We start from the raw sequence: 57671 nt of genomic DNA on the forward strand, positions 1-57671 counted from the left end.
CAACGGTTTACCCGCCCGATGCATGGCCAGAGCCAGTTCTTTCAGATCGCTATCCACCGTACATTCACTGCCCTGGGAAGCAAAGCTACTGAGGTTTTTCGCCGCGCCAAATCCGCCAGGCACAATCAGCGCATCCAGCTCATCCGCTCGGGCATCTGCCAGGGGGCGAATTTCCCCGCGCGCAATACGTGCGGCCTCAACGAGCACATTACGGCTTTCAGCCTGCGCTTCCCCGGTCAAATGATTGATTACATCAGTTTGTACTTTATCAGGTGCAAAACAGATGGCCTGGGCGCCGCTGCGAGCAATCGCCAGCAAGGTAATAACCGCTTCATGAATTTCGCTGCCGTCATAAACGCCGCAACCGCTTAGCACCACACCAATTTTCTTCATCACATCAGCCCCTTAGTACAAGTTTATGGAACCAGTCAAAAATTTTGATTTACTCGCTATGCTTCACATATTTTACCGATTCACGTAACAAATTATTTAAGCTTTGCTATCTTAATCAGCGAGCAAGCCAAATCCTCAGGTTGCGCCGTGTAAAAAAATCACTCAAATGATTCTGGCACAACAACCAGTTCCCTGGTGTTGGCGCAGTATTCGCGCACCCCGGTTTATCCGGGGTCATTTTTTATCAGCCGCCGCTACCCACGCTTTCAGTACCGCAACGTCGCTTTGCCACTCGGATTTCATCTCTTCAACCCATTCTGCAACGTTATCTGACCATGCCGGCAAATCTGGTGACTGAATCTGTTGTCCAAGCTGCTGAATGTGACGCAAACCAATTGAGCCAGCCGCCCCCTTAATTTTATGCCCTTCGTCGACAATGCCTTTCTGGTCACGCGCGGTTAGATTCGATTCCAGAACCGCCAGATAGCCCGGCATCATTCTCTCGAAAACCGCCAGACCGTCATTGATAAGCTTCGGTCCCACCAGTTCGATATACTGCTCAAGCATCGGAATATCCAGTACAGAAGCCGATTTATTGACATCTACAGATGGCATATCGTTCTCTTCCTCTTCCGGTGAATCCCAGAATTTTTTGATAATTGCGGTTAGCGCTGGGACCGATAACGGTTTACTCAGGACATCATCCATCCCGGCGTCCAGATACTCGTTTTTGTTCTTCAGTACATTAGCGGTGAGCGCCACCAGCGGCGGGAGTTCATCAGCAGAAAAGCGTTGTTTCAGCTGGCGAGAGATATCCAGCCCCGTCATATCCGGCAGCTGAATATCGAGCAGAACCAGGTCGTATTCGCCGGGCACAAACATCTCCAGCGCGGCCTTACCGGTCATTGCCACATCCACGCTATTGCCTAGTTTCTCCAGCACCGAGCGCGCGACGATCACATTCAGTTCAATATCTTCCACCAACAACACGTTCAGCGCCGGTAATGGCATTTCATCTTCTGCCAAAGTGTCTTCGACTTCTTCAGCAATAGCAGGTGCATGTACGGTGAGCGTAAAGGTCGCCCCTTTGCCCGGCAGGCTGGAAACGCAGATATCACCGCCCATGTTGCGCGCCAGACGACGCGATACCGCAAGGCCAATACCGGTGCCGGTCGCGGGTTTGCCTCCCTGGCTATCTTTAACCTGATAATACATGGCGAAGATTTTGTCCTGTTCCGCTTCAGGAATACCAATACCGGAGTCTTCTACTTCAAAATGCAGAATATCGCCTTCGTCATAACGCACGCGGACGTTCACATTCCCGCCCTGCGGAGTGAATTTCACCGCGTTACTAATGAGGTTCCACAGAATCTGGCGCAGCCGCGTACCATCGGTTATCACTTGATGCGGTAGCGGAAGGGCGGGATCCAGCACAAAGTGCAGACCTTTCTGCTGTGCCTGCAGGCCAGAGAGGTTTTCCAGGTCAGCGAGGAAGCCAGTGAAATCAACCGGCTGATTATCCAGCTGAATTTTACGCCGCTCCATTTTGTCCATCTCAATAATATCGTTGAAGATATTACCCAGCGTCACGGCTGAGACATGGATAGTTTTCAGATATTTTTCCTGCTCTCCGGTTAGATCGGTATCCAGCAGGATCCTGCTAAGCCCCACGATGCCATTAAGCGGCGTACGCAGCTCGTGGCTAATGGTAGAGATAAAGGTGGTCTTATCACGGCTGGCCCTCTCCAGCGCGTCCTGATAGCGCTTACGCTCGGTAATATCGCGACCGAAGCCCATCAAGCCACGTCGCTTACCTACGCGGTCATAATAAGGTACCTTGCGGATTTCAAAACAGGCCTTGCGCCCATCCGGATAATCCAGCCACTGCTCATAGGTCAGCGATACGTTATGACGGAAAACTTTCTCATCCGTTTCCAGCACTTTCTCCGCCACTTCTGCGCCATAAACATCCTGTGGCTTCAGATGAATTAGCTGCTTTTCACTTTTACCGGTCAGCAGTTCCATCGCCCGGTTGCAGCCAGAAAACTCTTTATCTTCATTACGATAGAAAACTAAATCCGGAGACGCATCAAGGAAGGAGCGCAGAAAGGAGGATTGCTGCTCAAGCTGAATTTGCGCCTCTTCACGTTCCTTCATCTCAATTTTCAGTTGCTCAAGCGTCGTTTCACGTTCTGCTTCAGCTTTTTCACGTTCGCCGATTTCCTGATTAAGCTGGGCGATGTTGTCCTTAAGCTGCACATTCAACTTGAGATCGCGCTCGCGCATCTCCTCCAGCTTCTCCACTAGCCGCGAGAGGCGCTGCCGGGACTCTTCCAGTTGCTCAACAACGACCGAGAGGAAATAGACCGCCCACGGGGTAATCAGCAGGCCAAAGAAGATGGAGCGGATAACATCAATACTTTCTACCTGGCCGTGCAGCACCATGGTCACGGCCATTTGCACCACAATCGCCAGTACCACCAGCGCAAGGGCCAGCAGCATGGAAAAGCGCACCAGACCCAACTTCATCATCAGGTCAACATAATACTGCGCCAGCATACGGATTTGCTTCATAGGAGATTCCTTCGCGACAACTTCGCACAATAATACTCAATTCTGAGCAAGACGCTGTAAGTTGTGCAAAAAATGCGGGAAGGATTGTGTTACGCGGCTGACCCTGGATTACAGTCAGCCGGAATATAGATAGGAAACTGGACTGGTCGTTAGCGCTTACTAAGTGCTTCCCATAGCCCTTTGAGGTAGGTTACTCCCAGCGCGCGATCGTACAACCCATAGCCTGGACGCCCTGTTTCTCCCCAAATAAAGCGCCCATGATCCGGACGGATATAGCCGCTAAAACCATTGTCATAGAGCGCCTGCATCACTTTGTACATATCTAAAGAGCCAAATTCTGATGGGTGAGCGCACTCATAAAAGTCTTTGTCTTTGATGAGGTTTATATTACGCACATGGGCAAAATGGATTCGCTTACGGCGAGTAAACTCGGCCAGAATCGAGTAGACATCATTAGCCGGGTCTTCCGCGATAGAGCCGGTACAAAGCGTGATGCCATTCGCCTCTGAATCCACCGCCCGACAAATCCAGTCCAGATCGTCACGATTTTTCACCACTCGCGGTAGACCAAAAATTGAGTACGGCGGATCGTCCGGATGAATAGCCATTTTCACCCCCACCTCTTCACAAACGGGGATCACTGCATTCAGGAAATAGACCAGGTTTTCGCGCAGTACTGTGTCATCAACATCTTTATATTGAGCAAACAGGTCCTGAACTTTTGCCAGCCGCTCTGGTTCCCAGCCCAGCAGCGCAAAACCATTCGAATTTTCCAGAACCTCTTTCACCACCTCTTCAAGACTCTTATCAATGTCTTTCTTCTCAAAAGCCATCGTCAGGGAGCCATCCGGCAGAACATAGTTCATGTCCGTCTTCATCCAGTCAAAAACCGGCATGAAGTTGTAGCAAATGACCTTAACGCCAAACTGAGCAAGATTGCGGATAGTTTGCTGATAATTGGCGATATAACGATCGCGGGAAGGTAAACCGATCTTAATATCGTCATGAATGTTGACGCTTTCAATGACTTCCATTGTAAGCCCAGCGGCATGGGCTTGCTTCACCAGATCCTCAATTTTATCAACTGGCCAGACCTCACCAACAGCGACATCATAAAGTGCGCCTACAACACCTTCTACACCCGGAACCTGGCGAATATATTCCAGAGAGACCTTATCTTCATCTGGACCAAACCAACGCATTGTCATCTGCATACGAAACCACCTGAGTCAATGTTATCAATAAGCAATAGCCTACTACCATACCAGTTTTCATAACCAGAGATATATTGACGATAGTGACAAAGATCACATTACTTTTTGCAGGCTGTCGTGAAAGAGACTCGTGACGTTTTTCATTATTTCGTGGTTACCGGAGATACCCAGCCAGGACCGATGGCTGAGCCCTGGACACCGTGCTGATTAAGGTACTTATCCAGCTCAACCATCCCGGTCCAGCGGTTCTCACACCACAGCGGTGCCAGCAGCGTCGGACGACGGGCACTGGCAGAAATACGGTGATAAATAATCTCAGGTGGGGTATGGCGAATCATCTCTCCTGCAGTGACCGTATAGTCGTCCAGTTCAATACCGTTCAACCTTCCGGCTTCCCACGCTTTTGCCATGATGCTGCCCTTCACAATATGAAGTGGATGCAACTTAATGCCATCAACGCCGGTTTCAACCACCCGATCCAGGGTTTGCAGGCAATGATGCCGCCCCTCTCCCGGTAGCCCGACAATCAGATGTGAACATACTTTCAGGCCACGTTCACGCGCCAGTCGGGTCGTGTACTGATAGCAGGCAAAATCGTGACCGCGATTTATCCGATGCAGCGTTTTATCATGTGCGGTTTGCAGCCCAAGCTCCAGCCATACTTCATAACCCAACTCCCGATATTCGCTAAGTAAATCCAATACTGCTTCAGGCACACAGTCCGGGCGAGTGCCGACGCACAGCCCAACCATATTGGCCTGGCTCACCGCTTGCTGATACATGGAACGCAGTACCTGAACTTCAGCAAAAGTGCTGGTGTAGGCCTGAAAATAAGCCAGATAGCGCTGAGCGCGATTAACCCGCTGCGCCTGATATGCCAGCTGTTCGGCAATCGAAATATACTGCTGTTGTTCATCAGCGAAAGAAGCCACATTACAAAATGTGCAGCCGCCACGACCAATAGTGCCATCGCGATTTGGACAGCTAAATCCACCATGCAGCGTCAGTTTATGAACCTTTTCGCCATAACGACGCGCAAGATCCCCACCAAACATATTGACTAATTTTTGTAACTGCATAATCTGATAGACCGGCCTTAAGAAAAGGGCCAAGCCTGCCATTTTTAGCTACCGACGGCGATGACCTGGATCAATCGTCAACGCGGCCGCTTACCTCATTGCATAAACACTCAAGATAACCGCAATTTAATTCACATTCATAGTGATGAGTTTTCCTTATACATAGACTCTGGTTTTGCCATTATCTTTGTCAGGACATAAAACAGTATTACTTTCCGCAATTCACATAAAAAGCAGTCAAATAGTCTGAGATAAAAAAACTATTCAGCACAGACCGATAATCTTGTGCCATCGATATAGTGAGACAGATCACACTCAATTATGCCGTCGGTTACGTTTCAGCAGCATTCGAAATGTCATTATTCTCTTAAAAATCATAAAATTAAGTGTTGCATAGCACATTTTTGTATAAATAAGATTGCCATTTGACGTATGTGCGGATTCCCGATAAGTTGGGAATCCGCTGGAAGCTTTCTGGATGAGCGCTCTGCTCATCATATTTATGCAGTAATTGAGATTCCCTCTTAACAGCAAGTCCTCAAACTTGTGTACCGATGCGAAAAGGATTTAAAGAGGGCGAATGCGAGGTGCAAACCCCGTCGCCATGCTCTTTCTGTGCCCGTGCGCAACGGTTCGGAGGGTGTCCCGTAGAGCCTGGGGAGGTTCACTGATATGTTGTACGATAAATCCCTTGAGAGGGATAACTGTGGTTTCGGCCTGATCGCCCACATAGAAGGCGAACCTAGCCACAAGGTAGTGCGAACCGCTATACACGCACTGGCCCGAATGCAGCACCGCGGCGCGATCCTCGCCGATGGAAAAACCGGCGACGGTTGTGGCTTGCTGCTACAAAAACCCGATCGTTTCTTCCGAATCGTTGCGGAAGAGCGCGGCTGGCGTTTAGCCAAAAATTACGCCGTTGGGATGTTATTCCTTAATAAAGATCCTGAACTGGCCAAAGCGGCACGCCGCATCGTCGAAGAAGAACTTCAACGCGAAACCTTGTCTATTGTCGGCTGGCGCGAAGTGCCAACCAACGAAGGCGTTCTCGGTGAAATCGCACTCTCCTCGCTGCCCCGTATTGAACAAATCTTTGTTAACGCCCCGGCTGGCTGGCGTCCGCGTGATATGGAGCGCCGTTTATTCATCGCCCGTCGCCGTATCGAAAAGCGCTTGCAAGAAGATAAAGATTTCTACGTTTGCAGCCTGTCTAATCTGGTGAACATTTATAAAGGTCTGTGTATGCCGGCGGATTTGCCGCGCTTCTACCTGGACCTCGCGGACCTGCGTCTGGAATCAGCCATCTGCCTGTTCCACCAGCGCTTTTCCACCAACACCGTGCCGCGCTGGCCGCTGGCGCAGCCGTTCCGCTATCTGGCGCACAACGGCGAAATTAACACCATCACCGGTAACCGCCAGTGGGCCCGCGCCCGTACCTATAAGTTCCAGACGCCGTTGATCCCGGATCTCCACGATGCTGCGCCATTCGTCAATGAAACCGGCTCTGACTCCAGTTCGATGGATAATATGCTGGAACTGCTGCTGGCGGGCGGGATGGACATTATCCGTGCCATGCGCCTGCTGGTGCCGCCAGCCTGGCAGAACAACCCGGATATGGATCCCGACCTGCGTTCATTCTTCGACTTTAACTCCATGCACATGGAGCCGTGGGATGGCCCGGCAGGTATCGTGATGTCCGACGGTCGCTATGCGGCCTGTAACCTCGACCGTAACGGCCTGCGCCCGGCGCGCTACGTTATCACCAAAGATAAGCTGCTCACCTGCGCCTCTGAAGTCGGCATCTGGGATTACCAGCCGGATGAAGTGGTCGAAAAAGGCCGCGTTGGCCCAGGCGAGTTGATGGTTATCGATACCCGCGAGGGGCGTATTCTGCATTCAGCGGAAACCGATAACGATCTAAAAAGCCGTCATCCATATAAAGAGTGGATGGAGAAAAACGTCCGCCGTCTGGTCCCGTTTGAAGACCTGCCTGATGAAGATGTTGGCAGCCGTCAGTTTGATGACGACACGCTCGCCAGCTATCAGAAACAGTTTAACTACAGCGCTGAAGAGCTGGATTCCGTCCTGCGCGTGCTGGGCGAAAACGGCCAGGAAGCGGTCGGCTCAATGGGCGACGATACCCCATTCGCCGTGCTCTCCAGCCAACCGCGTATCATTTACGATTACTTCCGCCAGCAGTTCGCGCAGGTGACTAACCCGCCGATCGATCCGCTGCGTGAAGCCCACGTCATGTCGCTGGCCACCAGCATCGGCCGTGAAATGAACGTCTTCTGCGAAGCGGAAGGCCAGGCGCACCGTCTGAGCTTTAAGTCGCCAATTCTGCTGTACTCCGATTTTAAACAGCTGACCACCATGGAAGAGGAGCACTATCGCGCCGACGTCCTGGATATCACGTTTGATGCCACCGAAACCACGCTGGCTGAGACGGTGAAGGCGCTGTGCGATACAGCCGAACAAATGGTGCGTAACGGAACCGTCCTGTTGGTGCTCTCTGACCGCAACATCGCTAAAAACCGTCTGCCGGTACCCGCTCCGATGGCGGTAGGCGCGATCCAGACCCGTCTGGTCGATAAGAGCCTGCGCTGCGATGCCAACATTATTGTCGAAACCGCCAGCGCCCGCGACCCGCACCACTTTGCGGTTCTACTGGGCTTCGGCGCGACGGCCATCTATCCGTACCTCGCCTATGAAACTCTGGCGAAGCTGGTAGATAACAAAGCCATCGACAAAGAGTACCGCGCGGTGATGTTGAACTACCGTAACGGCATCAATAAAGGTCTGTATAAGATCATGTCGAAGATGGGGATTTCAACAATCGCGTCCTATCGCTGCTCGAAACTGTTCGAAGCAGTGGGCCTGCATCGCGAAGTGTCTGACCTGTGCTTCCTGGGCGTTGTCAGCCGTATCGGCGGCGCCGGTTTCGACGACTTCCAGCAGGATCTACTGAACCTGTCAAAACGTGCCTGGCTGGCGCGTAAGCCACTGGATCAAGGCGGTCTGCTGAAATACGTCCACGGCGGCGAATATCACGCCTACAACCCGGATGTGGTGCGTACCCTGCAACAAGCGGTACAAAGCGGCGAATACAGCGATTACCAGCAGTACGCAAAACTGGTTAACGAACGCCCTGCGGCAACGCTGCGCGATCTGCTGGCCATTACCCCGGACGGCACTACCGTCAGCCTGGACGACGTCGAACCGGCAAACGAACTGTTTAAACGCTTCGATACGGCAGCAATGTCCATCGGCGCGCTGAGCCCTGAAGCGCACGAAGCGCTGGCGGAAGCGATGAACAGCATCGGCGGCAACTCGAACTCCGGCGAAGGCGGCGAAGACCCGGCGCGCTACGGCACCAATAAGGTGTCGCGCATTAAGCAGGTCGCCTCTGGTCGCTTCGGCGTGACTCCGGCCTACCTGGTCAATGCCGACGTTATCCAGATTAAAGTCGCCCAGGGTGCGAAGCCCGGCGAAGGCGGTCAGCTACCGGGTGATAAAGTCACCCCGTATATCGCCAAACTGCGCTATTCAGTACCGGGCGTGACGCTGATCTCCCCGCCGCCGCACCACGATATCTACTCTATCGAGGATCTGGCGCAGCTGATTTTCGACCTGAAACAGGTCAACCCAAAAGCGATGATCTCCGTGAAGCTGGTTTCCGAACCGGGCGTCGGCACCATCGCCACCGGCGTAGCGAAAGCCTATGCAGACCTGATTACCATCGCAGGTTACGACGGCGGCACCGGCGCAAGCCCGCTCTCGTCGGTGAAGTATGCAGGCTGTCCGTGGGAACTGGGCCTGGTGGAAACCCAGCAAGCGCTGGTGGCTAACGGTCTGCGTCACAAGATCCGTCTGCAGGTGGATGGTGGTTTAAAAACCGGCGTCGACATCATTAAAGCCGCGATTCTGGGCGCGGAGAGCTTCGGCTTCGGTACCGGTCCGATGGTGGCGCTGGGCTGTAAATATCTGCGTATTTGCCACCTGAATAACTGCGCAACCGGCGTAGCAACTCAGGATGAAAAACTGCGTAAGAACCACTACCACGGCCTGCCGTTCAAAGTGACCAACTACTTTGAATTTATCGCCCGCGAAACCCGCGAGCTGATGGCTTCGCTGGGTGTAAAACGTCTGGTGGATCTGATTGGCCGTACCGACCTGCTGAAAGAGCTGGATGGTTTTACTGCCAAGCAGCAGAAACTGGATCTGGGCAAGCTGCTGGAGACCGCAGAGCCGCATCCAGGCAAAGCGCTGTACTGCACTGAGAACAACCCGCCGTTTGACAATGGCGTGCTCAATGCGCAGCTGCTCCAGCAGGCAAAACCGTTCGTTGACAGCAAGCAGAGTAAAACGTTCTGGTTCGATATCCGCAACACCGACCGCTCCGTTGGGGCATCGCTGTCCGGTTATATCGCCCAGACCCACGGCGACCAGGGTCTGGCAGCCGATCCTATTACCGCTCACTTCAGCGGTACTGCGGGCCAAAGCTTCGGCGTATGGAACGCAGGTGGCGTTGAGCTGCATCTGACAGGCGATGCCAACGACTATGTCGGTAAAGGTATGGCTGGCGGCCTGCTGGCGATTCGTCCTCCGGTCGGCTCAGCCTTCCGTAGCCACGAAGCCAGCATCATCGGTAACACCTGCCTGTATGGCGCGACCGGTGGTCGTCTGTATGCTGCGGGCCGTGCGGGCGAACGCTTCGCAGTGCGTAACTCTGGCGCGATCACCGTGGTTGAAGGTATCGGCGACAACGGCTGTGAATATATGACCGGTGGGATTGTTTGCGTGCTGGGTAAAACCGGCGTCAACTTCGGCGCGGGGATGACCGGTGGTTTCGGTTACGTTCTGGATGAAGACGGCGACTTCCGCAAACGCGTGAACCCGGAGCTGGTGGAAGTGCTGGATGTTGACTCTCTGGCTATCCATGAAGAGCATCTGCGCGGTTTGATTACCGAGCACGTGCATCTTACCGGTTCGCAGCGCGGCGAAGAAATTCTGGCCAACTGGCCAGCCTTCTCAGCGAAGTTTGCGCTGGTTAAACCGAAGTCCAGCGATGTTAAAGCACTGTTGGGTCACCGTAGTCGTTCCGCAGCTGAGCTGCGGGTGCAGGCGCAGTAAGGGGTTAAGATGAGTCAGAACGTGTATCAATTTATCGACCTCCAGCGCGTTGATCCGCCAAAGAAACCGCTGAAGATCCGCAAGATAGAGTTTATCGAGATCTACGAGCCGTTTTCCGAAGGCCAGGCCAAAGCACAAGCAGACCGCTGCCTGTCCTGCGGCAACCCGTACTGCGAGTGGAAGTGCCCGGTGCACAACTACATCCCGAACTGGTTGAAGCTGGCTAACGAAGGGCGTATTTTTGAAGCGGCAGAACTGTCGCATCAAACCAATACCCTGCCGGAAGTCTGCGGGCGCGTTTGCCCGCAGGATCGTCTGTGCGAAGGTTCCTGTACCCTGAACGACGAGTTCGGTGCGGTGACCATCGGCAATATCGAGCGCTATATCAACGATAAAGCATTCGAAATGGGCTGGCGTCCTGACCTGACCGGCGTCAAGCAGACGGGTAAAACTGTCGCCATTATCGGCGCAGGTCCGGCGGGCCTTGCCTGCGCAGACGTGTTAACTCGTAACGGCGTCAAGGCGGTGGTCTTTGACCGCCACCCGGAAATCGGCGGTCTGCTGACCTTCGGGATTCCGGCCTTCAAGCTGGAAAAAGAGGTCATGACCCGCCGCCGTGAAATCTTCACCGGCATGGGCATTGAGTTCAAACTCAACGTTGAAGTGGGCCGCGATATTCAGCTGGATGATCTACTGAAAGATTACGATGCGGTATTCCTCGGTGTCGGCACCTATCAGTCGATGCGCGGTGGGCTGGAAAATGAAGACGCCTCCGGTGTATTCGACGCGCTGCCGTTCCTGATCGCCAACACTAAGCAGATCATGGGCTTCGGCGAAACGGCTGATGAACCGTATGTCAGCATGGAAGGCAAGCGAGTTGTCGTTCTTGGCGGTGGTGATACCGCGATGGACTGCGTGCGTACTTCCATCCGTCAGAACGCGTCCCATGTCATTTGTGCTTATCGCCGTGATGAAGAGAACATGCCGGGCTCCAGGCGCGAAGTTAAAAACGCGCGTGAAGAAGGCGTGGAATTCCAGTTCAACGTCCAGCCGCTGGGCGTGGAAGTGAATGCTAACGGTAAGGTTTGCGGCGTGAAAATGGCGCGTACCGAAATGGGTCAGCCGGATGCGAAAGGCCGCCGTCGCGCGGAAATCGTCGCCGGTTCCGAGCATGTGGTACCTGCCGATGCCGTAGTCATGGCGTTTGGTTTCCGTCCGCACAGCATGGAGTGGCTGGCAAAACACAGCGTTGAGCTGGATTCTCAGGGCCGTGTTATTGCGCCAGAAGGCAGCGACAACGCCTTCCAGACCAGCAACCCGAAAATCTTCGCCGGCGGTGATATCGTTCGCGGTTCCGACCTGGTCGTGACGGCGATTGCCGAAGGCCGTAAGGCGGCTGACGGGATTATGAATTACCTGGAAGTGTAAAACGTTCTGGCTCCCCAGATACAGCTTCGCGCTGATAAATGGGGAGCCAACATTGCTCACCTCAATTCCGCATATTTTATTCTCTGAAAGCCGCTCGCAAATCCTGTTGTAACTGAATGCAAGTAGCCGAATCAGTATTGACCGTATAAGCCCCTGAGCGTATTGATAGCGACATATTTTCAGCTTGCAACTATCACGACATGGATGAATCCATGACGCTAACCTCAACGCCAAACGCTGATGGTTATCAGCAAATCCATGACGAAATTATTAATCTGTTAGACACTGCCCGCACGGAGGCAGTCCGCAGCATCAATGCGCTGATGACAGCGACCTACTGGGAGATTGGCCGACGTATTGTCGAATTTGAACAAGGCAGTGAAGCGCGGGCGGCTTACGGCACTCAGCTTATTGAACGGCTGTCCATAGACTTAAGCCAGCGTTATAAACGTGGGTTTTCTACGGGAAACCTGCGCCAAATGCGAGTATTTTACCTTTACTTTCAACATATTGAAATTCAGCAGACAGTGTCTGGTGAATTCATCACGCGTAAGAATCTTGCGGATATTTTCCCACTTCCCTGGTCTGCTTACGTCCGTCTACTGACCGTTAAAAACGCCGAAGCCCGCACTTTTTATGAAAAAGAAACGTTACGTAATAGCTGGTCAGTGCGGCAGCTCACAAACGATACTGGAAGCCCAAAAACGCTGATTCGCAGGGCGATTGACGCAGTGGCGACATCATGCTGAATTTCGATTTGCTGGAGCAGCCTGGCTGCCGTATTTTGCGGAGTTATATTAACAACTTCCGAAAAGTCGCGCCTCTCGGTTTCTTTATTACCGACCATTCCCCTCTACCTATATACTCGCTGTTAATACGTCATGGATAGAAACGCGTTGTTATGGAAAACAGCCTCTTTCTCCTTTGTATAACGCCGCCCTCTGATTCCATATACCTCCAGATCAACAGAGAAATGCAATGGAACTGACCGTTGAATCAGTGCAAGCCATGGCGCCCGATGACGCCTCGGTTAAAGCGGCCCGCGGACTGGTTATCCCATCAAAATGGCCCCTGCTGGGGTATAACGACGCCGCCTTCTGGGGTGAGTGTAAAGGCAGCGGCTCTCGTCCCTATCAGGTCAGGATTGATAGCCAGGATCTGGCCTGTAAGTGCTCCTGTCCCAGCCGTAAATTCCCCTGTAAACATAGCCTGGCGCTACTCCTGCTCTATGTACAACACCGCGCGGACTTCACAAACGACGAACCGCCGGAATGGGTAAGCGAATGGCTGACCTCCCGCCAACAGCGAGAAGCTCGTAAGGAAGAGAAGAAAGAGCAGTCCGCCGCGAAAGCCGCCGATCCGCAGGCCGCGGCAAAGCGAGATGCGGCGCGGCAGAAAAAAATGACGGCGGGCCTGGAGTATCTGGAACGCTGGATGCACGACCGGGTTCGTCATGGGCTGGCGCAGCTTCCCACCCAGCAGTCGCTTTTTACCGAAGTCGCCGCAAGGATGGTTGATGCCCAATTACCGGGCATAGCAATGAGGCTTAAAAACCTTGCCAGCGTGCTTGATATCGCGGATGAGTGGCCCCGCCTGGTTTGCTCTCAGTTGGGGCAGCTCCAGTTGATTATCGATGCATACCGACATCAGGAAGGACTGAACGCCGCCGAGCGCGCGGATCTATACGCTGCGCTCGGCGTCAGCATCGACAAAATCGATGCCGGCAATGGTGAAACTATCGAGGATAGCTGGCGAGTTATCGGGCAAAGTGCGCAAGAAGAGAACAAACTGTGGCGTCGTCGGGTCTGGCTATACGGCAAAACCAGCCGCCGTACGGCATTACTCCTGGATTTCTCCCACGGCGGTAAAAATTTTACGCAGCACTTTATCAGCGAGCAGACCTTACGCAGCACATTGGCGTTTTACCCCAGCGCCTCGCCGCTGCGGGCGCTGCTCACTGGATCCTGCGAACAGGTTGAAGCCTTCCCACTGCCGCCCTTAACGCTGGACGACGCCCTGCACGAGCTGGCGCATAAAATCAGCGCGAATCCCTGGCAGTGGCCGCTACCGCTGCGGATGAGCAATATGTTAATTCACCCGGATAACGGCGGCTGGCAATTTTCTACCGTTCAGGGACAGCAGCTACCGGTGCGTTTGCCGCCAGCGGAAGGCTGGCAACTGCTCGCCGTCAGCGGCGGCGCGCCGTTTATGCTGATGGGTGAATGGGACGGCGGCCAGTTAATCCCATGTAGTGCCTGGCTTGACGATCGTCTGGTTTGGGAAAATGGAGGTGAGCAATGAGCGGATGGCAACAGTTAACCAGCGCGGCGCTGCTGGGAACGGAAAAACAGACGCTGGTTTTACCCGCCGTGGAAGGGGAAATTGGGCTGTTAATTTCCGATCTGCCGGATGATACCCCAGCGGAACCGCTGCTTTTACGCAGTGCAGGCATTCTCTCTCTAGGTGGCCTCGCGGGCTGGGAGCCTGCCATGGTCCAGACCACGCCGTTCCCCGCTATCGCAGCGCAAGAGGGTCACGTCGTTAGCGAAGCGGCATTCATCAGCCTGCTACACCAGTTACTGGAAGACGGGCCGCCGCGCCTGCTGTGGTTTGCCCTGGCGCAACTGGCGCAGCGACAGCTTTTACCACCTCACCAGCTTCTCCCCATGCTATTGCAGTACGCTTCACGCAACCCGTCTATGCGAAGCACCGTGTCCAACGTGCTGGGTGCCCGTGGTCGCTGGCTGGCGCAGCTCAACCCCAAATGGCGCGACCTTGATGAACTTCTCCCGACGCTGCCAGACGAAGAGATGTGGCAGCACGGTACATTAACCCAGCGCCAGCACTATTTAAGCCAATTGCGCGATAGCGATCCTGGCGGCGCGCGCGAACGGTTGGCACAGGAGATGAGTAGCCTTGACGCCCGCGAACGCGCACAGTTGCTGTCCGTGCTGGAACAACATCTCTCACCGGATGACGAAACGCTACTGGAAAACGCGCTTGCCGATCGCAGCAAAGAGGTACGACAAACGGCGGCTCGTCTGCTGCTCGCCCTACCGCAAAGTGCCTATGCCGGAAGGATGGGAACCCGGCTTCAGCCGCTGCTCTCTTCGCCACAGGAGGCGGGAGGCTGGCTGAATAAGCTTAAAAAATACCTGCCGGGCGAGAAACCGCTGCCTTTCATCATTGATGCGCCGCAAGCGTTTATAGCGGAATGGAAACAAGACGCGCTGGAAGAGAGCAAGCCCAAAAATGAACCGCTGGGCCAGCGCGCCTGGTGGCTTTACCAACTGGCTGCGAGCGTCCCGCTGGCCTGGTGGCAAGCGCAGCTACAGGCCACTCCCGCCGAACTGCTGCGTTGGGCTGCGCAAACGGACTGGCTGGCGGCGCTTTTGCGTGCCTGGTATAACGCCACGCTGCGTGAAGGTCAGACAGAATGGGCGCAGGCATTCCTGACACTGATTCCCGTCGGACAGGTCAGACATACCCTTGACGACCTGATGATTGATGCTTTCGTTCTACTGGAAACGTTGCCGCTGGCGCAACGTGAGTCCGTGATGGCCATGCTGATATCAACAACCAACATGGCAGGCGGTGAGCTTCTCCAGCGCTATACCCAGCTTCTACCGCTGGAGACGCCAGCATTCTCTTCCCACGTGAGTCGACAGTGGGTCGCGAATCTGCACCATTGGGTGAAACAGGACGCGGCTCGCTACGACTACAACCTGCGCCACTCCATTATTGACGTGGCCTGCCTGCTGGCTCCCGATATCACCGATGAAGCCATTCAGCAATGGCCGCACAACGCCGAACAAGAGCCTTACTGTAAAGAAGCATTTTATGCCTTTCGCGCCGCTCTGGCGCGACGCAAAAACCTACATTCGCTTTTTGCTGGAGAAAATACGCTATGAATTCCACCGCAACCACCGCTGTTTTACGTCGACACGCTGAACAACAATTTGCCGAAGAGCTGGAAGAACTGCAAAAAAACGATAGCCATCCGCGCCCGGAAAACTGGGTCATCTCACCATGGGCTGTCGCTATTTATCTGCTAGGCGGGCGTCTGGAAAACGGCTTTGAAGTGACACCGAAATATATCGGTAGTCGCCGGATCATCGAAACCGCTGTCGCCACCCTGGCAACCGATCGCGCATTGCTGCTCTATGGCGTACCCGGTACCGCGAAATCCTGGGTTTCTGAACACCTGGCTGCGGCGATCAGCGGCGATTCAACGTTGATAATTCAGGGAACTGCCGGGACCAGCGAGGAGCAGATGCGTTACGGCTGGAACTACGCGGAGCTGCTCTCCAAAGGGCCATCCCGTTCAGCGCTGGTGGAAAGCCCGCTAATGCGAGCGATGGCCGCTGGACAAATTGCCCGCGTGGAAGAGCTAACGCGCATTCCCGCCGACGTGCAGGATACGTTAATCACTATTTTGTCGGAAAAAACGCTGCCGGTGCCGGAGCTGAATGACGAGGTGCAGGCCACGCGCGGCTTTAACGTTATCGCCACCGCTAACAATCGCGATAAAGGCGTTAACGAGCTATCTTCCGCGTTAAAACGCCGCTTTAACACCGTGATCTTGCCGGTACCCGCTAGCGAACAAGAAGAGATCAGCATTGTCACCCGCCGTGTAGCAGAGCAGGGCCAGGCGCTGGCGTTACCGGCAGAGCCGCCGGCCCTGAAGGAAGTACAGCGGGTCGTGCAAATCTTCCGCGAGCTGCGTAACGGCCAGACCGAAGACGGAAAAACCAAAATTAAGTCGCCAACCAGCACCTTAAGTACCGCAGAGGCGATCTCCGTTATCAATAACGGTATGGCTCTCGCCGCGCATTTTGGCGACGGCGTGCTGCACCCGCGCGATATCGCCGCCAGCCTGGTCGGCGCGATAGTGAAAGATCCGGTACAGGACGATGTTGTCTGGCGCGAATATCTGGAAACGATCGTGAAAGAGCGCAGCGACTGGAAAGATCTGTATCGCGCCTGTCGCGAAATCGTGTAATCCGCAGGGTATCCCTATGAGTGATCAAACTGTTCATCTGTTCGGCATTCGCCACCACGGCCCCGGCAGCGCGCGGAGCCTTCTGGGTGCTCTGGAAGCGTTACAGCCAGATTGCCTGCTGGTGGAAGGGCCGCCGGATGGCGAATCAATGTTGCCTTTTATTCTGCACGAAGCCATGCAGCCACCGGTGGCGCTACTGATTTATGCACCAGATGAGTCACGCCACGCGGCATTTTATCCCTTCGCCACCTTCTCCCCGGAATGGCAGGCGTTGTGCTACGGCCTGTCGCAGAATATCGCGGTGCGCTTTATCGACCTGCCCATCGCCCATCAGTTCGCCCTCGAAAATGAAGAGGCGGAGAAAAATGAGGAAGATAGCGATGATGAGAAGCGCACCACGGTAAACGTTGACGGCGATCCGCTGGACTGGCTTGGCCACGCGGCAGGTTATGCCGATGGTGAAAGCTGGTGGAATCAGATGGTGGAAGAGCGCGAAGATGATTTGTCATTGTTCGACGCCATTCGCGAAGCCATGAACGCGCTACGCCAGGAAATACCCAATATCAGACATACGGCCAGAGCACAGCAGCGCGAAAACTTACGCGAAGCACATATGCGCAAGATGCTGCGACAGGCAAAGAAAGAGGGATTCGCCCGGATAGCCGTTGTCTGCGGGGCATGGCACGTTCCGGCGCTAGAGAATCTGCCCCCTGCCAAAGCCGATAACGAACTGCTTAAAGGCTTGCCGAAGATTAAGGTCGCCGCCGCCTGGACGCCCTGGAGCAACGATGCCTTAAGTCATGCCAGCGGTTATGGCGCGGGAGTGACCTCGCCGGAATGGTACGATCATCTGTGGCGTCATCAAAATACCCCCCACCGCGATATTAGTTGGTTATCGCGCGCAGCCAGATTGTTCCGCGAAGCGGATTTCGACTGTTCCAGCGCGCATATTATTGAAACGGTACGTCTGGCGCAGACGCTTGCCGTTATGCGTAATCGCCCGCAGCCAGGTCTGGATGAGCTTTGTGAAGCGTTGCAAACCGTCGTCTGCATGGGTGAAAGCGCACCAATGCGACTGATCCAGCAGCGGCTGATTATTGGCGATGCGTTGGGCAGCGTCCCCGAAGAGACGCCAGCAGTCCCGCTGCAACGCGATATTACTCAACAGCAAAAAACGCTGCGGCTAAAAGCGGAAGCCAGCGATAAGTTGCTGGATCTCGATCTCCGCAAACCCGGCGACCTGGCTCGCAGCCATCTGCTGCACCGTCTGACGTTATTAGATATTCCCTGGGGTCATCGGGAAGGTCACGGGCATAAGGCGAAGGGGACGTTTCATGAAGTCTGGTCGCTGCGTTGGGAACCGGCACTGGCGATGAATATCATCACCGCCAGCCGCTGGGGAAACAGCGTTGAGCAAGCCAGTACGCGCTATGCTAACGCTCTTGCCGAACGTGCCGAGGCGCTGCCGGCGCTGGCTAAGCTGATTCATCAGGTACTGCTGGCGGATTTACAGGCCGCCATTGCCCCCATCGCCGCTGCGCTGGAGTCGCTGGCCGCCATCACTGGTAATATCGAACAATTGCTGGAAACCATACCGCCGCTGGTAACCATCGCTCGCTACGGTAACGTACGCCAGACCGATGGCAGCATGGTGATTCAGGTTCTGATGAGCCTGGCTCCACGAGCCGCTATCACGCTACCCGGCGCCTGTACGTCGCTCAATGACGACAGTGCCGCCAGAATGAGAAAACAAATCGTCGAAGCCCATGCAGCATTGCGGCTACTGGATGACGAAGCGCTGCTCGACGGCTGGTTACAGGCGTTGACGCAGTTGGCGAACGGCAGCACGGCGCACGCGCTACTGCGCGGTACGGCAACGCGGCTACTGTTTGATATGCAAACATTGCCAATGGAAGAGATTGCCACCCAGATGGGGCTGGCGCTATCGGCGGCAAACGCCCCGGCAGACAGCGCCGCGTGGGCGGAAGGTTTTCTGAATGACAGCGCGATGGTGCTGCTGCATAACGCCGCATTGTGGCAGTTGATCAATAGCTGGCTTAACGGCCTGAGCGCCAACCATTTCAGACTTATTTTACCGATGCTGCGCCGAACGTTCGCGAACTTTACCGCCCCGGAGCGGCGTCAGCTTGGCGAACGCGCGGTCCAGGGTGAACATGTCGCTACGCCCGAAAAACTCAGCGAACCGTGGAATGAACAACGTGCGGCGCTGATATTGCCTCTGCTGCGCCGCATCCTGCCCTTATCGCCAACCGGAGGGGAAAATCATGCCGAATAACGATGCTGAACGCTTGCGCCGCTGGCGTTTGATCCTCGGCAATGAAGCCAACAACGCCTGCGGCATCCCCCTGAACGCCGAGGAAATGGTTATCGATGCCGCGCTAGCGGCACTATATCAGCCAGATGGCAAAAATGGCCTGCGCGGCGGCAGCAACGCCTCTTCGCCGGGCGTCGCCCGCTGGCTGGGAGATATTCGCCAGTATTTTCCCTCATCCGTAGTTCAGGTGATGCAGAAAGACGCTTTTGAACGCCTGGATCTACAGCGTATGCTGCTGGAACCGGAGATGCTGGCTAATGCCCAACCTGATGTTCATCTGATCGGCACGCTGATGTCGCTTCGCGGCGTGATCCCGGCGAAAACCAAAGAAACCGCCAGGCTGGTGGTGCGCAAAGTCGTCGATGAATTAATGAAACAGCTAGAAGAGCCTATGCGCAGCGCGGTGAGCGGCGCACTCAACCGTGCGGTACGCAATCGTCGCCCGCGCCATGCAGAGATCGACTGGCAACGCACTATTCGCGCTAACCTACGTCACTGGCAAGAAGATTACCAGAGCATCATTCCTGAAACCCTGATCGGCTATGGCCGTAAATCACAGCGCACGCAAAAGGAGATCATTCTGTGCATCGATCAGAGCGGATCGATGGCATCATCGGTAGTCTATTCCAGTATTTTCGGCGCGGTGATGGCTTCTCTTCCGGCGGTGAAAACGCATCTGGTCGTCTTCGATACTGCTGTGGTCGATATGACCGAACAGCTCAAGGATCCGGTAGATCTGTTGTTTGGCGTGCAGCTTGGCGGTGGTACCGACATCAATCGTGCAGTCGGCTATTGCCAATCGTTAATTCGCGATCCGCGCAATACCATCATGGTGCTGATCTCCGATCTTTATGAGGGCGGCGTTGAACGCAACCTGCTGCAACGTGCTAATGAACTGATCCAGTCCGGTGTACAGGTCATTACGCTGCTGGCGTTGAGTGATGAAGGCGCACCGTTTTATGACCGCGAACTGGCAGGAAAACTCGCCGCGATGGGGATCCCTTCTTTTGCCTGCACACCCGATCTATTCCCCGGAATGATGGCCGCCGCAATCCGCAAAGAAGATGTGAACTTGTGGGCGGCACAGCACGGCATCGTAACCTCACGAGAAAAAAACTGATTGGCCTTACCCTGCCGGAGACAGTGCTCCGGCAGGATTTTTATAGGCCGGGCAAATCAGCACGAACCTTAATCACCACTTTTTTAATATCGGCTGGCTCTGTTACCGCGCAGCCTGGTTTATGCGGCTCCCCCGGCATAAAGACCGCGAACATGCCGGGCCTCAAAGTGACGGACTGCTCGCCCGCCATTTCACCGCACAGCTGATAATCCTCCTCAACGTGCATCTCCTCGCCCTGCCGCGCACAGCCGGCCACGCCATAAAAAATACGCTCCTCGCCCGCCAGTAAAATCTGGATATCGATAAACTGCACATGCAGTTCGGCCTGCTTCTCTTCGGGTAAACCTGACGCAAATTGCATCACGTTCATAAAGATATCGTCCCCCTGCAGCTCGTAGCTTCCGGGAGCAATACTTTGCAAGTCGTGCGCCTGCGCGAGGGTTATTGCTTGCTGCAACATGGCCGATATTCCAGCCTGCGACGGATTATTGATATCACCGAAAATCATGGTTTCTCTCCCAGCCCCACAGCGCCGCGCCCAGTAGTCCGGCATCATGCCGATAGCGTGCTTCGCGTAGCGGAACGTGATAAATCGTTGGTTCCTGCGCCAGATATTCACGCACCAGCGGCAAGTATCCATTCGCCAGGCCGATGCTGCCGCCAACCACCACGCACTGACAGTCGGTCAGCGCTTTAAGATCGGCAATCAACCGCGCCAGCGTTTGCGCCGAGCGCTGAACCAGTGAACGCGCCTGCAGATGATGTTGTTCCGCGAGAGCAAAAATAGATTTCGCATCCAGCCCGGTGAGTTCACCGCCAGCCGCATCGGCAATCGCCCTCCCGGCGGCAATGGCTTCCACGCAACCCACTCGACCACAGCCACAGCGCGGCCCATTTGGGTCAGCCAGCGTATGTCCACAATGTCCGGCTAATCCCCCGCTTCCGGTCAGCAGCCTGCCGTTAGTGACCATGCCGCCGCCAACGCCCGTCGAAACCGTCAGAAAAACCATATCGCTCACGTTCTCCGTTAACGCACGATATTCTGCCCACGCCGCGGCCTGGGCATCGTTCAGGGCGATACCAGGCAGTCCGCTGAGTTCAGACAAACAATCGATTAAGGGAAAATGCGCCAGACCGCCAAGGTTAGCTGGGTTGAGTGCGGTTAAAATGCCGTCCTGAATAATGCCGGTAGAAGCAATCGCAAATCGCTCGGCCTGCGCCAACAGCGGAGCAATCAGCTCCTCTACCGCTAAGGCAAGCCCGGCAGGCCGCTGGCTCGCCGGGGTCGGGATTTCCCGCCGTTCACGAATAGTAAGATCCTTATCGACCAACGCGGCGGCAAGCTTGGTACCGCCAATATCTATCGCCAGCGTGGTCATGGCTGCGCCTCTTTTAACGCCGAGTTATACCACTGGCAAATATGCTCTAGCCGGGTAATCGCTGAACCAACGGTTACCGCCCACGCCCCGTGACGCATAGCTTCTGCCGCCTGAGTGGGGGTGTTATAGCGACCTTCCGCATTCACCCGACAACCCGCCTTCGTCAGCGCTTTCACCAGCGCCAGGTCGGGCTCATCTGGCGTGCGCGACGTGGTATAGCCTGAAAGCGTGGTACCAATAATCTCCGCGCCAAGCGCCTGACAGGCCAGACCATCCTCCAGAGAGGAACAATCGGTCATCGCCAATAGCTTGTGCTGATGAATGCGCGCCAGCAGCGCTGCTACCGGAACCGGGCGTTCACGGTCAGTTCCATCAATGGCGATGATATCGGCCCCGGCCTGCGCCAGCGCATCGATATCTTCCAGATAAGGCGTGATCCGCACCGGCGAATCATCCAGATCGCGTTTAATAATGCCAATAATCGGCACCGTAACCAGCGCTCGGGTGGCGCGCAGATTCTCAACTCCTTCAATGCGCAACGCTACTGCGCCCGCCTGCTCCGCCGCCAGCGCCATCGCAGCAACGATCGAAGGGTTGTCCAAAGGGCTGCCGGGCACCGGCTGGCAGGAAACAATAAGCCCGCCGTTAGTGCTGATGCGTAAATCCAATTCTTCCAGCAAAGACATAATAGCTCCCTGATGAATGTTTTCGCCCGGCACCGCTGCCGGGCGCTTGTTATCTGGTTTTAATTAATCCGCTTTTACTGCTACCCAACGGCACCGCGCCGCTGAACGGTTTTCCATCAATCGCATCATGGATCCGTACAGCTTCCGGGCGGATCCAACGCTGTACGCGGGATGGCATATCCAGACCAATCAACAGGATCACCACGAACGTCAGACCGAAAGAGAGCGATCCCAGTGCGGTACCCAGATCCAGACGCTGGGCAATTAAGGCACCAAGAACCGGCGCAATCGCCCCGCCCAGCGCCCCCACGTTATAGGTAAACCCAAGCCCCGCCGCGCGTTGATCGGTATCGAAGTAGCCGCCAATCAGTTTCGGTAAGATCCCCGAGATCCCCTGTCCTAACATCTGCTGGAAAAACAGTAGCAGGCCAAGGACCCAGATGTTTGTGCCGCCGATAGCAAAGACCGGAATAATCAACAACTGTGAAGCCAGCAAGCTGCAAACGTAAGCCTTGCGGGTTCCCAGCCAGTCGCCAAGAAAACCGCCCACGCAGCACCCTACCGCTGCGCCAAAACCGCTGAAAAACAGAATATTCGCTACCGTGGTATGGTCATAAGCCAATTCGGTTTTCAGATAAGTGGGTAGCAGCGCCTGGATAGGCCACGAATAAAGGAAAGCGAAAAGCACGACGACCATCAGCGTCACGCCAGTGGGCCAGCGCTTACCGCTGCTCTGGACCATAAAGCTGATAAAAATAACCGCGCACATCACGCCCAGTAACAGCACGATACCGGCATTTTGCAAATCGCCTGCAAAGCAAAACCACAGTGCGGTAGCTGCGACAACGGTCATCAGAATATTAATAACCCGATGCTTACCGCGATAAAGCAGATCGACCATCGTTTGCACCGGTTCTTTGCCCTCATGCTTCTCTTTCCAGTCCTCGGCTTCCGGAATATTTTTGCGTAACCAGAGAGCGAAGACGATCGGCACAATGCCAATGAAGAACAGTGCGCGCCAACCCCAGACGGGCACCACCAGGCTGTAAACCTGCGCGGCAATAACGGCCCCGACGGAGAATCCGGAGATCAGAAAACCGCTGGCTTTGTTGCGTAAATGCTTCGGCCAGCTTTCAATAACATAAGTCGCGCTTGAGCCATACTCACCTGCCATTCCCATGCCGATAACCAGACGGGCGATAAACATGGTGGTGTAACCTGGCGCAAAACCGCAAGCCAAGGTACCAAGTGAAAAAAGAATAATGCTGGTGACCATCGCCAGGCGTCGACCATAGCGGTCACCCATTGCGCCGAGCATCAGGCCGCCAAACCAGCGAGAGATAAAAGCGGCTGAGATCAGGCTGGCCGCCTGAACCGTTGTCAGACCAAAATCCCCCTGGACCTCGGTAAGTACCAGGGCAATCAAGACAAAATCAAAACCATCAAGCAAATATCCCAACCATGCGGCTGAAAAAGCCCGCCACTGAGGGCGACTGAGATGGCGATACCACGGGATGTTCTGGGTAGAAGTACTCATTTTACTCTCCCGATAATTTTTTGTTGTTGTGCCGGGTGGCGGCTTCGCCTTACCCGGCCTACGGTCGAAATATGTAGGCCGGGCAAGCGTAACCCCCCGGCAACTTGTGGTTACGCCTTCTCTGCCAACAACTGCTGAGCCAGCGTTTTCAGCTCCGGCAGGAATTGTTCGTCAACCGGAGCGAACGGCTTACGGCACAGCGGCTCAGCGACAACATCCATATAGTGCAGCACGGTTTTCAGACCACGGAATACCCCGGTTTTAATCAGCAGATCGATAACCTTGTTACATTCGCACTGCAAGTGTTGCGCTTTGGCAACATCACCTGCTTTCAGCGCCTGAACGATCCCCTGATAACGCCACCCCATGATGTTGTAGGTGCTGCCAATTCCACCATCGGCACCTGCCAGCAGGCCAGAAGCGAAGATCTCGTCATAGCCGTTGTACAACACCAGGTCCGGATGAGCCCGACGGATTTGCTCCATCTGGTAAAGATCGCCGGAGGTCTGCTTCAGCGCGCCGACGCCCGGCAAGGTCACCAGAGTATTGATCTGATCGAGCGTCAGCTTAACGCCGCTTAGGGCCGGGATGTTGTACACCACCATCGGCAATCCATCAGCCGACTCAATAATGGCCTGATAATGCGCACAATGTTCTTCAAAGCTAAACGGATAATAGAATGGCGTCACCGCAGAAACGGCATCGTATCCATAGCTTGCCGCGGCCTGCGCCAATTGTTGGCTTTCAAGAGTACTCACGCAGCCGACATGGGCGATCAGCGTCATTTTCCCCTTCGCCTCTTCCGCCACAATCTCCAGTACTTCCTGCCGCTCAGCGCCGCTCTGCACAAAGGCCTCGCCAGTGGAGCCTCCCACGTAAAGCCCGTCGATCCCCTGGCTCAGATTGAAACGAACCAGCCGACGCAGACTCTCTTTATCCAGTTTTTGCTGACCATCGAACGGCGTAAGCAGTGCCGCCATGACTCCACGTATATTGACCGCCATATAAACCTCATAGTGATATTAGAGTGATTAACTATGTACCTTTATACCTGTTATACCAGATCGATTAAGCAGCAGCGTAATAGATAACGCTTATAATGCGATCTACTTCACTAAACGATCCTGAGGATCGAGAGGGTTACTTACGCGTCTGTTTTTTCTGGCCGAGGGCGTGCCAGGTGGCGGAGACGCTATTGAGGTGGGTCTGGAGGGCGCGATCGGCTTCATCAGGATCGCGACGGCGAATAGCATCAACAATAACAATGTGTTGTTGATAGCTCACGCTATTATGTTCATGCAACTCACGTTCTGGCACCGTAGGCCGGGCGGCGATTAGCCAATCCAGCAATGCCACGTGAATAGCCATAAAGATCGGATTACCCGGGATTTCCGCCAGCACACGGTGAAACTCGACGTCAGATCGGATAAACAGCGCATTGTCATCAAGCGACTGGCTGTTGATCTTCAGCGCCTGCATCAGCTTTTCGATCTGCTCGTCACTGGCATGTTCTGCCGCATAGCGAACCAGGCTGGATTCAAAAAACAGGCGTAGCTGTTCAAAATGCGCGATACCGCCGGGGTGAGACAAAAAGTCTTTCGCCATGCCGGAAAGCTCGCCAATGATGGTGTCCGCTGAAGGTCGGGACACGCGGGCCCGCTCGCCGTTGCTAATCTGCACCAATCCCTTACGCTTCAGCGCCGCCAGAGCTTCACGTACCGAGGGGCGTCCGACGTTAAAAAACGTCATCAATTCACGCTCTGACGGCAGTTGTTCACCTTCGGCAAACTCCCGTCGGCGGATCATCTGCTCCAGCTCTTCTTCCACCATTTCGGACAGTTTTTTGCGCGCCAAAGGACGACGGCCCAAACTGTTGCCAATGGAGGATGGAGTATCTTCGGCTTGTGGATCAAATGCGCTCATAGGGACCATTGTGTGATTTGTGACAGCACGTGACGGCTGTTCCATCTTAACACAAGAATTTTGCAGAGATCAGAAAACAGGCCCCGAAGGGCCTGATAGAGATTACTTCACGACGCGTAGCGCAGGGCGCCCACCGCGTGGCGGAGTTGGCGTATCATCGGGATCGTCATCATGATTATCTGGCTTATCGCCATCAATCACCGACATGACCGTTTCGCTGTCGTTGCCTGGCAATTCTTCGTCATCATTCAGGCTGGTGACGTCTTCATCGTAGGCCGCTTCAGGTTCAAACATGGTGCCCGCACCATTTTCACGAGCATACACAGCCAGCACAGCAGCCATCGGTACAGAGACATTGCGCGGCACACCGCCGAAACGTGCGTTGAAACGCACTTCGTCGTTAGCCAGTTCCAGATTACCTACAGCACGCGGGGCAATGTTAAGAACGATTTGTCCGTCGCGAGCATACTCCATTGGAACAAGTACGCCCGGCAGCGTCACATCGACGACCAGGTGCGGAGTCAGCTGGTTATCCAGCAGCCACTCATAGAACGCCCGTAACAGATACGGGCGACGCGGCGTCAGCTGTGATACATCCATTGATTAGCCTCGACCCAGGCGCATTTCACGCTCGGCTTCAGTTAAAGAAGCGAGGAAGGAATCACGTTCAAATACGCGAGTCATATAGCCCTTGAGCTCTTTCGCGCCAGTTCCGGTCAGTTCCACACCGAGAACAGGCAAACGCCATAGCAGCGGTGCCAGATAGCAATCGACCAGGCTGAACTCATCGCTCAGAAAGTACGGCTTCTGGGTGAAAACTGGCGCAATCGCCTGCAATTCTTCACGCAGTTGCTTACGTGCATTATCAGCCTGCGCAGCAGTACCGGTCTGGATGGTATTCATCAGCGAATACCAGTCTTTTTCGATACGTTGCATGTACAGACGGCTTTCCCCACGAGCTACCGGATATACCGGCATTAACGGCGGATGCGGGAAACGCTCATCCAGGTATTCCATAATGATGCGAGATTCCCACAGAGTGAGCTCACGATCCACAAGCGTTGGTACGCTTTGATTCGGGTTGAGGTCAATCAGATCCTGAGGTGGGTTATCCTTCTCCACGTGTTCTATCTCAAAACTAACACCTTTCTCGGCCAGCACAATGCGGACCTGATGGCTATAGATGTCAGTAGGACCAGAAAACAGCGTCATTACCGAACGTTTGTTGGCAGCGACAGCCATGAAAACCTCCAGGTATATTCAGAATTATTGTACTGCTGCCGACCACGCATGGTCAGCCAGATGTAAAAACCCCATTAGCGTGACATCATTTCCATTTATCATCTAAACAAAAAATGAACAATCACCTGCATTTGGGCAGAAAATTGGATGATAGTTTACCAGATTTTGAAGGCGTTGTGGTGAGGGTATTCTGGAAATGCTGAAAAAGTGGCAAGAACAGGGCAGATCCGTATGGATAATGACAGATTTATCCATAAAAAAACCCGCCGGAGCGGGTTTTTTCGCAAATTGTTCTGCGTGAGCAGAAAACAATTAACGCTTGGAGAACTGCGGACGACGGCGTGCTTTACGCAGACCGACTTTCTTACGTTCAACCTCACGAGCATCACGAGTAACGAAACCAGCTTTACGCAGTTCGCCACGCAGTGACTCATCATATTCCATCAGTGCACGGGTGATACCGTGACGGATAGCGCCAGCTTGACCGGAAATACCACCACCTTTAACGGTGATGTACAGATCCAGTTTACCAATCATGTCGACCAGTTCCAGCGGCTGACGAACTACCATGCGGGCAGTTTCACGACCGAAGTACTGTTCCAGAGAACGCTGATTGATAACGATTTTGCCGTTGCCCGGTTTGATGAAAACGCGAGCTGCGGAACTTTTGCGGCGACCAGTGCCGTAGTATTGATTTTCAGCCATTGCCTATAATCCCGATTAGATGTCAAGAACTTGCGGTTGCTGTGCCGCGTGGTTGTGCTCGTTACCCGCGTAAACTTTCAGTTTACGGTACATAGCACGACCCAGCGGGCCTTTTGGCAGCATGCCTTTAACCGCGATTTCAATCACGCGCTCAGGACGGCGGGCAATCATCTCTTCAAAGGTCGCTTCTTTGATACCACCGATGTGACCGGTGTGGTGATAATACATTTTGTCTTCACGCTTGTTGCCGGTTACAGCAACTTTTTCTGCGTTCAGAACGATGATGTAATCACCGGTATCTACGTGCGGAGTGTATTCCGCTTTATGCTTGCCGCGCAGGCGCAGAGCCAGTTCGGAAGCCAGACGGCCCAGAGTTTTACCGGTCGCGTCAACAACATACCAGTCGCGTTTTACGGTTTCTGGTTTAGCTGTAAAAGTTTTCATTAAAAGCTTACCCAAATAATAAGTTACACGTTGGTGAACACCCAAACGTTTTGTCAGTTGAGGTTCACACGACATTGTCCAGCAAACCTACCCCTTCGAATAGCCTATGCCGGCACATAGAAAGTTTTGGGAAAAAAACCTTCTCGTAACGTGGGGTCGCAAGATTATAGAGAAGTCGGGGTCAAAGATCGACCCCTTTATGTGATTTGTACCCGGTTTTACCCCGGTAAATGCTCTCGCTTCAAATACTCCTCGCTCTGCATCTCCTGCAGGCGGGATAGACAGCGTTGAAACTCGAATTTCAACCGTTCGCCCTGATAAATGTCATACAGGGGCACCGCTGCGCTGACCACCAGTTTAACGTGACGTTCATAGAACTCATCCACCAACGCGATAAACCGCCGCGCCTCGCTTTCCATCAGCGACGTCATCACCGGCACATCAAACAGCATCACGGTATGAAACAGTCGCGAGAGCGCAATATAATCATGCTGGCTGCGCGCATCCACGCACAGCGTCGTAAACGAAGTCGCCAGGGTCTGATTTTCTACCCCTAATGTCGACAACGGACGATGGTTTATCTCCAGCGTTGGCGTCTGCTCGCGCTTCGCGCCCGCCAGAGCCTGCCAAAGTTTATCCATTTGTTGCTGAGTCTCAGTATTGAGCGGCGACAGCCACAGGTGCGCCTGGGTCAGCGTGCGCAAACGGTAATCAATACCAGCATCAACGTTCATTACATCACAATGCTGTTTAATAGCGTCAATAGCGGGCAGGAAACGGGCGCGCTGGAGGCCGTTACGGTACAGCTCGTCAGGAGGGATGTTCGACGTGGCTACCAGGGTAATGCCGCGAGCGAACAGCGCTTTCATCAAGCCGCCCAGCAGCATCGCATCGGTAATATCAGAAACAAAAAACTCATCGAAACAGAGCACGTCAGTTTCGGCCTTAAAACGGTCGGCAACGATCTCCAGCGGGTCGCTGTGCCCTTGCAGATGGGTTAATTCTTCATGAACACGCAGCATAAAGCGATGAAAATGCAGACGTTGTTTACGTTCACCTGGCAGGCTTTGATAGAACATATCCATCAACCAGGTTTTCCCCCTTCCTACGCCCCCCCACATATAGAGGCCGCGCACAGCCACCGTTTCGGCAACCGGCTCGCGCTTGCCCAACAGCTTGCCGAATTTTGCCCGCAGACCGCCATTGTTTTGCGGCGCGACAGACGGCTTATTCTGCAATTCATGGTAAATGGTATCAAGGCGGCTAACCGCCTCTTGCTGAACGTCGTCGGGCTGATGACTGCCCTCTTTGAGAGCGGAAAGGTAACGCGATGTTGGCGACAGGCTTTGCATGATCTTATTGTTATTCCTTGAAAACCGTAATGCTGTAGCTCACGATTGACGAAAAAAAGGCCGTTCTACACTACGCGATGATACGCCAGGATTCCACTTCTGTGGGATTAGCGGTTATAGTGGCACTATCGGGCGCAGGCGGAGAGCCTAACAGCCACCCTACGGAACCACAAAACAACGGGAGATGTTCATGACCTGGGAATATGCGCTAATTGGGCTAGTCGTCGGTATTATCATTGGTGCCGTGGCAATGCGTTTTGGCAACCGCAAATTACGCCAACAACAGGCGCTGCAATTCGAACTGGAAAAGAATAAAGCAGAGCTGGAAGAGTACCGCGAAGAGCTGGTAAGCCATTTTGCTCACAGCGCTGAGCTACTCGATAACATGGCACATGACTACCGCCAGCTGTATCAGCATATGGCGAAAAGCTCCAGCAACCTGCTGCCAGCGAGCATGGCGGACGCCAATCCGTTCCGTAATCGTCTGGAAGAGTCGGAAGCCGGTAACGATCAGGCTCCGGTACAGATGCCGCGCGACTACTCTGAAGGCGCATCCGGCCTGCTGCGCGGTGGCGCAAAGCGCGACTAATCCTCCAGCGGCAGTAAAAATATTGTCCGGGCGCCCCCTCAGCGCCCGTCTCTATCTCTCATCCCGGCTACAATTTAAACATTGACCACATTGTTACCTGGTCGAAAATTCAATAACATCAGGCCATTCGGGACGTTTCCCATACACCTCAGGTTACGAGAGCCAGCATCTAATGAAGAAACAGACTTTGCTGTTGAGTGCGTTAGCGTTAAGCATTGGGTTGTCGTTGTCCGCCTTACCCCCGGCTGCAGCGTCATTACCAACACAGGTACCGGGCCAGGGCGCATTGCCAAGCCTTGCCCCGATGTTGGAAAAAGTGTTGCCGGCGGTGGTGAGCGTACAGGTTGAGGGTACAGCTTCTCCGGCACAGAATATGCCGGAAGAGCTGAAGAAGTATTTTGGCGACAATGCCCCACAAGAACAGGCGCAGCCGTTTGAAGGTCTGGGTTCTGGCGTCATCATCGATGCAGCGAAAGGCTATGTGTTGACCAATAATCACGTCATCAACCAGGCGCAGAAAATTAGCGTCCAGCTCAACGATGGCCGTGAGTTCGATGCCAAACTGATCGGTAGCGATGAGCAAAGCGACATCGCCCTGCTGCAATTACAAAAGCCCAGCAATCTGACGCAAATCGCTATCGCCGATTCCGATAAACTTCGGGTGGGTGATTTCGCCGTCGCCGTCGGTAACCCCTTCGGCCTTGGGCAGACTGCCACTTCCGGGATTATTTCAGCCCTGGGCCGCAGCGGCCTGAACCTGGAAGGGCTGGAAAACTTTATCCAGACCGACGCGTCCATCAACCGCGGCAACTCCGGCGGCGCGCTGCTGAACCTGAACGGCGAGTTGATTGGTATTAATACCGCTATTCTGGCACCAGGCGGCGGCAGCGTCGGTATTGGTTTCGCCATCCCCAGCAATATGGCACAAACCCTCGCTCAGCAGCTTATTCAGTTTGGCGAAATCAAACGCGGCCTGCTGGGCATTAAAGGCATGGAAATGAGCGCGGATATCGCCAAAGCGATGAATCTTGATGTTCAACGCGGTGCCTTCATCAGCGAGGTTCTACCGAACTCGGGGTCCGCTAAAGCTGGGGTCAAATCTGGCGACGTTATCGTTAGCTTGAATGGCAAATCGCTTAACAGCTTTGCCGAACTCCGTTCGCGTATTGCCACCACCGAACCGGGGACCAAAGTGAAGCTAGGGTTACTGCGCGATGGTAAGCCCGTCGAGGTCGAGGTCACGCTGGATAAGAGCACCTCTTCTACCGCCAGCGCTGAACTTATCATTCCTGCCTTGCAGGGAGCGTCGTTAAGCGATGGGCAGATGAAAGATGGGACCAAAGGCGTCGCCATTGATAACGTGGATAAAGGAAGCCCTGCCGCGCAAGCGGGTCTGCATAAAGACGACATTATTATCGGCCTCAACCGCGAGCGAGTACACTCCATCGCTGAACTGCGGAAAGTTCTGGAAAGCAAACCGGCGGTTATTGCGCTGAACGTCATTCGCGGCAACGAAAGTATCTATCTGCTACTGCGCTAAGCCTCTTTCCGGACATCGCGCGCAGTGCGATGTCCGGACAAGTCGTGTTATGCTTCGCCTGTCCATCCATCAACGATATCGGCATCATGTCTGGAAAGCTTTTACGTTCGATACTCATCGGCCTGATCGTCGGGGGTCTGCTGCTGGCCATTATGCCTTCGCTGCGCCAATGGCAGCTTTCGCCGACCACGCAATACGATAGCGCGGATGAATCCCCCGCCAGCTATAATCCTGCTGTGCGCCGTGCCGCACCTGCAGTGGTGAACGTGTATAACCGCGCCCTTAACAACACCAGCCAAAATCAGCTGACTCTTGGTTCCGGCGTGATAATGGATCAACGTGGCTACATTCTGACGAATAAACACGTTATCAACGATGCGGATCAGATAATCGTCGCGTTGCAGGATGGTCGGGTTTTTGAAGCGCTGCTGGTTGGCTCAGATACCCTCACCGATCTGGCGGTATTAAAAATCAACGCCAGTAGCGGCCTGCCGGTCATCCCGATTAACCCAAAACGCGTGCCGCATATCGGTGACGTGGTGCTGGCGATTGGTAACCCTTATAACCTCGGGCAAACCATTACCCAGGGGATTATCAGTGCCACCGGTCGTATCGGCCTGAACCCGACCGGACGCCAGAACTTCCTGCAAACCGATGCTTCAATCAACCACGGTAACTCCGGTGGCGCTCTGGTGAACTCCCTGGGCGAACTTATGGGTATCAACACCCTGTCATTTGATAAAAGTAACGATGGCGAAACGCCTGAAGGGATCGGTTTTGCTATTCCTTTCCAATTGGCAACTAAGATCATGGATAAGCTAATCCGCGATGGTCGCGTCATTCGCGGCTACATTGGCATCAGCGGTCGCGAAATTGCGCCTTTACATGCTCAGGGCGGAGGCGGTATCGATCAGCTTCAGGGGATCGTGGTGAATGATGTTGCGCCGGAAGGCCCAGCCGCCCAGGCCGGGATCCGCGCCAACGACGTGATTATTTCGGTTAACGATAAACCTGCAGTGTCAGCTCTGGAAACGATGGATCAGGTGGCGGAGATCCGACCGGGTTCGGAAATTCCAGTGGTGATTATGCGTGACGATAAGAAAATCACCCTGCATATCGCCGTACAGGAATATCCGGCGACCAATTAACAGGCTCCCCAAATGGCAAGCCTTGTTTTCTATAGACAAAAAAGCCGGAACAGAGGTTCCGGCGTATCTTTTCGTGAAATGTTATTTATTCACAAAATCCTCACCGAGGGCGATATCTTTCTTCAGCGTATCCAGCATCCCTTCCAGAGCCTGTTGCTCAAACGCGCTGAGTTTGCCAATCGACCGGCGCTCTTCTACACCATTTTTACCCAACAGCAGCGGCTGTGAGAAGAAGCGGGCATATTGACCATCGCCTTCAACATAAGCGCATTCGACAACCCCTTTCTCACCTTGCATTGCGCGAACCAAAGAGAGGCCGAATCGCGCTGCTGCCTGGCCCATCGACAGCGTCGCTGAACCGCCACCGGCTTTTGCTTCAACAACTTCGGTCCCGGCATTTTGAATGCGCTTAGTCAAATCAGCCACTTCCTGTTCGCTAAAGCTCACGCCAGGAATTTGTGACAATAAAGGAAGAATGGTCACGCCCGAGTGGCCGCCAATAACCGGCACTTCAACGTCTGATGAAGATTTGTCTTTCAGTTCAGCGACAAACGTATTTGAACGGATAATATCCAGCGTCGTGACGCCAAACAGCTTGTTCTTATCGTAAACGCCAGCTTTTTTCAGCACCTCGGCCGCAATCGCCACCGTCGTATTCACCGGGTTGGTAATAATCCCAACGCAGGCTTGCGGGCAGGTTTTGGCGATCTGTTGCACCAGATTTTTCACAATCCCGGCGTTAACGTTAAATAAATCGGAGCGATCCATGCCGGGCTTACGCGCGACACCTGCGGATATCAGCACCACATCAGCACCTTCCAGTGCCGGGGTTGCGTCTTCACCGGAAAAACCTTTGATTTTTACATCGGTAGGGATATGGCTAAGATCAACCGCCACGCCCGGGGTTACCGGAGCAATGTCGTACAACGAGAGTTCTGAACCTGAAGGCAGTTGGGTCTTAAGTAGTAGGGCAAGCGCCTGGCCAATTCCACCAGCGGCGCCGAGGACTGCAACTTTCATCCTAAACTCCTTATTATGGTTAAAATAGTCTTTCGTTACTCCGTCGCCTGGACCTTAATTCACAAGATGAACAATTACAATAATTATGGCTGAAGAATGCGTGGTCGTGCGCAGCGATGCAACAGCTTCGCATTTTCCTCCCTGAGACTGACCATCCAGCAAAGCGTAGTACCGGATCGACTGTTGGTTACAATACACCCAGCGCATTGGGCAGAACAACATCATTTAATAACATTTCATTTACTTTTGTAGCAATTTGCATGCCGTGACACAGGCATGTTCCTTATTAGGGTTATTTGCTAAAATATGCCCCCTTCATAACATTATTTACGCTTCTCCCCTGCGGATTATTTGCATAAAAATGCATGGTTATGCATAATGATGTTGTTTTTACCACCATAATTGGGTGACTTATGCGAAGTTCGGCGAAACAAGAAGAACTGGTTAAAGCGTTTAAAGCGCTGCTTAAAGAAGAAAAATTCAGCTCTCAAGGTGAAATCGTACAGGCGCTACAAGAGGAAGGCTTCGATAATATCAATCAATCGAAAGTCTCGCGTATGCTCACGAAATTTGGCGCAGTGCGTACACGTAACGCCAAAATGGAGATGGTGTACTGCCTGCCTGCCGAGCTTGGCGTCCCGACAACCTCCAGCCCGCTGAAAAATCTGGTGCTGGATATCGACTATAACGATTCGGTTGTCGTCATCCATACCAGCCCTGGCGCAGCACAGCTGATTGCCAGACTGCTGGACTCATTAGGCAAGGCTGAAGGTATTCTTGGCAGCATTGCAGGTGACGATACTATTTTTACGACCCCAGCCAGAGGTTTTAGCGTTAAAGATTTGCATGACGCCATTCTCGTCCTGTTTGAACAAGAACTCTAAGCTTCCTCCCTCTGGTTAACTCCAGAGGGTTTCCTCTCAAAAAATCAGCATTTTTTTAACATTTAGTGTGTTTTTCCACTTCTATACATTCCTTTACCTAATCAATCCCCCTGAAGCGCACAAAAGATCAAATCATCATATCCATATGATTTTATTAACTATAAAAGTTAGTCATGACCAAAGGCTGACATTTCTAATTCTTATACGTTATAAAGAAGACATTTCTTTGTAATTATTTACAAGAACAACAATTAGCACGGTATTAATATTTTCAGTGATTAGTGTATACTTGATTTTGTGATGAGGGTCACGAAACAAAGACCCCCAATAAAAAGATTCGACGAGGTCAACATCATGAAAATCAAAACCGCTGTAGCCGCATTGAGTATGCTTTCCGTTCTGTCTTTCGGCGCTTTTGCCGCTGATTCTATTAACAGCGAGCAAGCTCAAGGCCGTCAGGCAATCGGCACCATTTCCGTCGGCGCGGTAAGTGCTTCCCCGATGGATATGCACGAAATGCTGAATAAGAAAGCTCAAGAAGAAGGCGCTTCCTCCTATCGCATCATTGAAGCGCGTACTGGTGACCACTGGCATGCAACTGCAGAACTTTATAAATAAGATTTAACAATTGTCGGTCATTAGCTGAAATACAGAATATCCCTCAGCGGCCTGAGTGCATTGAAACCTCCCGCCGCTGCAAACAATATGATTGGAGTAAAGATTATGAAAAGCGCAATTATCATCGCATCCCTGGGCCTGGCTTCCGTACTCTCTTTTGGCGCTAACGCTGCCGTCAATCAAGTTAACGCTGAGCAGGCACAAAATCTGCAATCTATGGGTACCGTTTCCGTTTCTCAAGTAGGTAGCGCCCCAATGGATATGCGTCAGGAGCTGGCGGCTAAAGCCGAGAAAGAAGGCGCCAGCAGCTACCGTATTATTGAAGCTCGTACTGGTGACAGCTGGCATGCTACTGCTGAGCTGTACAAATAAACCCTCGTCGTCTCATCTGACGACTTGCCCCCGCCTGTTGGGGGCTTTTTTTTGTCTCTGCCGTGCGTTAAAACGCGAGTTCCCTTCCAGCCCTTCTTCCGCTTCATCAAATGCTAAAGCGTCTACGCTGCTTATCGCCGGGTGGCGTTTAGCTATTGATCAGTACATGCTGGTATTTATGCAGCATCTCCACCAGCCTGCGCACGGGTTCCGTCACCTGCGGTGATGCTTCCCAGTGCTGTAGCTTTTCCTGATAGATATTGAGTTCATCTAACAGTCTGGCGAAATAATATCGACGTTTATCATCGCTACCGGCAGAAATAACGCGATCGGCTGTACGCCGTAGCTGCCGATGAAACGCAGACAGGTCGTCGTTTATCGGTACAGGTGCATCACGCAGACGTTGATGGGCAATAATCAAGGTCAGCGCCAGACGAAAACGCGCGATATCGCCAGGGAACTTATTCAGCAGTAAAAAAAGTTGGCGATACAGCGCCGGCAGATGGTTCTCCTTGCGTCGCGCCGTATTGGTCGTCAGCGACGAAACCGCTGCCGATACAAACTGGTTTAATAGCACGCGTCCGGTACGTGCCTGTGAATTATCGCGGACCAGCAAGATCACCATCAGCGCGAGGAAACACCCCACGATCTGCCCTAAAGCGCTATCAAGGAACTGGCTAAACTCAAACTTCATCGGGTTATCGAGCACCAGAATATTGATTGTACTGGCCAGCGCCCCCAGCGAGCCCAGACGCCGCTTTTGCACCTCAATGCCGATAAAGAACGCCATCACGGCAAGGCTAATACACAGCAGCAACATGCTTTGCTGCGTCGCGGGCATAATCACGAGGAAAAACAGCGCACCCAGCGGTAAAGCTGCCAACGTGCCGTAGAGGAAATCGATAGCCACCATCCGGGGATTAGGCAAACGCATCGCCAGCGCGGTGACCACCGCAATCATGACCATCGCCCCACTACCTGAAGTCCAGCCAGTCCACAGCCAGAACAGCGTCCCGAGAATACAGGAGATAGATGTACGCCAGAAGTTAACCATCGCATGATGGCGCTCGGCAGATTCAGCCTTAACCACCACTTCGCCCTGAAGAACTTCATTTTCAATGCGGCTGATTTTGGTATTGCTGACCACTCCGCGCTTCAATAACAGATAGCGCGTCGCGGCTCCCACCCAACTGTAAATCGTCACCGGGGTATTATGCTCCCCCTTCCAGGTCAGAAAGCGGCGCATCCGTTTTAGTTGCCGATGAACGTCCTGCACGGTTTCAACTGGTTCAGCAAACAGTTCACGATAGTCATCGGTAACCATTTCAGGGCGCGTATTCTGAATCAGGTAGGTTTCGCAGGCCTGGGTAATCAGGGTCAGAGAAAGAGTATTGATCGCCTTCAGGCGCTGATTCACTTTTGCCCAGCGCGAGGACTCCATAATCAGGTTCCCGCGCATACCTTCCAGCGCGTTAGTACGGCGTACCATCGCGCTCCAGGCTTTATCGACTTCTTCTTTATCGCCATGCGCCACGCAAAGCTGCATCAGGCGATATTGATCAATCAGCAGATTATCCAGCTCAAGATCGATCTCTTTTTTAATCGAACGCGGTGAAAACAGCAGGTCGGCTACGATAGCGCTGACGATACCAACAACAATCTCACTGCATCGTTCGACGGCAAACTGCGGTGCCAGCATCGGCTCTTCGTGGATAGTGATAACAATGATAAGCGCAGTATAGCCTGCCAGCCCCCAGGCATAGGAGTTCTCAACCCGCACCAGTGAGGAGATCCAGGTGCAGAACCCTGCCCATAAGCAGCAGACCAACACCATCAGCAGCGGCGCACGAATCATCACAATGATGATCGCCAGCGCGGCGATACAACCAATAAAGGTGCCGACAATACGCAGCATCCCGCGATAGCGAATCGCACCAGAATAGGGTTCTCCCCCGGCAGCAAAAGCCGGGCCAGCGGCGACAATAGCCGCAGTGAGCACCGCCCAACGCGGCGTTTCCAGTTGGAAATGAAAACCGACGAATAGCGCCAGCACTACCGCAGATGCTAATTTTACGGCAAAGCGGAGGTGCCGGAGTTCAATGCTAAAGATCCCCATGACGATTAACCGAACTCACGCAGGCGCATAGCCAGTTTTTGGAAGAAGTTTACCTGGCTGGTATCGCGATCTTCTTTGCCTGTAATGACAACCGTCGCGGTGGTTCCCGCAGGCCAGAGGTTCCCCTGCTGCTGATCAAGATGAATACGTACCGGCACACGTTGCGCCAGGCGTACCCATTCAAGATTGGAATCGATAGAGGCCATCCCTTTTGCATCGCTGCTGCTGCTGGCGTTAGTCACTCCGGCAGCAATGCTGTCCACGGTACCTTTAATCGTGTGCCCGCTTCCCAGCGGCGTGATTTCAGCACGATAGCCTGGACGCACACCCTCAAGTTTGGTCTCTTCAAGATAAGCCATGACATAGAAAGAGTTCTGTTTCACCAGGGCCACCGCGGTAGAACCCCGGGTAATAAACTCACCGCTATAGACGTTCAGGTTAGTCACCCAGCCGTCTGCCGGGGCACGGATCACCGTGCGATCCAGATCGAGCTTCGCCAGATCGCGGTTCGCCGTCGCTTTCGCCAGCTGATGCTCAACGGTTTGCAGGACGTTATTCGCCTGGTCTATCTCTTCGCGAGACATCGCCTGCACGCCAAGGCGGTTACGACGGCCAGCCTCAACGCGCTTCTCCTGCGCCAAAGTCTGGTAATAGGAGACATCGGCTTCAGCTTCGGCTAATGCTTTCTGGTAACGAGGTTGGTCAATAACGAACAAAACCTGGTCTTTCTTAACCAGTTGGTTATCCTTAATATCCACCTGCGAAATCAGCCCTGAGACATCCGGGGCGATGGCCACGATATCCGCACTAAATCGCGCATCGCGCGTCCAGGGCGAGGCGGTGTAATACACCCATGCGCGAAAAATCGCGATAAATGCGAGGATAACCAGTATCACAGTGATTGCGGTACGGAGGATATTTCTTGTTAGTGTTTTCACATCGACCTCAAACGAACAAACGCGATATCAGATAAAACAGGCAGCAATATAGCGCGGTATTAAACAGCGCCGGGTGCCAGACAAAATCATAAATGCCGGTTGGAACCAGCAGGCGGTGCACCAGCCAGAAGATGGCTAGAGACAATAGCAATTCAAAGAAGATCGGCGGAAACGACAAGCCGAAAATCACAATGACAGGAAACAGACTCATGATGACCTTGATAAGAAGCGTACAGGTGGCAAGCTGTGATGAATTTATTATGTAGCTAACAGTATATTAGCGTAATCATTGCAGCCTTATCTATATTGTGTGATCTAAATCACTTTTAAGCCAGAGTGAATAATGGAACGACTAAAACGTATGTCCGTTTTCGCCAGGGTGGTGGAACTAGGTTCATTTACCGCCGCGGCTCGCCAGCTCCAGATGAGCGTTTCTTCCATCAGTCAGACTGTAGCCAAACTGGAAGATGAGCTGCAGGTTAAGCTGCTCAACCGCAGCACTCGCAGCCTTGGTTTAACAGAAGCAGGGAAAATCTATTACCAGGGCTGCCGGCGAATGCTGTTCGAAGCCCAGGATGTCCATGAGCAGCTATACGCTTTTAACAACACGCCTATCGGTACGCTGCGCATCGGTTGTTCTTCAACTATGGCACAGAATGTCCTGGCTCGCATTACCGCCGAAATGCTCAAAGAGTATCCCGGGTTGTCGATAAACCTGGTGACCGGCATCCCCGCCCCTGATCTCATTGCTGACGGCCTGGACCTGGTGATTCGCGTAGGCGCCTTGCAGGATTCCGGCCTCTTTTCCCGTCGCCTGGGGTCGATGCCGATGGTGCTCTGCGCCGCGAAAAGCTATCTCCATCAGGCGGGATGTCCGGACAAACCCGCAGACCTTGCCGGCCACTCCTGGCTTGAGTACAGCGTCCGCCCGGATAACGAGTTTGAAATCATCGCCCCGGAAGGGATCTCAACCAAGCTGATCCCGCAGGGACGCTTTGTGACTAACGATCCGATGACCCTAGTGCGCTGGCTTACGGCGGGAGTCGGCGTCGCTTACGTTCCGCTGATGTGGGTGATCGAGGAGATCAATCGTGGCGAACTGGAGATCTTGCTGCCGAGCTACCAGTCCGATCCGCGCCCGGTTTATGCGCTCTATACCGAGAAGGACAAACTCCCCCTGAAGGTGCAGGTGTGTATTAACTCTCTGACGGAATATTTCGTTGAGGTGGCAAAAATTTACCAGGGTATGCACGGGCGCGGAATCACCCGCTAAGTTGATTTGCGCTTTCGCAGGATGCGAAAGCGCATTGGAGAAGTATCAGGCAGTACCGCCAACGGTGAGTTTATCCACTTTGAGGGTTGGCTGGCCGACACCAACCGGCACGCTCTGGCCCTCTTTGCCGCAGACGCCGACGCCGCTGTCCAGCTTCAGATCATTGCCAACCATCGAAATCTGCTGCATCGCTTCAATCCCGGAGCCAATAAGCGTCGCCCCCTTCACTGCTTTCGTCACTTTCCCTTTTTCGATCAGGTAGGCTTCAGAAGTAGAGAAGACAAATTTCCCGGAAGTAATATCTACCTGACCACCGCCGAAATTCGGTGCGAAGATACCGTAATCAACCGATTCGATAATCTCCTGCGGCGTGGATTTTCCCGCCAGCATGTAGGTGTTGGTCATGCGCGGCATCGGCAGATGCGCGTAGGATTCGCGACGACCGTTGCCGGTTGGCGCCACGCCCATCAGGCGGGCATTGAGCTTGTCCTGCATATAGCCTTTCAGAATGCCGTTTTCGATCAGCACGTTATACTGGCCCGGCGTGCCTTCATCGTCGATAGCGACGGAACCGCGACGATCGGCAATCGTGCCATCATCAACTACGGTACACAGTTCTGAGGCCACCAGTTCGCCCATATGGCCGCTGAAGACTGAGGTCCCGCGACGGTTAAAGTCACCTTCCAGACCATGACCCACCGCTTCATGCAGCAGTACGCCAGGCCAGCCCGCGCCCAGTACCACTGGCAGCATCCCGGCAGGTGCGGCAACGGCTGTAAGATTCACCAGCGCCATACGCACGGCCTCTCTCGCCCAGGCATCGGCGCGCACTTCACCATCCTGAGAGGTAAGGAAATAATCATAGCCGAAGCGACCGCCGCCACCGCTGGCGCCACGCTCGCGTTTACCCTCTTCCTCCACCAGCACGCTGACGGAAAGGCGAACCAACGGACGCACATCAGCCGCCAGCGTGCCATCCGTCGCGGCGACCAAAATTAATTCGTAGACGCCGGTCAGACTGGCGGAAACTTCCTGCACCCGTTTGTCGGCAGCACGGGCGGTTTTATCCACCCGACGCAGAATGTCCAGTTTCTCTTCACGGCTCATGCTCTGCAGCGGATCGATACTGGTATAGAGGGAGCTGTATTCTACTGCGCCAAGAGTATGGACTTTGCCATCACCGTGGTCACGCACGATGGTACGGGCCGCCTGCGCACTCTGTTCCAGCGCCAGTCGACTAATTTGGTCGGCATAGGCAAAGCCCGTTTTTTCGCCGCTAACCGCACGCACGCCGACGCCCTGGTCAATATTGTACGAACCATCTTTAATGATGCGGTCTTCCAGAACCCAGGACTCGTGATAGCTCGACTGAAAATAGAGATCGCCGTAATCCAGACGGCGCTCGGCCAGTTGGCCAAGAATGGCAAACAGATCCTGATGATTCAGGCCATTTGCCGACAGTAATTGTTCACTTACCAGGTTCAGACTCATCGTTATGCTACTCGTTTGTTGCCGCGTATCAGGCAGAAATAAAAAAGACTATCTATTGAGAGTGCGGTAATTACGCACAATCGTCAAATCATTGCTTTTTGTCGCTCCGCGCCTGGCGCAGGACTTCATTAATTTGCGGCTGATCGATAGGACCGGTGATGCGATAGCGCAAAATCGAGACCTTGTTCCACAACGGCCCCAGCACCTTGCTGGCGGCAAAGACCGCGGCACCGATAATCGGGTTAACAGCAAAGGCCGCCGCAACGCCTACGGTGGCGGAAATTTCCGGCGCGACCACGGCCTGCAGGTCCAGTTGGCGGCGAACGAGATCGACAGAGCCTTTCATTGCTATATCCGCTTCCAGGCCATCGACCAGCGTATCATCGGTATTCATCACGCCGTCTTTAATCCACGCCGTGCTATGAATCGAATCGAAGTAGAACCCTTCGCTAAACGTATCGCTGAAGTCGAAACGTAACTTACGCAGCAGCGCATCAACGCTCAGCAGACGCAGAAGCTGACCGGCATGGCCGGTACTCAGGTCGGTAAACTCACCTTTTCCAAGATGGCTTTTTAAGATTCCGTTAAGCGAGGCAACGTCAGGCTGCCACGGCGGCGCGCGCCAGTGCAGGTCATAATCGATATCGAATGCAGAGCCTTTTACCGGAGTTGATACGCCAAAGAAATTCACGAAATCATCGGTTTTATTACCATGCAGCTTACCTTTTAGCGAGGTCCGTACGCCACTCGGGGCACTAACCCACACGCCATCCGTAGTGAGGCGACCAAAACCGGTATCCACCAGTCCGTTCGCCAGCGTCAGAGTATCGCCGCTAATATTGAAATCACCCTCGATGCGGCCATATTTTTGCCCCCATAGCCAGCACTCTGCGCAGCGAAGCTGAAGATCCGGCCAGCCGTGGAAATCAATTTTGGTATCAGACAGGGGACCGCTGGTTTTAGCTGTCTCGCCGCTCTTCGCTGATGTTGGGTTGTAGTAGAGATAACGAATCGCCGCCAGCCACGGGGCATTTTTACGCATCGTCAGCGTTGCATTAATTTCACGCCCCTGAGCTTCAACTTTGGTGCCGCCGGCGTCGGGCTGTGAAACAAGGCTGACGTTATTCCAGCTCTGGCCCGCCATCGTTAACGCAGGCGTGCGCAGCGTGACCCGCTCCGGGAAGACCATATTACTGCTGACATCGTTTGCCGCTCCCCCCTGGAACAGCGCCAGCCACTGCGCACCGTCCATCGGCGGCATGTTCAGTTCTACACCAGATTGCTCAGGCAACGGTGACACCGCTTTACTGTCAGAGGTCAAAATAGCGCGGTCCAGGGTTAACTTATTCCCCAACAACCAGCGGCTGTTAATATGATTTTTTGCGCCAATAGAACCGGTTAGATTGAAGCTGCTTAATCCGCCATCAACTTTGATCTTTACAGGTAAAGATTCACCGGCTTGCTTATCGACTGGCGCAGGTAAGTGACTGCTTACATTCTTCAGATCGCCGTTGATATCAACTTTATAGTTCGCACTGCCGTGATACGGCAGCTCAATCGCCACTTTACCGTCCCAGGGCACGCTGCCGCTCAGAGCGCTATCAATCGCCTTGGGTAATAAGCCGGTACGCGATGGCTGCCAGTTGGCTTTCATCCCGACGTCCACCAGGAACGCCTTTTCGCCCTCAGTGGTCGAAAAATCAATATTCAGCGGCTGATTAAACCAGTTGGCGCTCATTGGCTCGCTTTTCAGATCACCGTTCACAAAGCTGAATTTGCCGGTCAGGTTCTGCAATGTGGTGTCGATAGGCTTGATGAACAGGCTGTTGTTCTTCAACTGAACATCGCCTTTCGCGGTGGTCATCTCGCCGTCCAGCGGGATATCAAGATGTAAGCGAGCGCTCACATTCCCGTCCAGTTGAAGCTCATCCAGCGCCGCGCCCAGCGTTTTTTTCAGTGGTGTCTCGTTAAAGTAGGGACCAACCTCTTTACCCGGCCCGTTAACGTCGGCATCAATCAACAGCTTCTCTCGCGAATAGTCGGGGATAACCGCATCCAGGTTGCTGGCAGTGACTTTACCCAGCATCACCTTATCGGCCTTCATCCATAAGCCGTCATTGATAAAGTTGAGGTCGATATTCAGCCCGGTTAGTGCTGGCCAATCAGGCTGGAAAGCAAAGGTGGCGTTCTTAAGCGGCACCGAGACCTGGAACTGGCCTTCGTTATGCTTATACGGGAACAGGTGGGGATTACCGCCGTAGGCCAGCGTGGCATCGGTGGCCTGACCGCCTTTAATCGCCCCACTGAGGTAATCTACCAGCGCTTTGCCCATGAGATTTTCCGGGAAGTAGCGCCATGCCTGACCGCCGTCATTGGTACTGATACCGGCCAGAATCCCCAGCCAGGGTTCATCGCCCTGCGGTTGCAGATAGCGGAATCCACCGCGAGCACGAACACCGGTAGCCTGCACATCAATATCGCGACCATCGAGCATAAAGCCTTTATCATTCTTCACCCAGCTCAGGGTCGCATCGCCTTTGGCAATTTCCAGCGGCGCGCGAAAGACCGTCTCATACGGCATTTTCGCCTGTGTCATGCTGACGTGTAGGGCACCGTTCTCCACGCTTCCGGAAACGTTTCCTGAAAAGTGTTCAGCGCCCGGCAACAGCTTCCACTGCTTCCATGACATATCGCTCCAGTCAGCCTGGAAGCGGGTCTTTTCCGCCGCTTGCAAAGGAATATCCAGCGCCAGAAGATTGATTTTGCCGCTTGGCTGGGTAGTTCGCCAGATTTCGCCCAGCGAAGGAGCCAGCTTGTCGGCCATCGGCTGCAGCCCGGTCAAACCGTTAAGGTTAAGATTGCTGGCGCGAATGCGCAGTTCATCGCTACGTTTGCTGTTGTTCCCACCGACATCCTGAGCCGGGATCCACGCCATAGCCAGCGCGCCGCGCGGCCAGGGTTTATCATCAATAGAGATGCGCGTATCCGGGATTCGAAAACCCCAGCTTTGATTGTCGCGATAGATATGCGCCGTCAGGTTATCGACCGAAAGATGATGCTTATCTTTATCACCTTGCCAGCTGGCCCCGCCTTTCTTCAGCCAGACATCGCCACTGGCAACATCGCCTTTATCAATGGTCATCCAGCCTTCAAGACTAAACCGTGCGCTCTGCAAGGCAATATTGTCCTGCATCCAGCGCCCAAGCCATGGTTTAACGTCGATATCATCGGCCTGAAGCCAGACGCGCCCCTTATTAAGCAGGCCATCTTCGTCGCGCAGATCCATTCGCACCTGCATCACCCCATGCTGGCCGGTCAGGCTGCTGAGGCTAAGCTGTCCTTCTGCACGATGGCGGTTTTTGCCGTTTAGCCAGGTAAGCTGCGGGATTGCCAACTCGGCCCGCTGGCCGGAAATGGTCAGGAAGCTCAGATGGCTATCGCGGAGGATAAAGTGATCGAACTGGCGGAGGAAAAGATCGCTAATACGGTCGGTTTTCAGCCCCTCACCGCCGTCATTGGTTTGAATAGGGGTGTTAGTATGAACTTGTAACTGCCAGAAAGTGAGATCGCGAAACTGCCAGCGCATATGCAGCAGGCTTTGCCACACGTCCAGCGCCAGAGTGACGCGTTTAATGGAGAGTTCACCGCCATCATTCAGGCCGGTCTTAATATCGCGAACATCAAGCGTAGGGCCAAAAGTTTGCCAACTGGCGGTAATTTGCGAGGCATCGACCGGTACGCCAGCGATAGCGGAAATTTTCGCCAGCACCTGGGGACGCCAGGTGTCCAACTGCGGCAACACGAGGCGCAGACCGCTCACCAGCAGTGCGACGACGACAATCAATGTTGCCGCGGTGAGCAGTAATATCCCGGGCAGTCGCCTCACGCATCTCTCCTTGTCAGCCTTTTACACTTCATCCGTCTGCCTCTCCTAAAAATAGAGGCAAGCAGATGATTACATCATGACCACATCAAACTGCTCTTGATTATAGAGCGGCTCAATTTGCACTTTGACTTGTTTACCGACAAAGATTTCGACTTCCGCCAGCGCATGGGATTCTTCCCCTTTCAGCGTTTCCGCTACCGCAGGAGAAGCATAGACCAGGAAACGGTCTGAATCGTAGGCATGATGCACGCGTACGATCTCACGCATAATTTCATAGCACACCGTTTCCACGGTTTTCACCGTGCCGCGGCCATGACAGGTCGGGCACTCATTGCACAGCACGTGCTCCACGCTTTCGCGGGTGCGTTTGCGGGTCATCTCTACCAGGCCAAGCTGAGAGAAACCGTTGATACTGGTTTTTACCCGATCTTTGCTCAGCGCCTGCTCAAGCGAATGCAGCACCCGGCGGCGGTGATCCTCATTGTTCATATCTATGAAATCAATGATGATAATCCCACCGAGATTACGCAGCCGCAGCTGGCGGGCAATGGCCTGCGTCGCCTCAATGTTGGTGTTAAAGATAGTATCATCGAGATTGCGATGGCCAACGAATGCACCGGTATTGATATCAACGGTGGTCATCGCTTCGGTCTGATCGATAATCAGATAACCGCCGGATTTCAGCTCTACTTTACGTTCGAGCGCACGCTGAATCTCATTTTCGACATCAAAGAGATCGAAGATCGGCTGGCGACCACTATAGTGCTCCAGCTTGTTGGTCATCTCCGGAATATATTCAGCAGTAAACTCGAGCAGCGATTCGTAAGTCAAACGGGAGTCGACGCGAATACGATCGAGCTGTGCATCGGCAAAATCGCGCAGCACACGTTGAGCCAGAGCCAGTTCACCGTACATCTGGTAGCGCGTTTGCTGGCGCTTTTTACGCTCCATGACTTTCGTCCAGACGCGCTTGAGATAGGCAGCATCGGCCGCCATCTCTTGTTCGTGAACGCCTTCCGCCGCCGTACGGATGATAAATCCGCCCTGCTCATCGCAGTAATCGGCCACTACTTTTTTCAGCCGTTCACGTTCAGCTTCGCTTTCAATACGTTGCGAAACACCAACGTGCGAAGCGCCCGGCATAAAGACCAGATAGCGGGAAGGAATGGTGATGTCGGTTGTCAGGCGAGCGCCTTTCGTACCGAGGGGATCTTTCACCACCTGCACCATCAGATCCTGCCCCTGACGCACCAGTTCGGAGATGTCGCGGACGGTAAACTGCTTTTGTTCTTCGCCTGCCACACATTCGGTATGCGGCATAATATCGGAAGCGTGCAGAAATGCGGCCTTATCCAGACCAATATCTACAAAAGCCGCCTGCATTCCCGGCAGCACACGGCTGACACGGCCTTTGTAGATATTGCCTACTATCCCACGGCGCGCTTCACGCTCAATATGTATTTCTTGAAGAATACCGCCATCAATATACGCGACACGCGTTTCGGATGGCGTTACGTTAACTAATAATTCAGCTGTCATCTTTATCCCTTTTCTTCACGCAGTGAGTTAAAGTTACTGAGCAACTCATACGTTTCCACCAGCGGTAAGCCGACTACGGCGTGATAGCTGCCATTTATCTTCCTGACGAAACAGCCACCCAGCCCTTGAATACCGTATGCACCTGCTTTGTCTAAAGGTTCGCCACTGGCCACATAGTCGGCAATATCCTGCCCGGAAAGCAGGCGGAAGGTCACCTCTGTTATCACCAGGCAATCCAGCGTCTGCTGCTTATCGGCCAACGCCACGGCCGTCATGACCTGATGAGTTTTCCCGGATAGCATACGCAGCATTTCTGCAGCGTGTCCGGCATCACGCGGTTTTTCCAGGACTTCACCGTTAAGAATGACGATGGTATCCGCCCCCAAAACAGGCAGATCCCGCGGCGCTAACGCCACACCGGCCTGCGCTTTTTCCCGCGCCAGGCGCGAGACGTACTGCTGCGCACTCTCCTGCGCACGACGTTGTTCCTCAATACCAGGAACCAGTCGCTCAAAAGAGAGGCCAAGCTGGGTCAGCAGTTCCTGCCGACGCGGAGAACCTGAAGCCAGATACAGAGTCGTCATATCAACCTTATTGCACTGCAAATTGCTGGCGTACTTTACGCATCAGCAGGAAGATCCATGGCCAGAGCACACCGTTTACTACACTACTCCAGAACACTTCCGGACGGAAAGAGACGTTGATCACTAAAAACTCTGCCCAGAAAACAATGATATCCACGGCGAGGGATAACATCACCACCACCAGCGCCTGCTGCCAGAGCGCCAGATTGCGGAACAACTGATATTTCAGCGCCACCAGATAAGCCACGATACTTAATGATAGTGCGCGAACGCCAAGCGTAGAACCGCTGATGAGATCGAGGATCGCCCCCATCACAAAACCCGTGCCGACATTCACCCGATGGGGTAACGCGAGGATCCAGTACAGCAGGATAAGGAGTACCCAATTTGGCCGGTAGACGCTGATGTCCGCCGGCCAGGGCATAATCTGCAGCAATAGCGCAATGAGAAACGAGAGCCAGATAACCCAGCGTCCCTGGCTACGATAGCTTGCCACTATTGCCCCCCTGCAGGCAGAGGTTGCTGAGCCGGAGGCTGCGTTATGCCGGTTGCCGGAGCAGGCATTTGCGGCCCCATAGCATCCGGTGCAGGCAGAACCTGCGGCATCATCTGAGTCAGTCGTTCATTCGCGACGCGATGAACTTCTTCCGGCGTCATCGGGTTAGCGCCGTTGCGATCGGCTCCCCACAACAACAGCAGATAACGCAAACGCTGAAGGCCTGCGGTCGGGCGCGCCTGAATTACCGTATACGCGCGCTGCGTATCCAGCTTCACGGACGAGACCACACCAACTGGATATCCTTCAGGGAAACGACCACCGAGACCGGAAGTCACCAGGACGTCGCCCACACGAATGTCGGTATTGGCTGGCAGATGCTCCAGTTGAAGATCGTCCGTACAGCCATTACCCGCAGCAATCACGCGAATGTCGTTACGCAGTACCTGAATCGGTAGCGCATGCGTCGCGTCGCAAATCAGCAGTACGCGGCTGGTCATCTTCGCCACGGCGACGACCTGACCAACGACGCCTTTATCGCTGATAACCGGCTGACCTTCATAAACGCCGTTAACGCTGCCTTTATCGATAACAACCTGATCGCTGTATGGATCGTTAACCGTTGAGATGACCTGAGTCACCATTTTTTGCTCGTCCTGGCGCAACGGAGAACCCAGCAGCTCGCGCAGACGCGCGTTCTCCTGTTTGTACTGACCCAGCATCAGTAAGTCGCTGTTTTTCAGCAACAGTTCCTGGCGCAGCGCGCGGTTTTCCAGTTCGAGCTGGTCACGGGTTGCCAGCGTTTGCGATACGCTGTCGAGTAGTTCCCGAGGACCATTAGAGACAAAGTAGAAAGGGCTGACGGCAGTATCCATGTACGTTCGGATTTGACTGAACGTACCCAGGCGGCTGTCGGCGATTATCACGCCAAGCGCCACCAAAACCGCCAGAATAAGGCGAATCTGTAGCGACGGGCCACGGCTAAAAATTGGCTTCATAGGCTATGCGTATTCTCGTGTCAGTTAAGACCGGGGCAGCCGTATGCCAGCCGCCCGGATCTCAGGCTGACTACTCTTCGCTGAACAAGTCGCCGCCGTGCATATCGATCATTTCCAGTGCCTTACCGCCGCCACGAGCGACGCAGGTCAGTGGATCTTCTGCAACTACGACAGGAATTCCTGTCTCTTCCATTAACAGACGGTCGAGGTTGCGCAGCAAAGCGCCACCGCCGGTCAGAACCATACCGCGTTCGGAGATATCGGAAGCCAGCTCCGGTGGGCACTGTTCCAGCGCAACCATCACCGCGCTAACGATGCCGGTCAACGGCTCCTGTAACGCTTCGAGGATTTCGTTAGAATTCAGGGTAAAGCCGCGTGGCACGCCTTCTGCCAGGTTACGCCCGCGAACTTCAATCTCGCGCACTTCATCACCCGGGTAAGCAGAGCCGATTTCATGTTTAATACGTTCTGCGGTGGCTTCACCGATCAGGGAGCCATAGTTACGACGCACATAATTAATCACGGCTTCATCAAAACGGTCACCGCCGATACGCACGGAGGAGGAGTAAACTACGCCATTCAGGGAGATAACCGCCACTTCAGTGGTACCGCCGCCGATATCCACAACCATAGAACCGGTTGCTTCAGAAACCGGTAAGCCAGCACCGATCGCAGCCGCCATCGGCTCTTCAATCAAGAAGACTTCGCGGGCGCCTGCGCCCTGCGCGGATTCACGAATAGCACGACGTTCAACCTGGGTCGCGCCAACCGGCACGCAGACCAGTACGCGCGGGCTCGGACGCATAAAGCTATTGCTGTGCACCTGTTTAATAAAGTGTTGAAGCATTTTTTCGGTGACGAAAAAGTCGGCGATAACGCCGTCTTTCATCGGGCGAATAGCGGCGATATTGCCCGGTGTACGCCCAAGCATCTGCTTCGCTTCATGACCAACAGCGGCGACGCTTTTCGGCGATCCGGCACGATCCTGACGAATGGCCACGACGGAAGGCTCATTCAATACGATGCCTTGTCCTTTTACATAGATAAGGGTATTCGCGGTACCCAGGTCAATGGACAGGTCATTGGAAAACATGCCACGAAATTTTTTTAACATACTAAGGGATAATCCTGAAAGCTGGGGCGGAAAACAAAATCCGCTTACTTTACCAACCACGCGCAGCAGCGACAAGGCGAAAAAATCATCTGCTGCGGTGAAAATTAGTGCAGTTCGTTTCCTTTGTTACAAATTTGACTGGGTCCGTCTGATGCTGAAATCTTCAGCAGCGCTCCGCGCTTGAATCTGTAACCTGTCAAAGGTCATGAACTGGCATTTACATTGCGATAATCCGGCAGGTAGACAAGCACACCCCCTTCACTATAGCGCGCGTTATTCTACGTGAAATCACGCTAAACGGCAGATCAAACAGAGTATCTTTGCGAATATTTTTTCACATTTGTGTCAAGTGGCTGTGAGGCGGCAAAAAATTCCCCCTGACCACCGGTGACACCGCATTGAGACAGCACCTGCCACTCGCTACGGCTGAGCACGCCCGTCGCGAAAACCTGAACCGGCATTCCCTTACAGGCTTCAACCAAGCTCTGAACCAGCAGCTGATTCTCACTGCGTTTTTCTATATTGCGCGATAATCCCGAATGCAGCTTAATAACTTCGACGTCAAGCTGCTTGATCCAACTGGTTCCAACCAGCGTCAGACCCGCCTGAACAACGGCCACCCGAATACCTAAAGCATTAATTAGCCGCATAACCGGCTGCAGACGGGCGATATATTGACAAACATCTGCCTCTGCAAGTTCAAAAATAATACGTCGACGCTGCGATTTTTCGCATTGCATCAAAGTATCGCGCAGCCAACGCTGGAATCGCGGGCGAATTAACGACTCAACCGTAATCTGTAAAGCGAGGTTTTCTTCCGGCCAGAAACCTAAAAATGGCAATATTCGGGTAATCTGCAGGCGGTCATACTCTTCTGCCAGACCGAATTGCAACACCATCGGCATATATTCCGCCGCAATCACTTCTTCTTTACCGTCATAAAGACGACACATCAGTTCCCGGTGATGAACGCGACCATCGCGAGTTACGGCGGGTTTCTGGTAGAGTCGCGGTCCGCCTCGGCTAAGCATTTGCTCAATCAGCGTTCGCCAGCGGACGTTACCACGGCCTTTCTCCGGCAAAGAATCATCATAGACTGCCCAACTATTACTGCCTTGCAGTACCGCATTGCGTGTTGCCGCTTCCGCGTGTTCCATGACCTGAGCCGCCGTTTGCCCGCTGCGGAAAGCGCAGATACCAATATGCATCATATCGTCGCGATCGAGAATTCGCGTCGGCGGCAAGGCATCCATGGCTTTCAATAACAACCCAGCGATGCTGTCCGCCTCTTTTAACGTGCGATGTGGGAGCAAAACGGCAAAATCACTCCGGTGATAGCGCGCCAACAGCGCTCCCGGGTAGCGCATGATAAAAGTAGAAAGCATATTGATGAGCGTAAAGTAATGCTCTTCGGTCGCCCCACGCCCCCAGTTATCGCGCAGTAGATCGAAATCAGGCAAGCGGATCATCATCACGATGCCATATGACCCAACTTTTTCCTGGTCTTCGAGCAGCGTCGTCAGCTGATTATCAAAGAACAGACGGTTACTCAGCCCAGTTTTTGAGTCCTGCGCGACGTAAGAGCGAATCAGCGTATCCATACGGCTTCGCTGATCGCTGGCAAACTGGAGTTCTGATAGCAGCATATCCAGCGCGCTACTGATGTTAGCCGGCCATTCATGTACCGATCCACGAACCTGCGGCCCACGCTCACCATTAAGAATGCGTGCGGCTCGCAGCTCCAGTAACTCCTGTCCCGCCAGTTGACGGCGGATCCAGCGCACGGAGAAAAAGATGATCAACACCATAAAGCCAATGGCGATAGAGAGCGGCGCGGTGACATGTAGAGAACGGAAATAATTAGCCATCGGATCCAGATAAACCAGATGGATAACCATACCAGGGTGCTTAAGCGATGGCACCGTGATATTGCGGAACTGGTTACTGCTGCCTAACGGGCGATAATTATCGGTACGTGAATGGCGGTAGACCGATTTGCCATTGAGCTGAAAATCAATGTGCACTACTTCCACCGGCGTCATCAGCTCATCCATCTGCGGTTCGAGCTGGTCAAAAGACATAGAAACCAAGCGGTTATCCAGCATCGTCGCCACGGCCTGGACGCGGTTGGACATTTTGAGCTGAATACCATTATAAAAACTCAGCGAAGAACCAATAAGCGTGACAAAGATAGTCAGGCTAGTCAGTAGCGTGACAAACGCTGAGAATTTCGTCGTTAATCGCATCCCTGTGTTAACTCCGCATGTGAATGACTACCCGACAAACATTCGGGCTCCTGTACTGGCACTTAGGCTAAAGTAAGCACTAACTTGCTAAAGAGCGACGCATACTACCAAAGCTGGCGCATCTGGCAATTTATTGCGTTACATCGGTGTCATAATGCCGTTAGCGAGTATAGTCTGCAGAAAAAATTTTCCAATCATCCAACCTATGAGGATCGGCGCATGCAGGCTTTAATCTTAGAACAGCAGGATGGCAAAACAATCTCTTCGGTGCAAACCATTGACGCCAGCCAGTTGCCGCAGGGCGATGTGACAGTGGATATCCAATGGTCGAGCCTAAACTATAAAGATGCATTGGCCATCACCGGTAAAGGAAAAATCATCCGTAACTTTCCGATGATTCCTGGCATCGATTTCGCAGGCTCTGTGCACAGTAGCGAAGATCCGCGCTTCCACGCAGGCCAGCAAGTGCTGTTAACCGGATGGGGTGTCGGTGAAAACCACTGGGGCGGACTGGCAGAGCGAGCTCGCGTAAAAGGCGACTGGCTGGTGGCAATGCCTCAAGGTCTGGATGGCCGTAAAGCAATGGCCATTGGCACCGCAGGTTTCACCGCCATGCTGTGCGTGATGGCGCTGGAAGATGCCGGTATTCGTCCTGAAGATGGTGACATCGTGGTGACGGGTGCCAGCGGCGGCGTCGGCAGTACCGCGGTGGCTCTGCTGCATCACCTGGGATATCAGGTAGTGGCGGTGTCCGGTCGCGAAAGTACCCATGAATATCTGAAAAGCCTTGGTGCACTGCGCATCCTTAGCCGCGATGAGTTCGCCGAAACCCGCCCGTTGGAAAAACAGCTGTGGGCTGGTGCCATAGATACCGTCGGCGATAAAGTGCTGGCGAAAGTGCTGGCGCAAATGAACTACGGCGGATGCGTAGCAGCCTGTGGTCTGGCCGGGGGATTCGCCCTGCCGACAACCGTGATGCCGTTTATTCTGCGCAACGTCCGCCTGCAAGGCGTGGACTCCGTCATGACCCCGCCCGCTCGCCGTGCTCAGGCCTGGCAGCGACTGGTTCACGATCTGCCGGAGTCATTCTATGCGCAAAGCGCAACTGAAATTACCCTCGCCGAAGCCTCTGAGTTTGCCAATAAAATTATGGCTAACCAGATTCAGGGCCGCACGCTGGTGAAGATCGCCTAATCTGCAATTTTTCGTGACATATTCGCGATAAGTCTCCGCCTCCGTCATGCTTAGAAAAATGCATGACGGAGGATGCCATGAAACTGAAAAAACTGACGGAAGCCGACGTGACGGCAGAATCCGTTTTTATGCTGCAACGTCGCCAGGTCCTAAAAATGTTAGGCATCAGCGCGACCGCCCTTTCCCTCTCTCCCACCGCGCAAGCGGATCTGCTGGATTGGTTTAAAGGCAACGACCGCCCACCGGCGCCTGCAGGTAAAGCGCTGACTTTCGATAAACCAGCGCAGTGGCAAAACAATCTGACGCTGACGCCGGAAGATAAAGTATCCGGCTACAACAACTTCTATGAATTCGGGCTCGATAAAGCTGACCCTGCGGCCAATGCTGGCAGCCTGCGCACCGATCCGTGGACGCTGACGATCGGTGGCGAAGTGGCGAAACCGCTGACGCTCGATCATGATGACCTGACCAGGCGATTCCCGCTGGAGGAGCGTATTTACCGGATGCGCTGCGTCGAAGCCTGGTCGATGGTGGTTCCGTGGGTCGGATTCCCGTTACATAAACTACTCTCACTGGTCGAACCCACCAGCAACGCCCGCTACGTGGCATTTAAAACTCTTTACGCCCCTGAGCAAATGCCAGGCCAGAAAGATCGCTTTATCGGCGGCGGGCTGGCATACCCATACGTTGAGGGGCTGCGGCTTGATGAGGCGATGCATCCTCTGACTCTGCTCAGCGTTGGCGTATATGGCAAAGCGCTGCCGCCGCAGAACGGTGCGCCGGTTCGGTTAACCGTTCCTTGGAAATATGGCTTTAAAGGGATCAAGTCCATCGTCAGTATCGAATTGACTCGCGAGCGCCCACCCACGACCTGGAACCTGGCCGGTCCTGATGAATATGGCTTCTACGCCAACGTCAATCCGCACGTCGATCACCCCCGCTGGTCACAGGCTACCGAGAGATTTATCGGCGCGGGCGGCGTCCTCGATGTCAAACGCCAGCCGACGCTGTTATTCAACGGCTATGCTGATGAAGTGGCATCGCTCTATCGGGGCCTGAATTTGCGGGAGAATTACTAGTGCGCCTGAACGTAAAGCAGATAACCTGGCTGAAAGTGCTTCTCCATCTGGCTGGTTTTTTACCCTTGATATGGCTTTTCTGGGCAGGAAATCAGGGGTATTTCAGCGCCGATCCGGCAAAAGATATTCAACACTTTACCGGTAGGATGGCTCTTAAATTCCTGCTGGCGACCTTGCTTGTCTCTCCGCTGGCGCGCTACGCTAAGCAGCCTTTATTGATACGCACCCGACGCTTATTAGGTTTATGGTGTTTTGCCTGGGCCACGCTGCATTTGACCAGCTACACGCTGCTCGAACTCGGCATTAACAATCTGGCGCTATTGGGCACGGAAGTGCTCACCAGGCCTTACCTGACGTTGGGCTTAATGAGTTGGTTGATACTGCTGGCCCTTGCGGTGACGTCTACCCAGGCGATGCAGCGAAAACTGGGCCGTCGCTGGCAAACATTACATAACTTCGTCTATTTAGCTGCGATCCTCGCCCCCATCCACTATCTGTGGTCGGTGAAGATTTTATCCCCACAGCCAATGATTTATACGCTACTGGCGATCCTGCTTTTAGCGTGGCGTTACAAGAAGTTCCGCCAGTGGTGGCGCTAATCTCCGGATATGTGCAGTTTCCCGCAGTTCTTTTATCAGCCGCGACTCTTTACACGATAGCGGTTGATAATCTTCCCTGATAAGACCAGTATTTAGCTGCCAAATGCTACGAAATCGTTATAATGTGCGACTTTGGTTTTCCTGACGGGCTTTTATAGCCCTGAAAAGGTGACAATTGCGTATCGAAGGTATATTTTGTTTTTTACCCGAGAATGGCAGAAGATGGCCGCAAGATGGTTGATAAGTTCCGCATTTTGCTTCTAAGCAGTCGGGGCTTACCTGTCGGCTTCAAACGAAGCGCGGCGTCTTGATATCAGCAGTAATTCATATGCTTTACAGACGGCGCTAACACGCCTGTCACAATCACACTAAACAAAGAGTACGGAACCCACTCATGGATATTCGTAAGATTAAAAAACTGATCGAGCTGGTTGAAGAATCAGGCATCTCCGAACTGGAAATTTCTGAAGGCGAAGAGTCTGTACGCATCAGTCGTGCCGCGCCAAACGTAGGTTTCCCGGTGATGCAACAGGCTTACGCTGCACCGATGATGCAGCAGCCAGCTTTGTCTAACGCTGTCGCGCCTGCGGCAACTCCAGCAATGGAAGCCCCTGCAGCAGCGGAAATCAGTGGTCACATCGTACGTTCCCCAATGGTTGGTACTTTCTACCGCACCCCGAGCCCGGATGCGAAAGCGTTCATCGAAATCGGTCAGAAAGTTAATGCGGGCGATACCCTGTGCATCGTTGAAGCCATGAAAATGATGAACCAGATTGAAGCCGATAAATCCGGCGTGGTGAAAGCCATTCTGGTCGAAAGTGGTCAACCGGTAGAATTTGACGAGCCACTGGTCGTCATCGAATAACGAGGCGAACATGCTGGATAAAATTGTTATCGCCAACCGCGGCGAGATTGCATTGCGTATCCTGCGTGCCTGTAAAGAACTGGGCATCAAGACCGTTGCTGTGCACTCAACGGCGGATCGCGATTTAAAACACGTATTGTTGGCGGATGAGACGGTCTGTATCGGCCCGGCTCCGTCCGTAAAAAGCTATCTGAATATCCCGGCAATCATCAGCGCCGCTGAAATCACTGGCGCGGTGGCTATTCATCCGGGTTATGGTTTTCTCTCAGAAAACGCGAATTTCGCCGAACAGGTAGAACGTTCTGGGTTTATCTTTATCGGCCCGAAAGCTGACACCATCCGCCTGATGGGCGACAAAGTGTCTGCTATTACCGCGATGAAGAAAGCGGGCGTGCCGACCGTTCCCGGTTCCGACGGCCCTCTGGGCGACGATATGGATGCTAACCGTGCTCATGCGAAACGCATTGGCTACCCGGTGATTATCAAAGCATCCGGCGGCGGCGGCGGTCGCGGTATGCGCGTTGTTCGCGGTGATGCCGAACTGGCGCAATCCATCTCCATGACTAAAGCTGAAGCGAAAGCTGCTTTCAGCAACGACATGGTTTATATGGAGAAATACCTGGAGAATCCTCGTCATATTGAGATCCAGGTTCTGGCTGACGGCCAAGGTAACGCTATCTATCTGGCGGAACGCGACTGCTCTATGCAGCGTCGTCACCAGAAAGTGGTCGAAGAAGCGCCAGCACCGGGCATTACCCCGGAACTGCGTCGCTATATCGGCGAGCGCTGCTCCAAAGCATGCGTGGATATCGGCTATCGCGGGGCGGGTACTTTCGAGTTCCTGTTTGAAAACGGCGAGTTCTATTTCATCGAAATGAACACCCGCATTCAGGTTGAACACCCGGTAACTGAAATGATCACCGGCGTTGACCTGATCAAAGAGCAGTTGCGTATTGCAGCTGGTCAGCCGCTGTCCATCAAGCAGGATGAAGTCGTGGTTAAAGGCCATGCGGTGGAATGCCGTATCAACGCCGAAGACCCGAACACCTTCCTGCCGAGTCCGGGTAAAATTACTCGCTTCCACGCGCCGGGCGGTTTTGGCGTACGTTGGGAGTCTCATATCTACGCAGGTTACACCGTGCCTCCGTATTATGACTCAATGATCGGTAAGCTTATCTGCTACGGCGAAAACCGTGATGTGGCGATTGCACGTATGAAGAATGCGTTGCAGGAACTGATTATCGATGGCATCAAAACCAACGTTGATCTGCAGATTCGTATCATGAACGACGAGCATTTCCAGAATGGTGGCACCAATATCCACTATCTGGAGAAAAAACTCGGATTGCAGGAGAAGTAATACTGCCATCGTTGCAAGAGGCCGGATAATCCGGCCTTTTTCTTTTTCTCTCTTCTCATCTTTTCCATGCGGTACAATCCCCGCTTTCTTCATCTTCAAGGGACAAAAATGGACAAACGGTTTGTTCAGGCCCATAAAGAAGCGCGCTGGGCGCTGTGGCTGACCCTCCTCTATCT

The 57671-nt window shown here is 53.7% G+C and carries 47 protein-coding genes and 1 pseudogene (2 of these 48 running past the window's edge); 21 read left to right on the forward strand and 27 right to left on the reverse strand.

Going from position 1 to position 57671, the window contains the following annotated elements; translation table 11 throughout:
* From elbB to HV127_RS03940, 4 genes are all read right to left on the reverse strand, one after another.
* Positions 1-393 carry the 5' portion of an isoprenoid biosynthesis glyoxalase ElbB gene (elbB, locus tag HV127_RS03925; protein ID WP_182235064.1) on the reverse strand. Its footprint begins 261 nt before the window's first position, so the window shows 393 of its 654 coding nt (coding positions 1-393); the start codon lies at positions 391-393; the stop codon falls past the left edge of the window.
* A 234-nt stretch (positions 394-627) separates the two neighbouring features.
* Complete coding sequence (gene arcB / locus HV127_RS03930; RefSeq protein WP_182235065.1) at positions 628-2967, reverse strand: aerobic respiration two-component sensor histidine kinase ArcB; 2340 nt, start codon at positions 2965-2967, stop codon at positions 628-630.
* Between the two features lie 149 nt (positions 2968-3116).
* Positions 3117-4181, reverse strand: coding sequence for a mannonate dehydratase (gene uxuA, locus HV127_RS03935; protein ID WP_182235066.1), 1065 nt, complete (start codon positions 4179-4181; stop codon positions 3117-3119).
* A gap of 143 nt (positions 4182-4324) precedes the next feature.
* The gene (locus HV127_RS03940; RefSeq protein WP_182235067.1) at positions 4325-5260 is read right to left on the reverse strand and encodes a TIGR01212 family radical SAM protein; all 936 of its coding nucleotides are present in this window, start codon (positions 5258-5260) and stop codon (positions 4325-4327) included.
* A 672-nt stretch (positions 5261-5932) separates the two neighbouring features.
* Between HV127_RS03940 and gltB the strand changes: the two genes are divergently transcribed.
* From gltB to HV127_RS03980, 8 genes and pseudogenes are all read left to right on the forward strand, one after another.
* Positions 5933-10393, forward strand: a complete 4461-nt coding sequence (gene gltB / locus HV127_RS03945; RefSeq protein WP_182235068.1) for a glutamate synthase large subunit — start codon at positions 5933-5935, stop codon at positions 10391-10393.
* Positions 10394-10402: 9 nt separating this feature from the next.
* Positions 10403-11821 (forward strand): glutamate synthase subunit GltD, encoded by a 1419-nt coding sequence (gene gltD, locus HV127_RS03950; protein WP_182235069.1) that lies wholly within the window; start codon positions 10403-10405, stop codon positions 11819-11821.
* A gap of 212 nt (positions 11822-12033) precedes the next feature.
* Positions 12034-12501, forward strand: a pseudogene (locus HV127_RS03955) (DUF1016 N-terminal domain-containing protein); the annotation flags it as partial.
* A 298-nt stretch (positions 12502-12799) separates the two neighbouring features.
* A complete protein-coding gene (locus tag HV127_RS03960) occupies positions 12800-14122 on the forward strand; it encodes an SWIM zinc finger family protein (protein WP_182235070.1) in 1323 nt (440 codons plus the stop codon).
* Positions 14119-15732, forward strand: a complete 1614-nt coding sequence (locus HV127_RS03965) for a DUF5691 domain-containing protein (protein WP_182235071.1) — start codon at positions 14119-14121, stop codon at positions 15730-15732. The genes HV127_RS03960 and HV127_RS03965 overlap by 4 nt, the downstream gene beginning before the upstream one ends.
* On the forward strand, positions 15729-16823 hold the full coding sequence (locus tag HV127_RS03970; protein ID WP_182235072.1) for an AAA family ATPase: 1095 nt from the start codon (positions 15729-15731) through the stop codon (positions 16821-16823). The genes HV127_RS03965 and HV127_RS03970 overlap by 4 nt, the downstream gene beginning before the upstream one ends.
* A 16-nt stretch (positions 16824-16839) precedes the next feature.
* Positions 16840-19119 (forward strand): DUF5682 family protein, encoded by a 2280-nt coding sequence (locus HV127_RS03975; protein WP_182235073.1) that lies wholly within the window; start codon positions 16840-16842, stop codon positions 19117-19119.
* Positions 19109-20278: a VWA domain-containing protein gene (locus HV127_RS03980; RefSeq protein ID WP_182235074.1), complete on the forward strand. Its 1170-nt coding sequence runs from the start codon at positions 19109-19111 to the stop codon at positions 20276-20278. The genes HV127_RS03975 and HV127_RS03980 overlap by 11 nt, the downstream gene beginning before the upstream one ends.
* 40 nt (positions 20279-20318) lie before the next feature.
* On the opposite strand, the gene nanQ is transcribed toward HV127_RS03980, so the two are convergent.
* The 11 genes from nanQ to zapE all read right to left on the reverse strand — a co-directional run bounded on the left by nanQ (position 20319) and on the right by zapE (position 29546).
* Positions 20319-20786 carry an N-acetylneuraminate anomerase gene (gene nanQ / locus HV127_RS03985; protein ID WP_182235075.1) on the reverse strand — a complete coding sequence of 156 codons (468 nt, stop codon included), beginning with the start codon at positions 20784-20786 and terminating at the stop codon, positions 20319-20321.
* Entirely contained in the window at positions 20773-21657 is an 885-nt protein-coding gene (locus tag HV127_RS03990) for an N-acetylmannosamine kinase (protein WP_182235076.1), read from the reverse strand. Before HV127_RS03990 ends, nanQ begins: the two co-directional genes overlap by 14 nt.
* The gene (locus HV127_RS03995) at positions 21654-22343 is read right to left on the reverse strand and encodes an N-acetylmannosamine-6-phosphate 2-epimerase (RefSeq protein ID WP_182235077.1); all 690 of its coding nucleotides are present in this window, start codon (positions 22341-22343) and stop codon (positions 21654-21656) included. The genes HV127_RS03990 and HV127_RS03995 overlap by 4 nt, the downstream gene beginning before the upstream one ends.
* 49 nt (positions 22344-22392) lie before the next feature.
* Complete coding sequence (locus tag HV127_RS04000) at positions 22393-23880, reverse strand: MFS transporter (protein WP_182235078.1); 1488 nt, start codon at positions 23878-23880, stop codon at positions 22393-22395.
* A 110-nt stretch (positions 23881-23990) separates the two neighbouring features.
* Positions 23991-24884 carry an N-acetylneuraminate lyase gene (nanA, locus tag HV127_RS04005; protein WP_182235079.1) on the reverse strand — a complete coding sequence of 298 codons (894 nt, stop codon included), beginning with the start codon at positions 24882-24884 and terminating at the stop codon, positions 23991-23993.
* Positions 24885-25020: 136 nt separating this feature from the next.
* Positions 25021-25812: a transcriptional regulator NanR gene (nanR, locus tag HV127_RS04010; protein WP_182235080.1), complete on the reverse strand. Its 792-nt coding sequence runs from the start codon at positions 25810-25812 to the stop codon at positions 25021-25023.
* A 93-nt stretch (positions 25813-25905) separates the two neighbouring features.
* Positions 25906-26403 carry a ClpXP protease specificity-enhancing factor gene (gene sspB / locus HV127_RS04015; RefSeq protein ID WP_110272828.1) on the reverse strand — a complete coding sequence of 166 codons (498 nt, stop codon included), beginning with the start codon at positions 26401-26403 and terminating at the stop codon, positions 25906-25908.
* A 3-nt stretch (positions 26404-26406) separates the two neighbouring features.
* Complete coding sequence (gene sspA / locus HV127_RS04020) at positions 26407-27045, reverse strand: stringent starvation protein SspA (RefSeq protein ID WP_110272827.1); 639 nt, start codon at positions 27043-27045, stop codon at positions 26407-26409.
* A gap of 312 nt (positions 27046-27357) precedes the next feature.
* The gene (gene rpsI, locus HV127_RS04025) at positions 27358-27750 is read right to left on the reverse strand and encodes a 30S ribosomal protein S9 (RefSeq protein WP_110272826.1); all 393 of its coding nucleotides are present in this window, start codon (positions 27748-27750) and stop codon (positions 27358-27360) included.
* Between the two features lie 15 nt (positions 27751-27765).
* Positions 27766-28194 (reverse strand): 50S ribosomal protein L13, encoded by a 429-nt coding sequence (rplM, locus tag HV127_RS04030; protein WP_004106200.1) that lies wholly within the window; start codon positions 28192-28194, stop codon positions 27766-27768.
* 218 nt (positions 28195-28412) lie between these two features.
* The gene (zapE, locus tag HV127_RS04035; protein WP_182235081.1) at positions 28413-29546 is read right to left on the reverse strand and encodes a cell division protein ZapE; all 1134 of its coding nucleotides are present in this window, start codon (positions 29544-29546) and stop codon (positions 28413-28415) included.
* 190 nt (positions 29547-29736) lie between these two features.
* Between zapE and zapG the strand changes: the two genes are divergently transcribed.
* From zapG to degS, 3 genes are all read left to right on the forward strand, one after another.
* Positions 29737-30135 (forward strand): Z-ring associated protein ZapG, encoded by a 399-nt coding sequence (gene zapG, locus HV127_RS04040; protein WP_110272824.1) that lies wholly within the window; start codon positions 29737-29739, stop codon positions 30133-30135.
* Positions 30136-30307: 172 nt separating this feature from the next.
* A complete protein-coding gene (gene degQ, locus HV127_RS04045; RefSeq protein WP_182235082.1) occupies positions 30308-31675 on the forward strand; it encodes a serine endoprotease DegQ in 1368 nt (455 codons plus the stop codon).
* A gap of 86 nt (positions 31676-31761) precedes the next feature.
* Complete coding sequence (gene degS, locus HV127_RS04050) at positions 31762-32823, forward strand: outer membrane-stress sensor serine endopeptidase DegS (RefSeq protein WP_142512728.1); 1062 nt, start codon at positions 31762-31764, stop codon at positions 32821-32823.
* 81 nt (positions 32824-32904) lie between these two features.
* Here the strand turns inward: degS and mdh are convergent, their stop codons facing one another.
* On the reverse strand, positions 32905-33843 hold the full coding sequence (mdh, locus tag HV127_RS04055) for a malate dehydrogenase (RefSeq protein ID WP_110272822.1): 939 nt from the start codon (positions 33841-33843) through the stop codon (positions 32905-32907).
* Between the two features lie 413 nt (positions 33844-34256).
* Between mdh and argR the strand changes: the two genes are divergently transcribed.
* The 3 genes from argR (at position 34257) to yhcN-B (ending at position 35717) form a co-directional block, all read left to right on the forward strand.
* The gene (gene argR / locus HV127_RS04060) at positions 34257-34727 is read left to right on the forward strand and encodes a transcriptional regulator ArgR (protein WP_110272821.1); all 471 of its coding nucleotides are present in this window, start codon (positions 34257-34259) and stop codon (positions 34725-34727) included.
* A 354-nt stretch (positions 34728-35081) separates the two neighbouring features.
* Positions 35082-35345 (forward strand): peroxide/acid stress response protein YhcN, encoded by a 264-nt coding sequence (gene yhcN / locus HV127_RS04065; RefSeq protein WP_110272820.1) that lies wholly within the window; start codon positions 35082-35084, stop codon positions 35343-35345.
* 105 nt (positions 35346-35450) lie between these two features.
* A complete protein-coding gene (yhcN-B, locus tag HV127_RS04070) occupies positions 35451-35717 on the forward strand; it encodes a DUF1471 family stress response protein YhcN-B (protein ID WP_049114908.1) in 267 nt (88 codons plus the stop codon).
* A gap of 148 nt (positions 35718-35865) precedes the next feature.
* Here the strand turns inward: yhcN-B and aaeB are convergent, their stop codons facing one another.
* Genes aaeB through aaeX form a run of 3 tightly spaced genes read right to left on the reverse strand, consistent with a single transcriptional unit; the run spans position 35866 to position 38982 of the window.
* Entirely contained in the window at positions 35866-37833 is a 1968-nt protein-coding gene (gene aaeB, locus HV127_RS04075) for a p-hydroxybenzoic acid efflux pump subunit AaeB (RefSeq protein ID WP_182235083.1), read from the reverse strand.
* Between the two features lie 5 nt (positions 37834-37838).
* Entirely contained in the window at positions 37839-38771 is a 933-nt protein-coding gene (gene aaeA / locus HV127_RS04080; RefSeq protein ID WP_182235084.1) for a p-hydroxybenzoic acid efflux pump subunit AaeA, read from the reverse strand.
* A 7-nt stretch (positions 38772-38778) separates the two neighbouring features.
* On the reverse strand, positions 38779-38982 hold the full coding sequence (gene aaeX / locus HV127_RS04085; protein WP_002918640.1) for a p-hydroxybenzoic acid efflux pump operon protein AaeX: 204 nt from the start codon (positions 38980-38982) through the stop codon (positions 38779-38781).
* A 132-nt stretch (positions 38983-39114) separates the two neighbouring features.
* Here aaeX and aaeR point away from each other — a divergent pair, with 132 nt between their 5' ends.
* Complete coding sequence (gene aaeR / locus HV127_RS04090) at positions 39115-40044, forward strand: HTH-type transcriptional activator AaeR (RefSeq protein WP_182235085.1); 930 nt, start codon at positions 39115-39117, stop codon at positions 40042-40044.
* Positions 40045-40089: 45 nt separating this feature from the next.
* Here the strand turns inward: aaeR and tldD are convergent, their stop codons facing one another.
* From tldD to csrD, 8 genes are all read right to left on the reverse strand, one after another.
* Positions 40090-41535 carry a metalloprotease TldD gene (gene tldD / locus HV127_RS04095; protein ID WP_182235086.1) on the reverse strand — a complete coding sequence of 482 codons (1446 nt, stop codon included), beginning with the start codon at positions 41533-41535 and terminating at the stop codon, positions 40090-40092.
* A gap of 88 nt (positions 41536-41623) precedes the next feature.
* Positions 41624-45421, reverse strand: coding sequence for an AsmA2 domain-containing protein YhdP (yhdP, locus tag HV127_RS04100; RefSeq protein WP_182235087.1), 3798 nt, complete (start codon positions 45419-45421; stop codon positions 41624-41626).
* A 69-nt stretch (positions 45422-45490) separates the two neighbouring features.
* A complete protein-coding gene (gene rng, locus HV127_RS04105; protein ID WP_110272814.1) occupies positions 45491-46960 on the reverse strand; it encodes a ribonuclease G in 1470 nt (489 codons plus the stop codon).
* A 2-nt stretch (positions 46961-46962) separates the two neighbouring features.
* Positions 46963-47544 (reverse strand): nucleoside triphosphate pyrophosphatase, encoded by a 582-nt coding sequence (locus tag HV127_RS04110; protein ID WP_110272813.1) that lies wholly within the window; start codon positions 47542-47544, stop codon positions 46963-46965.
* Between the two features lie 7 nt (positions 47545-47551).
* Positions 47552-48040 carry a rod shape-determining protein MreD gene (mreD, locus tag HV127_RS04115; protein ID WP_004139709.1) on the reverse strand — a complete coding sequence of 163 codons (489 nt, stop codon included), beginning with the start codon at positions 48038-48040 and terminating at the stop codon, positions 47552-47554.
* Positions 48040-49038: a rod shape-determining protein MreC gene (mreC, locus tag HV127_RS04120; RefSeq protein WP_181484698.1), complete on the reverse strand. Its 999-nt coding sequence runs from the start codon at positions 49036-49038 to the stop codon at positions 48040-48042. Before mreC ends, mreD begins: the two co-directional genes overlap by 1 nt.
* 70 nt (positions 49039-49108) lie before the next feature.
* Positions 49109-50152 carry a rod shape-determining protein MreB gene (gene mreB / locus HV127_RS04125; protein ID WP_002918653.1) on the reverse strand — a complete coding sequence of 348 codons (1044 nt, stop codon included), beginning with the start codon at positions 50150-50152 and terminating at the stop codon, positions 49109-49111.
* Between the two features lie 305 nt (positions 50153-50457).
* Positions 50458-52398 carry an RNase E specificity factor CsrD gene (gene csrD / locus HV127_RS04130; RefSeq protein WP_182235088.1) on the reverse strand — a complete coding sequence of 647 codons (1941 nt, stop codon included), beginning with the start codon at positions 52396-52398 and terminating at the stop codon, positions 50458-50460.
* A 219-nt stretch (positions 52399-52617) separates the two neighbouring features.
* Here csrD and HV127_RS04135 point away from each other — a divergent pair, with 219 nt between their 5' ends.
* The 6 genes from HV127_RS04135 to HV127_RS04160 form a co-directional block, all read left to right on the forward strand.
* On the forward strand, positions 52618-53592 hold the full coding sequence (locus HV127_RS04135) for an MDR family oxidoreductase (RefSeq protein ID WP_182235089.1): 975 nt from the start codon (positions 52618-52620) through the stop codon (positions 53590-53592).
* 77 nt (positions 53593-53669) lie between these two features.
* Positions 53670-54671 (forward strand): protein-methionine-sulfoxide reductase catalytic subunit MsrP, encoded by a 1002-nt coding sequence (gene msrP / locus HV127_RS04140; RefSeq protein ID WP_182235090.1) that lies wholly within the window; start codon positions 53670-53672, stop codon positions 54669-54671.
* Positions 54671-55270 (forward strand): protein-methionine-sulfoxide reductase heme-binding subunit MsrQ, encoded by a 600-nt coding sequence (gene msrQ / locus HV127_RS04145; protein ID WP_182235091.1) that lies wholly within the window; start codon positions 54671-54673, stop codon positions 55268-55270. Before msrP ends, msrQ begins: the two co-directional genes overlap by 1 nt.
* A 394-nt stretch (positions 55271-55664) precedes the next feature.
* Positions 55665-56135, forward strand: a complete 471-nt coding sequence (gene accB, locus HV127_RS04150; protein WP_110272807.1) for an acetyl-CoA carboxylase biotin carboxyl carrier protein — start codon at positions 55665-55667, stop codon at positions 56133-56135.
* Positions 56136-56145: 10 nt separating this feature from the next.
* On the forward strand, positions 56146-57495 hold the full coding sequence (accC, locus tag HV127_RS04155) for an acetyl-CoA carboxylase biotin carboxylase subunit (protein ID WP_110272806.1): 1350 nt from the start codon (positions 56146-56148) through the stop codon (positions 57493-57495).
* Positions 57496-57603: 108 nt separating this feature from the next.
* Positions 57604-57671, forward strand: partial view of a YhdT family protein gene (locus HV127_RS04160; protein ID WP_112213515.1) — the 5' end (the start) only. It continues 175 nt past the right edge of the window; only the first 68 of its 243 coding nucleotides appear in the window; the start codon lies at positions 57604-57606; its stop codon lies beyond the right edge, outside the window.

The sequence above is a fragment of the Klebsiella sp. RHBSTW-00215 genome (assembly GCF_014103785.1).
Lineage (GTDB): Bacteria > Pseudomonadota > Gammaproteobacteria > Enterobacterales > Enterobacteriaceae > Klebsiella.

What these genes read in the sequence shown, in the direction of transcription:
- arcB (WP_182235065.1), bottom strand. Translation starts at nt 2,967, where the DNA reads ATGAAGCAAATCCGTATGCTGGCGCAGTATTATGTTGACCTGATGATG.
- uxuA (WP_182235066.1), bottom strand. Translation starts at nt 4,181, where the DNA reads ATGCAGATGACAATGCGTTGGTTTGGTCCAGATGAAGATAAGGTCTCT.
- HV127_RS03940 (WP_182235067.1), bottom strand. Translation starts at nt 5,260, where the DNA reads ATGCAGTTACAAAAATTAGTCAATATGTTTGGTGGGGATCTTGCGCGT.
- gltB (WP_182235068.1), top strand. Translation starts at nt 5,933, where the DNA reads ATGTTGTACGATAAATCCCTTGAGAGGGATAACTGTGGTTTCGGCCTG.
- gltD (WP_182235069.1), top strand. Translation starts at nt 10,403, where the DNA reads ATGAGTCAGAACGTGTATCAATTTATCGACCTCCAGCGCGTTGATCCG.
- HV127_RS03960 (WP_182235070.1), top strand. Translation starts at nt 12,800, where the DNA reads ATGGAACTGACCGTTGAATCAGTGCAAGCCATGGCGCCCGATGACGCC.
- HV127_RS03965 (WP_182235071.1), top strand. Translation starts at nt 14,119, where the DNA reads ATGAGCGGATGGCAACAGTTAACCAGCGCGGCGCTGCTGGGAACGGAA.
- HV127_RS03970 (WP_182235072.1), top strand. Translation starts at nt 15,729, where the DNA reads ATGAATTCCACCGCAACCACCGCTGTTTTACGTCGACACGCTGAACAA.
- HV127_RS03975 (WP_182235073.1), top strand. Translation starts at nt 16,840, where the DNA reads ATGAGTGATCAAACTGTTCATCTGTTCGGCATTCGCCACCACGGCCCC.
- HV127_RS03980 (WP_182235074.1), top strand. Translation starts at nt 19,109, where the DNA reads ATGCCGAATAACGATGCTGAACGCTTGCGCCGCTGGCGTTTGATCCTC.
- nanQ (WP_182235075.1), bottom strand. Translation starts at nt 20,786, where the DNA reads ATGATTTTCGGTGATATCAATAATCCGTCGCAGGCTGGAATATCGGCC.
- HV127_RS03990 (WP_182235076.1), bottom strand. Translation starts at nt 21,657, where the DNA reads ATGACCACGCTGGCGATAGATATTGGCGGTACCAAGCTTGCCGCCGCG.
- HV127_RS03995 (WP_182235077.1), bottom strand. Translation starts at nt 22,343, where the DNA reads ATGTCTTTGCTGGAAGAATTGGATTTACGCATCAGCACTAACGGCGGG.
- HV127_RS04000 (WP_182235078.1), bottom strand. Translation starts at nt 23,880, where the DNA reads ATGAGTACTTCTACCCAGAACATCCCGTGGTATCGCCATCTCAGTCGC.
- nanA (WP_182235079.1), bottom strand. Translation starts at nt 24,884, where the DNA reads ATGGCGGTCAATATACGTGGAGTCATGGCGGCACTGCTTACGCCGTTC.
- nanR (WP_182235080.1), bottom strand. Translation starts at nt 25,812, where the DNA reads ATGGTCCCTATGAGCGCATTTGATCCACAAGCCGAAGATACTCCATCC.
- sspB (WP_110272828.1), bottom strand. Translation starts at nt 26,403, where the DNA reads ATGGATGTATCACAGCTGACGCCGCGTCGCCCGTATCTGTTACGGGCG.
- sspA (WP_110272827.1), bottom strand. Translation starts at nt 27,045, where the DNA reads ATGGCTGTCGCTGCCAACAAACGTTCGGTAATGACGCTGTTTTCTGGT.
- rpsI (WP_110272826.1), bottom strand. Translation starts at nt 27,750, where the DNA reads ATGGCTGAAAATCAATACTACGGCACTGGTCGCCGCAAAAGTTCCGCA.
- rplM (WP_004106200.1), bottom strand. Translation starts at nt 28,194, where the DNA reads ATGAAAACTTTTACAGCTAAACCAGAAACCGTAAAACGCGACTGGTAT.
- zapE (WP_182235081.1), bottom strand. Translation starts at nt 29,546, where the DNA reads ATGCAAAGCCTGTCGCCAACATCGCGTTACCTTTCCGCTCTCAAAGAG.
- zapG (WP_110272824.1), top strand. Translation starts at nt 29,737, where the DNA reads ATGACCTGGGAATATGCGCTAATTGGGCTAGTCGTCGGTATTATCATT.
- degQ (WP_182235082.1), top strand. Translation starts at nt 30,308, where the DNA reads ATGAAGAAACAGACTTTGCTGTTGAGTGCGTTAGCGTTAAGCATTGGG.
- degS (WP_142512728.1), top strand. Translation starts at nt 31,762, where the DNA reads ATGTCTGGAAAGCTTTTACGTTCGATACTCATCGGCCTGATCGTCGGG.
- mdh (WP_110272822.1), bottom strand. Translation starts at nt 33,843, where the DNA reads ATGAAAGTTGCAGTCCTCGGCGCCGCTGGTGGAATTGGCCAGGCGCTT.
- argR (WP_110272821.1), top strand. Translation starts at nt 34,257, where the DNA reads ATGCGAAGTTCGGCGAAACAAGAAGAACTGGTTAAAGCGTTTAAAGCG.
- yhcN (WP_110272820.1), top strand. Translation starts at nt 35,082, where the DNA reads ATGAAAATCAAAACCGCTGTAGCCGCATTGAGTATGCTTTCCGTTCTG.
- yhcN-B (WP_049114908.1), top strand. Translation starts at nt 35,451, where the DNA reads ATGAAAAGCGCAATTATCATCGCATCCCTGGGCCTGGCTTCCGTACTC.
- aaeB (WP_182235083.1), bottom strand. Translation starts at nt 37,833, where the DNA reads ATGGGGATCTTTAGCATTGAACTCCGGCACCTCCGCTTTGCCGTAAAA.
- aaeX (WP_002918640.1), bottom strand. Translation starts at nt 38,982, where the DNA reads ATGAGTCTGTTTCCTGTCATTGTGATTTTCGGCTTGTCGTTTCCGCCG.
- aaeR (WP_182235085.1), top strand. Translation starts at nt 39,115, where the DNA reads ATGGAACGACTAAAACGTATGTCCGTTTTCGCCAGGGTGGTGGAACTA.
- tldD (WP_182235086.1), bottom strand. Translation starts at nt 41,535, where the DNA reads ATGAGTCTGAACCTGGTAAGTGAACAATTACTGTCGGCAAATGGCCTG.
- rng (WP_110272814.1), bottom strand. Translation starts at nt 46,960, where the DNA reads ATGACAGCTGAATTATTAGTTAACGTAACGCCATCCGAAACGCGTGTC.
- HV127_RS04110 (WP_110272813.1), bottom strand. Translation starts at nt 47,544, where the DNA reads ATGACGACTCTGTATCTGGCTTCAGGTTCTCCGCGTCGGCAGGAACTG.
- mreC (WP_181484698.1), bottom strand. Translation starts at nt 49,038, where the DNA reads ATGAAGCCAATTTTTAGCCGTGGCCCGTCGCTACAGATTCGCCTTATT.
- mreB (WP_002918653.1), bottom strand. Translation starts at nt 50,152, where the DNA reads ATGTTAAAAAAATTTCGTGGCATGTTTTCCAATGACCTGTCCATTGAC.
- csrD (WP_182235088.1), bottom strand. Translation starts at nt 52,398, where the DNA reads ATGCGATTAACGACGAAATTCTCAGCGTTTGTCACGCTACTGACTAGC.
- HV127_RS04135 (WP_182235089.1), top strand. Translation starts at nt 52,618, where the DNA reads ATGCAGGCTTTAATCTTAGAACAGCAGGATGGCAAAACAATCTCTTCG.
- msrP (WP_182235090.1), top strand. Translation starts at nt 53,670, where the DNA reads ATGAAACTGAAAAAACTGACGGAAGCCGACGTGACGGCAGAATCCGTT.
- accB (WP_110272807.1), top strand. Translation starts at nt 55,665, where the DNA reads ATGGATATTCGTAAGATTAAAAAACTGATCGAGCTGGTTGAAGAATCA.
- accC (WP_110272806.1), top strand. Translation starts at nt 56,146, where the DNA reads ATGCTGGATAAAATTGTTATCGCCAACCGCGGCGAGATTGCATTGCGT.